The 57,671-nt window shown below is 47.4% G+C and carries 49 protein-coding genes and 1 tRNA gene (1 of these 50 running past the window's edge); 21 read left to right on the forward strand and 29 right to left on the reverse strand.

Annotation, left to right across the window (positions count from 1 at the left end; translation table 11 throughout):
* From QU605_RS14160 to guaA, 7 genes are all read right to left on the reverse strand, one after another.
* A partial coding sequence (locus tag QU605_RS14160; RefSeq protein ID WP_289725981.1) for a DUF11 domain-containing protein occupies positions 1-1,538 on the reverse strand: 1,538 nt, incomplete at its 3' end.
* Between the two features lie 625 nt (positions 1,539-2,163).
* The gene (gene yidC / locus QU605_RS14165; protein WP_289725982.1) at positions 2,164-4,026 is read right to left on the reverse strand and encodes a membrane protein insertase YidC; all 1,863 of its coding nucleotides are present in this window, start codon (positions 4,024-4,026) and stop codon (positions 2,164-2,166) included.
* A gap of 82 nt (positions 4,027-4,108) precedes the next feature.
* Positions 4,109-5,746, reverse strand: coding sequence for a CTP synthase (gene pyrG, locus QU605_RS14170; RefSeq protein ID WP_289725983.1), 1,638 nt, complete (start codon positions 5,744-5,746; stop codon positions 4,109-4,111).
* Positions 5,747-5,874: 128 nt separating this feature from the next.
* Positions 5,875-6,393 carry a DUF922 domain-containing protein gene (locus tag QU605_RS14175; protein WP_289725984.1) on the reverse strand — a complete coding sequence of 173 codons (519 nt, stop codon included), beginning with the start codon at positions 6,391-6,393 and terminating at the stop codon, positions 5,875-5,877.
* A gap of 8 nt (positions 6,394-6,401) precedes the next feature.
* Positions 6,402-6,806 carry an OsmC family protein gene (locus tag QU605_RS14180; protein ID WP_289725985.1) on the reverse strand — a complete coding sequence of 135 codons (405 nt, stop codon included), beginning with the start codon at positions 6,804-6,806 and terminating at the stop codon, positions 6,402-6,404.
* Positions 6,803-8,947 (reverse strand): PBP1 and LysM peptidoglycan-binding domain-containing protein, encoded by a 2,145-nt coding sequence (locus QU605_RS14185; protein WP_289725986.1) that lies wholly within the window; start codon positions 8,945-8,947, stop codon positions 6,803-6,805. The genes QU605_RS14180 and QU605_RS14185 overlap by 4 nt, the downstream gene beginning before the upstream one ends.
* 2 nt (positions 8,948-8,949) lie before the next feature.
* Complete coding sequence (gene guaA / locus QU605_RS14190; RefSeq protein ID WP_289725987.1) at positions 8,950-10,479, reverse strand: glutamine-hydrolyzing GMP synthase; 1,530 nt, start codon at positions 10,477-10,479, stop codon at positions 8,950-8,952.
* A 566-nt stretch (positions 10,480-11,045) separates the two neighbouring features.
* On the opposite strand from guaA, the gene QU605_RS14195 reads away from it, so the two are divergent.
* A complete protein-coding gene (locus QU605_RS14195; RefSeq protein WP_289725988.1) occupies positions 11,046-11,594 on the forward strand; it encodes a pyridoxamine 5'-phosphate oxidase family protein in 549 nt (182 codons plus the stop codon).
* Here QU605_RS14195 and QU605_RS14200 read toward each other — a convergent pair.
* Both QU605_RS14200 and bshC read right to left on the reverse strand, forming a co-directional pair.
* Positions 11,583-12,956: a pyridoxal phosphate-dependent decarboxylase family protein gene (locus QU605_RS14200; RefSeq protein WP_289725989.1), complete on the reverse strand. Its 1,374-nt coding sequence runs from the start codon at positions 12,954-12,956 to the stop codon at positions 11,583-11,585. The two genes, QU605_RS14195 and QU605_RS14200, sit on opposite strands and share 12 nt — an antisense overlap.
* Before the next feature lie 58 nt (positions 12,957-13,014).
* Positions 13,015-14,616: a bacillithiol biosynthesis cysteine-adding enzyme BshC gene (bshC, locus tag QU605_RS14205; RefSeq protein ID WP_289725990.1), complete on the reverse strand. Its 1,602-nt coding sequence runs from the start codon at positions 14,614-14,616 to the stop codon at positions 13,015-13,017.
* 141 nt (positions 14,617-14,757) lie between these two features.
* Between bshC and QU605_RS14210 the strand changes: the two genes are divergently transcribed.
* Positions 14,758-17,223: a M14 family metallopeptidase gene (locus QU605_RS14210; protein WP_289725991.1), complete on the forward strand. Its 2,466-nt coding sequence runs from the start codon at positions 14,758-14,760 to the stop codon at positions 17,221-17,223.
* A 9-nt stretch (positions 17,224-17,232) separates the two neighbouring features.
* Here QU605_RS14210 and QU605_RS14215 read toward each other — a convergent pair whose 3' ends face one another.
* From QU605_RS14215 to QU605_RS14230, 4 genes are all read right to left on the reverse strand, one after another.
* Positions 17,233-17,610 (reverse strand): PKD domain-containing protein, encoded by a 378-nt coding sequence (locus QU605_RS14215; RefSeq protein ID WP_289725992.1) that lies wholly within the window; start codon positions 17,608-17,610, stop codon positions 17,233-17,235.
* A 77-nt stretch (positions 17,611-17,687) separates the two neighbouring features.
* Positions 17,688-19,322 carry a Gfo/Idh/MocA family protein gene (locus QU605_RS14220; protein ID WP_289725993.1) on the reverse strand — a complete coding sequence of 545 codons (1,635 nt, stop codon included), beginning with the start codon at positions 19,320-19,322 and terminating at the stop codon, positions 17,688-17,690.
* Positions 19,319-19,813 carry a DoxX family membrane protein gene (locus tag QU605_RS14225; RefSeq protein WP_289725994.1) on the reverse strand — a complete coding sequence of 165 codons (495 nt, stop codon included), beginning with the start codon at positions 19,811-19,813 and terminating at the stop codon, positions 19,319-19,321. Before QU605_RS14225 ends, QU605_RS14220 begins: the two co-directional genes overlap by 4 nt.
* Before the next feature lie 133 nt (positions 19,814-19,946).
* Positions 19,947-21,209, reverse strand: a complete 1,263-nt coding sequence (locus QU605_RS14230) for an aminotransferase class V-fold PLP-dependent enzyme (RefSeq protein WP_289725995.1) — start codon at positions 21,207-21,209, stop codon at positions 19,947-19,949.
* A 177-nt stretch (positions 21,210-21,386) separates the two neighbouring features.
* Between QU605_RS14230 and QU605_RS14235 the strand changes: the two genes are divergently transcribed.
* The 5 genes from QU605_RS14235 (at position 21,387) to QU605_RS14255 (ending at position 29,800) form a co-directional block, all read left to right on the forward strand.
* Positions 21,387-22,670, forward strand: a complete 1,284-nt coding sequence (locus QU605_RS14235) for a carboxypeptidase-like regulatory domain-containing protein (protein WP_289725996.1) — start codon at positions 21,387-21,389, stop codon at positions 22,668-22,670.
* A 600-nt stretch (positions 22,671-23,270) separates the two neighbouring features.
* The gene (locus QU605_RS14240) at positions 23,271-25,499 is read left to right on the forward strand and encodes an NADP-dependent isocitrate dehydrogenase (protein ID WP_289725997.1); all 2,229 of its coding nucleotides are present in this window, start codon (positions 23,271-23,273) and stop codon (positions 25,497-25,499) included.
* Positions 25,500-25,595: 96 nt separating this feature from the next.
* A complete protein-coding gene (locus tag QU605_RS14245) occupies positions 25,596-27,986 on the forward strand; it encodes a TonB-dependent receptor (RefSeq protein WP_289725998.1) in 2,391 nt (796 codons plus the stop codon).
* Positions 27,987-27,990: 4 nt separating this feature from the next.
* Positions 27,991-28,896, forward strand: a complete 906-nt coding sequence (locus QU605_RS14250) for a DUF4249 family protein (RefSeq protein ID WP_289725999.1) — start codon at positions 27,991-27,993, stop codon at positions 28,894-28,896.
* A 4-nt stretch (positions 28,897-28,900) separates the two neighbouring features.
* Positions 28,901-29,800, forward strand: coding sequence for a DUF4249 family protein (locus QU605_RS14255; protein ID WP_289726000.1), 900 nt, complete (start codon positions 28,901-28,903; stop codon positions 29,798-29,800).
* A 3-nt stretch (positions 29,801-29,803) separates the two neighbouring features.
* Here QU605_RS14255 and QU605_RS14260 read toward each other — a convergent pair whose 3' ends face one another.
* From QU605_RS14260 to QU605_RS14270, 3 genes are read right to left on the reverse strand one after another with little or no spacing between them, the layout of a single operon-like run.
* Positions 29,804-30,937 carry a glycerate kinase gene (locus QU605_RS14260; RefSeq protein ID WP_289726001.1) on the reverse strand — a complete coding sequence of 378 codons (1,134 nt, stop codon included), beginning with the start codon at positions 30,935-30,937 and terminating at the stop codon, positions 29,804-29,806.
* On the reverse strand, positions 30,934-32,580 hold the full coding sequence (locus tag QU605_RS14265; RefSeq protein ID WP_289726002.1) for a sodium:solute symporter family transporter: 1,647 nt from the start codon (positions 32,578-32,580) through the stop codon (positions 30,934-30,936). The genes QU605_RS14260 and QU605_RS14265 overlap by 4 nt, the downstream gene beginning before the upstream one ends.
* The gene (locus tag QU605_RS14270; protein ID WP_289726003.1) at positions 32,577-33,893 is read right to left on the reverse strand and encodes an amylo-alpha-1,6-glucosidase; all 1,317 of its coding nucleotides are present in this window, start codon (positions 33,891-33,893) and stop codon (positions 32,577-32,579) included. The genes QU605_RS14265 and QU605_RS14270 overlap by 4 nt, the downstream gene beginning before the upstream one ends.
* A 67-nt stretch (positions 33,894-33,960) precedes the next feature.
* Between QU605_RS14270 and QU605_RS14275 the strand changes: the two genes are divergently transcribed.
* From QU605_RS14275 to rplT, 5 genes are all read left to right on the forward strand, one after another.
* Positions 33,961-34,188 carry a DUF6095 family protein gene (locus QU605_RS14275; RefSeq protein ID WP_289726004.1) on the forward strand — a complete coding sequence of 76 codons (228 nt, stop codon included), beginning with the start codon at positions 33,961-33,963 and terminating at the stop codon, positions 34,186-34,188.
* Positions 34,189-34,260: 72 nt separating this feature from the next.
* On the forward strand, positions 34,261-36,210 hold the full coding sequence (thrS, locus tag QU605_RS14280; protein WP_289726005.1) for a threonine--tRNA ligase: 1,950 nt from the start codon (positions 34,261-34,263) through the stop codon (positions 36,208-36,210).
* A 76-nt stretch (positions 36,211-36,286) separates the two neighbouring features.
* A complete protein-coding gene (infC, locus tag QU605_RS14285) occupies positions 36,287-36,781 on the forward strand; it encodes a translation initiation factor IF-3 (protein WP_289726047.1) in 495 nt (164 codons plus the stop codon).
* Between the two features lie 37 nt (positions 36,782-36,818).
* Complete coding sequence (gene rpmI, locus QU605_RS14290) at positions 36,819-37,016, forward strand: 50S ribosomal protein L35 (RefSeq protein ID WP_289726006.1); 198 nt, start codon at positions 36,819-36,821, stop codon at positions 37,014-37,016.
* 91 nt (positions 37,017-37,107) lie between these two features.
* On the forward strand, positions 37,108-37,452 hold the full coding sequence (gene rplT / locus QU605_RS14295) for a 50S ribosomal protein L20 (protein ID WP_289726007.1): 345 nt from the start codon (positions 37,108-37,110) through the stop codon (positions 37,450-37,452).
* Positions 37,453-37,502: 50 nt separating this feature from the next.
* Here rplT and QU605_RS14300 read toward each other — a convergent pair whose 3' ends face one another.
* Positions 37,503-37,925 (reverse strand): secondary thiamine-phosphate synthase enzyme YjbQ, encoded by a 423-nt coding sequence (locus tag QU605_RS14300; RefSeq protein ID WP_289726008.1) that lies wholly within the window; start codon positions 37,923-37,925, stop codon positions 37,503-37,505.
* Positions 37,926-37,999: 74 nt separating this feature from the next.
* Here QU605_RS14300 and QU605_RS14305 point away from each other — a divergent pair, with 74 nt between their 5' ends.
* Positions 38,000-38,803 carry an HAD family hydrolase gene (locus QU605_RS14305; protein ID WP_289726009.1) on the forward strand — a complete coding sequence of 268 codons (804 nt, stop codon included), beginning with the start codon at positions 38,000-38,002 and terminating at the stop codon, positions 38,801-38,803.
* On the opposite strand, the gene QU605_RS14310 is transcribed toward QU605_RS14305, so the two are convergent.
* The 5 genes from QU605_RS14310 to tgt all read right to left on the reverse strand — a co-directional run bounded on the left by QU605_RS14310 (position 38,800) and on the right by tgt (position 45,069).
* Positions 38,800-40,014 carry an asparagine synthetase B gene (locus tag QU605_RS14310; RefSeq protein ID WP_289726010.1) on the reverse strand — a complete coding sequence of 405 codons (1,215 nt, stop codon included), beginning with the start codon at positions 40,012-40,014 and terminating at the stop codon, positions 38,800-38,802. The genes QU605_RS14305 and QU605_RS14310 overlap by 4 nt on opposite strands.
* A gap of 76 nt (positions 40,015-40,090) precedes the next feature.
* Positions 40,091-41,641: a replicative DNA helicase gene (gene dnaB / locus QU605_RS14315; protein WP_289726011.1), complete on the reverse strand. Its 1,551-nt coding sequence runs from the start codon at positions 41,639-41,641 to the stop codon at positions 40,091-40,093.
* Between the two features lie 167 nt (positions 41,642-41,808).
* Positions 41,809-42,762 carry an acetyl-CoA carboxylase carboxyltransferase subunit alpha gene (locus QU605_RS14320; RefSeq protein WP_289726012.1) on the reverse strand — a complete coding sequence of 318 codons (954 nt, stop codon included), beginning with the start codon at positions 42,760-42,762 and terminating at the stop codon, positions 41,809-41,811.
* A gap of 92 nt (positions 42,763-42,854) precedes the next feature.
* Positions 42,855-43,934 (reverse strand): LptF/LptG family permease, encoded by a 1,080-nt coding sequence (locus QU605_RS14325; protein ID WP_289726013.1) that lies wholly within the window; start codon positions 43,932-43,934, stop codon positions 42,855-42,857.
* 4 nt (positions 43,935-43,938) lie between these two features.
* Positions 43,939-45,069, reverse strand: coding sequence for a tRNA guanosine(34) transglycosylase Tgt (gene tgt, locus QU605_RS14330; RefSeq protein WP_289726014.1), 1,131 nt, complete (start codon positions 45,067-45,069; stop codon positions 43,939-43,941).
* 151 nt (positions 45,070-45,220) lie between these two features.
* Here tgt and QU605_RS14335 point away from each other — a divergent pair, with 151 nt between their 5' ends.
* From QU605_RS14335 to QU605_RS14345, 3 genes are read left to right on the forward strand one after another with little or no spacing between them, the layout of a single operon-like run.
* Positions 45,221-46,066: a transketolase gene (locus tag QU605_RS14335; RefSeq protein ID WP_289726015.1), complete on the forward strand. Its 846-nt coding sequence runs from the start codon at positions 45,221-45,223 to the stop codon at positions 46,064-46,066.
* 21 nt (positions 46,067-46,087) lie between these two features.
* Complete coding sequence (locus QU605_RS14340) at positions 46,088-47,044, forward strand: transketolase family protein (RefSeq protein WP_289726016.1); 957 nt, start codon at positions 46,088-46,090, stop codon at positions 47,042-47,044.
* A 34-nt stretch (positions 47,045-47,078) separates the two neighbouring features.
* Complete coding sequence (locus QU605_RS14345) at positions 47,079-47,666, forward strand: outer membrane beta-barrel protein (RefSeq protein WP_289726017.1); 588 nt, start codon at positions 47,079-47,081, stop codon at positions 47,664-47,666.
* A gap of 20 nt (positions 47,667-47,686) precedes the next feature.
* On the opposite strand, the gene QU605_RS14350 is transcribed toward QU605_RS14345, so the two are convergent.
* Complete coding sequence (locus QU605_RS14350) at positions 47,687-48,664, reverse strand: FKBP-type peptidyl-prolyl cis-trans isomerase (RefSeq protein ID WP_289726018.1); 978 nt, start codon at positions 48,662-48,664, stop codon at positions 47,687-47,689.
* A 72-nt stretch (positions 48,665-48,736) separates the two neighbouring features.
* Here QU605_RS14350 and QU605_RS14355 point away from each other — a divergent pair, with 72 nt between their 5' ends.
* The 3 genes from QU605_RS14355 to QU605_RS14365 are packed head-to-tail and all read left to right on the forward strand — an operon-like array spanning position 48,737 to position 50,184.
* Entirely contained in the window at positions 48,737-49,108 is a 372-nt protein-coding gene (locus tag QU605_RS14355) for an RNA-binding S4 domain-containing protein (RefSeq protein ID WP_289726019.1), read from the forward strand.
* On the forward strand, positions 49,095-49,682 hold the full coding sequence (locus QU605_RS14360) for a methyltransferase (protein ID WP_289726020.1): 588 nt from the start codon (positions 49,095-49,097) through the stop codon (positions 49,680-49,682). The genes QU605_RS14355 and QU605_RS14360 overlap by 14 nt, the downstream gene beginning before the upstream one ends.
* A 4-nt stretch (positions 49,683-49,686) precedes the next feature.
* Entirely contained in the window at positions 49,687-50,184 is a 498-nt protein-coding gene (locus QU605_RS14365) for a phosphoribosyltransferase family protein (RefSeq protein WP_289726021.1), read from the forward strand.
* On the opposite strand, the gene QU605_RS14370 is transcribed toward QU605_RS14365, so the two are convergent.
* Complete coding sequence (locus QU605_RS14370) at positions 50,176-50,691, reverse strand: shikimate kinase (protein ID WP_289726022.1); 516 nt, start codon at positions 50,689-50,691, stop codon at positions 50,176-50,178. The two genes, QU605_RS14365 and QU605_RS14370, sit on opposite strands and share 9 nt — an antisense overlap.
* Before the next feature lie 175 nt (positions 50,692-50,866).
* Here QU605_RS14370 and QU605_RS14375 point away from each other — a divergent pair.
* Together QU605_RS14375 and QU605_RS14380 are read left to right on the forward strand one after the other, a co-directional pair.
* Positions 50,867-50,939, forward strand: a tRNA-Lys gene (locus QU605_RS14375).
* 416 nt (positions 50,940-51,355) lie between these two features.
* Positions 51,356-52,003: a hypothetical protein gene (locus QU605_RS14380; RefSeq protein WP_289726023.1), complete on the forward strand. Its 648-nt coding sequence runs from the start codon at positions 51,356-51,358 to the stop codon at positions 52,001-52,003.
* Positions 52,004-52,265: 262 nt separating this feature from the next.
* On the opposite strand, the gene QU605_RS14385 is transcribed toward QU605_RS14380, so the two are convergent.
* The 5 genes from QU605_RS14385 to QU605_RS14405 form a co-directional block, all read right to left on the reverse strand.
* Positions 52,266-53,348, reverse strand: coding sequence for a radical SAM protein (locus QU605_RS14385; RefSeq protein WP_289726024.1), 1,083 nt, complete (start codon positions 53,346-53,348; stop codon positions 52,266-52,268).
* A complete protein-coding gene (locus tag QU605_RS14390; protein WP_289726025.1) occupies positions 53,335-55,041 on the reverse strand; it encodes a hypothetical protein in 1,707 nt (568 codons plus the stop codon). Before QU605_RS14390 ends, QU605_RS14385 begins: the two co-directional genes overlap by 14 nt.
* 337 nt (positions 55,042-55,378) lie before the next feature.
* Positions 55,379-56,113 (reverse strand): DUF6090 family protein, encoded by a 735-nt coding sequence (locus QU605_RS14395; RefSeq protein ID WP_289726026.1) that lies wholly within the window; start codon positions 56,111-56,113, stop codon positions 55,379-55,381.
* 329 nt (positions 56,114-56,442) lie between these two features.
* On the reverse strand, positions 56,443-57,267 hold the full coding sequence (locus QU605_RS14400) for a DUF6090 family protein (protein WP_289726027.1): 825 nt from the start codon (positions 57,265-57,267) through the stop codon (positions 56,443-56,445).
* A gap of 27 nt (positions 57,268-57,294) precedes the next feature.
* Positions 57,295-57,671, reverse strand: partial view of a hypothetical protein gene (locus QU605_RS14405; protein ID WP_289726028.1) — the 3' portion only. 364 nt of this gene lie beyond the right edge of the window; only the last 377 of its 741 coding nucleotides appear in the window; its start codon lies beyond the right edge, outside the window; it ends in the stop codon at positions 57,295-57,297.

Consider the following 57,671-nt stretch of genomic DNA (forward strand, 5'->3'; position numbering starts at 1 on the left):
TCGGCCAGATCATCACTCAAGATAACCGTGGTCAAGTCTACATTTCCGGTATTGACTACCGTAATGGTATAGTTCAACGTGCCGGGGGCACTGATAACTTCAAGGTCTACCACCTTATCTACTGTTAAAGCAGGATTAGCAGGAGTGCTAACATCAGTTAATTCGCAATCCGTATCATTGGCTGGCTCCGTATCATCAGAAATTGTAGCAACAGTTACCAAATTTCCAATATCGCCAGTCCCACACTGAGTTACTGTCGTATCATCACTCGGCGCATCATTATTGACCGTCACAGTTATTGTGTACACCACCGTTTCGCCAGGTGCCAGGGCACCAACATCCCATGTTACCACACCGGCATTTTCGGTACCCCCATCAGATGCCGATACAAAAGTCACATTAGGATCAAGGGTGTCGGTGATCACCACAGAATTTGCCACAGAGGGGCCTGCATTGCTCGTTGTAATGGTATAGGTCAGTGTTCCTCCCTGATCGATAGGGTCTACATCATCCGATTTAGTCACCGAAACATCTACATCTGCTGAAAAGAAGTCACCAACCTGGAGTAGTGGGACTTCCTGATTACCAGTATTAATTTTGCCAGCTTCACAACTTCCGATGGCAGCGGCATCTCCCAATCGCGTTTTCACGTTGCCGCCTACATTTTGGGGGACACTACTCTGAAGAACCAACCAAACTTCTACAATGATCTCATCCCCGGGATCCATACCACTGACTTCAATGGTACTTTCTATAGTATTACCTGTTAAGTTTGATGAAAAGCTTGAAACAGAAGCAGGTGTGCCATTATCTATTAAACTGGCATCGGCTCCTGTATCTACAAAAGCACCAATAACTTTTAAATTACCGTCAAATCCGAATGCACCCCCATTGGTAGTCTCAGTTTGCCACTCTCCACCAATTGATATAATATCATTAGCACAGGCCCCAGCAGCATCCGCCCGCACAAAATATTCGAAGGCCACAATCTGACCCAAGCCCAGATTGGCCGGTTGAAGGGATTCCAAAGTACTGGCATGACTCGTATTACCCAAAGGACTATCTCCACGTCCGTTAGGTGCTAAAACCTCACCATTTAAATACCTGTTATATAATTCAGGATTATAAGCGCTGAAATCAATACCATAATCCCCCCCAGCATCATTAAATGTAATTGTAGCTTGATGTTGGCTTGCTCTTCCCGTTGCCAGTAAATGAAAAAAAGCGCCCCTGTCGGCCTCTATGACTGTATATATTTCAGTAGAAAAGGAGCCGCTGGCATCCGCGGTAACGACATCCTGGAGCCCAGATTCCCCCAGGTTATTAAAGACATGTTCCGTTAGTTTCAGGTCGATCACCTCAAAAGAACCCCAACCTTTTCCAGTAGCAATTACCTTATCACCTGGAAAGTAATCTACTTTGTCCGTGGTGATGGTTTGGGCTGTTACAATCGAACTGATCATAATAGCAACAACCAATAAGAGTATTCGGCTGCTTCTGCTACTGATTCGTTGGAGTGTGGAGTAATAATGTTCCATTGGGATGTGGTTTAGGTTGTAGGGTATTTAAAATAGGAATAGGTATTTATCTGAAGGGGTCCGGACACGGGCCGTGCGGGCAGAAATACATACGAAGATTGCATCCCGCTTTCAGGGCAGGATAAAAGAGAATCGTTAAAAAGGAAGAGAAGTAATTCTGCTCCATACGCAAACGGCCGGTTTTTAAGAGTTCTTAAAAACCATAACAAGCAGGACTGGAAGTAAGAATTGGTAGAATAAACGGAACGAACTCTGGCAATCTAGTTTTGAAACGTATACGGGGGAAGAATTAAAAAGCCAGTATTCTTTCTCTTTTATTTTCTTAAATATACGTTAAACAAAATTAACGAGTCTCTGGGAAGTCGCTATAAATCATAGTTCATCGATGAAATGCACAGTTCTTACACCCAACACACTAGCACAAAATATATTATGTAATACTTTACCTACAAGGCTCTTATTTATTCACTGACTTTCTCCAGACCTCTAACCGTGATCACTTTTTTGATAGAAGAAAAAGAGCATCTTTTATCAACCCAAATCTTTTAAGACCCCCACTTATCTGAAAACGGAAGGCCCCGATTCGGGGCCTTTTTTATTCTATTATAACATTCGCCTGGGACGACTACTTTTTCTTTTTCTGAGTCTCCGCCTGCTCCATCACTTCACGCATTTTCCGCTGGAACCGGTTTTCCTTCCGGGGTTTCTTCTTTTGCTCCTGAATCTGGGCGTGAATTTTGTCCTCATCAAGGATGACGTTCTTGATGACCAGCATAATCCCTATGGTAATCAGGTTGGAGACAAAATAATACAAACTAAGGCCACTGGCGTAATTGTTGAAGAAGAACAACATCATCAGGGGCGACAGGTACATGATAAACTTCATGTTCGGCATCCCGGGTTGCTGGGTCTGCATGGTTTGCCCCGTGGTCATCATCATATAGAAAAATATGGCGATGGAAGCCAAAATTGGGAACAGACTGATATGATCTCCATAGAACGGAATGGCGAATGGTAATTGAGCCACAGTGTCATAGGATGAGAGGTCGTCTGCCCAAAGGAAGGATTTCTGGCGCAGTGAAAAACTCGTCGGGAAAAACATAAAAAGCGCATAGAAAACAGGCAATTGCAACAAAGCCGGGACACACCCGCTCAATGGACTCACGCCTGCCTTATTGTAGAGCTTCATGGTATCCTGTTGCCGTTTCATGGCATTGTCCTTATACTTCTCGTTGATCTCGGTGATCTCTGGTTTGAGGACTTTCATCTTTGCCTGGGACAAATACGACTTGTAAGTCACAGGAGACAGTACAATACGCACAACGATGGTCATCAGGACAATCGCAATCCCATAGGGTAAAAAGGAACTCAAAAAGCTGAAGAATGGCGTAAACAAATACCGGTTGATCCAGCCAAAGATCCCCCATCCGTAGGGTATGGAATCAGCCAGGGCCAAATCCTCGTATTGCTCCAGGACATCAATATCCGTCGGGCCGTAATACCAGTGCAGGTTTTTAGTGAAATCCCCGCCTGAGATGTCCAGGGGCATCTGAGCCCCGAATTCCTTTGTAAACTGTACCTCCTTACTTTCCTCTTCCACAAGATTCTTTGACGTCAGGTCAGCGGAAGCAAAAGGTTCATCGGCTGCGAGGATCGTGCTGAAAAAGTGCTGCCGGAAAGACAACCACCTCACATCAACTTCGGTCTCCTCATCATCACTGCTTTCAGACAACTTACTGATCTGATCCCCCTCATGCCGGTAGGTCAAACGGGTATACCGGTTCCCGTACATCACGCTTTTGTTGTGGCGTATCCCCCTCAATTGCCAGTCGATGAGCGCGGGCTGGGCGGCGTTCAGGACTCCGCTCAGGCCAACTGTCCGTATCTGAAAATCAAGAAGGTACTCGTCAGGTTTGATCGTATACCGGTATTCGAGGTACTGATCGGGACCCGTTTTTGCCTTCATACTCAAAACCTTGTTCGCTCCTTCCTCTAAGAGTTCCGGTTCAAAATACAAGTCCCTGGTCTGCAGCAGACGGTTATCACTTGTTGCCAGCTGCAGATTGAAAAGTGCATTCCCGTCCTTCACAAGATATACGGGTACAGAATCGTAGGTAACAAAATTCTTCATCACCGCTTCCACAACCTGACCACCCCGATTGGATATCTTAAGGGTGAGTAGTTCATTTTCCAGAAGGGTTTCACCGTCTTTTACCTGGGTATAGGCAAAGGCCCCTACCTGACTTGCATAGGCCTGTTGTGCCAGAGAGTCGTTGGCGTAGGTAACCGGTTGCTGAACAGGCGTTATTGGCTTTGGGGTCTCAGGGAGTGCTTCGGCCGGCTCCTCCACTTGTTCCGTGGCCTGTGCTTGCTTTTGTGCTTCCAGTTCTTCCGGGGTAGGCTGGTTTGTATAGAACCAGAATAGCAGAATCCCAAAAATCAAAAGGAAACCAATAATGGAATTCGGGTCCAGTTTTTTTTCTTCCATGAATCTCTTGTTTGGCTTTTTACCCGGTCATTCCGGCATTTTTGGTAAAAAGCAGGTGCAAATATAGGCCCATTTGCGGAGTTTATGCCATACTGGCATTGCTTCTTTCCTTTTTAAATTGAAGGACTGCACCGACAAAACCTACAAAAAGCGGGTGTGGGCTCCCTACCGTACTTTTGTACTCCGGGTGGTACTGAACCCCGATAAACCAGGGATGGCCTCCCACTTCAATAATCTCAACAAGACCCGTTTCGGCGTTGATCCCGGAGGTAATCAGACCTGCACCTTCAAGGGCCGCCTTGTACTCATTGTTAAATTCGTACCGGTGCCGGTGCCGCTCAGAAATCGTCGGGGCATTCCCATAGACCTCATAGGCAAGGGTACCTTCAGTAAGTTCGCAATCCCAGGCCCCCAGTCGCATTGTACCTCCCATGTTTACAATCGTCTTCTGAGCTTCCATAAGGTCGATTACCGGATGTTTGGTCTTCGGGTTCATCTCGGTTGAATTGGCGTCCTCATAACCCAGGACGTTCCTTGCAAATTCGATTACGGCCATTTGCATGCCGAGGCAAATGCCTAAAAAGGGTATTTTGTTTTCACGGGCATACTGAACCGCCTTTATTTTACCCTCGATTCCCCGTTCGCCAAATCCAGGGGCAACCAGAATACCATCCAGCCCCTTCATTTTGGTCTCGAGGTTATTGACACTGATGTGCTCGGAATGTATCGATACTACATTGACTTTGACCTCGTTGGCAGCACCGGCATGAATCAGGGATTCCTGTATACTCTTATAGGAATCCTGCAGCTCCACATATTTCCCGATCAAACCGATATTCACTTCGCTTTTTGGGTTGTTGAGCCGCTCCAAAAATCCCAGCCATGCGGTAAGGTCGGGTTCGGGCTGAAGTGGTAATTTGAGTTTTTCCAGAGCCACGGTGTCCAATCCTTCCTGCTGCATGAGGACAGGCACATCATAAATGGTCTTCGCATCAATGGATTGAATCACAGCCTCCTTCTTGACATTGCAAAAGAGCGCCAGTTTCTGCTTGATCTCCTCAGAAATTTCGTGCTCAGTGCGGCAAACCAGGATATCTGCCTTTATCCCGCTTTCCATGAGTGTTTTAACGGAGTGTTGGGTCGGTTTGGTTTTAAGTTCAGCAGCGGCGGACAAATACGGCACTAAAGTCAGGTGGATCACCAGACCATTATTATCTCCCAATTCCCACAAAAGCTGGCGTACTGCCTCGATATAGGGAAGGGATTCGATGTCACCCACGGTTCCGCCTATTTCGGTAATGACCATATCGTACTCCCCACTGTTACCCAGCAGCTGAATGCGCTCCTTGATCTCGTTGGTGATATGAGGTACTACCTGTACGGTTTTACCAAGAAACTCCCCGCGACGCTCCTTTTCAATGACACTTTGATAGATGCGACCGGTAGTTACATTATTCGCCTGTGAGGTTCGGACGTTTAAAAAACGTTCATAATGCCCAAGATCGAGATCTGTTTCCGCCCCGTCATCGGTGACGTAGCACTCTCCGTGTTCGTATGGGTTGAGGGTTCCGGGATCTACGTTTATATACGGATCCAGTTTTTGAATTGTAGTTCGATAACCCCTGGCTTGAAGTAGTTTAGCCAGAGAGGCAGCGATAATTCCTTTCCCGAGTGATGAGGTAACACCTCCCGTAACGAAAATGTACTTGGTAGCAGGCATGTTTGCAAGGTTTGTTACGGGGTTCAAAGGTACAAATAACCAAAGGAATTCAGGCAGGGTATCGTCGCTTTTTCACGAGGTCATCAGCGAAAATATCAGGAGGATCCCTGGTAATTCCCTAAAAACCCTTATTGAGATGTCCGCTCGAGCTTTTCGGCAATCTTCTTATTCCATCGAAGCTGCCCTTCCCGATTTCTGGAAAAATCTGTCTCCAGATCATACCGGTCCTGATAGGCAGAGAGTTCCTTGTTAATCTCTGAAAAAATGGATCTGATCTCCGCGCGTACATTTCCCTTGAAAGTTCTTTCCGAAAGTATTTTTCGCATTTTGCGTGCAAAAATTTCAGAGATGTCAAAATGTAGCTGTTCGTGCTTGAGGACCATGGCATCGCAGAGCTCCGGATGATACCAGGATTTCTCCGGATAGAAATAGGCGATAACCTCATAGTCCAGCCTGTACTCCCCGGGGCCTCCCCGGGTCTTAAAGGAATAACTAAGCCCGCTTGCGGTAGTTGCGGCAATAGTTTTATCAGTAGGGGGTGCAGCTTTGAAATCCTCCCATGTTAATTGTTCACCGGATTCCCAGCCAAAGGCCACATCTTCCTGCTGGGCCTGAAGTGCAAGGGCGAAGAGGAGTAAACTTCGCAAGAGTATTTTCAGAGGGTCCAAAAGAACCGGATTTCCTTCTGGATGGCTTCGTGCAGACTAAACCAGACCGGACAGGTCCGGGCGGTTTTCTCAAGAAGTTTCTGGTTTTTTTCAGAAACTCCGGCAGGCAGATACAAATTGACATCGATACGGGATATCCTTCTGGGATCGGCAGCCATATGTTTGGTCACCTCTCCGTAGGCCCCGTCCAAAGGTGGTTGCATATCCCCATAACGTATTCCCATCATCGTTAGCATGCAGCTGGCAAGACCTGTGGCAACAGTATCGGTAGGACTGAAAGCCTCCCCGAGTCCGTGGTTGTCCACGGGGGCATCCGTATTGAACTGGTCACCAGATTTGAGGTGTGTACAGGTCGTGCGCAAATTTCCTTTGTATTCTACTTTTGACGTCATGGATCTTTAAGCTCTTTTATTTGAAGGTCTTCATACATCAGGATGTAAGACGCCGTGTTGTAGTACCCGGTCTGCCAACCCTTCCAATAATTGAATTTATTTCCGGTATAGGTAACCTCCCCTATCTGATCGGCGACCTTAAACAGGTCAAGGTCGTAGGCGAGACGCAGCAACATATCCATGCCCAGGTCAAACCCGCGAACCGCATACCTGTCCGGTTCCCCGCTAAAACGCCGGCGATACCTCCTGGCAAAAGCAGCCGTAGTGCTCTCACGTGTCACCGAGGGAAAAGTAAATTTCAGTTTAGACAAATGGGGTACTGAGATCACGTCGTTTTCAAAGGCTTTGTTCCTGTGGGTGGTCAACATCCTGATCTGGGTGGTATCGGAATTTGCGGAATTCAAAATTGAACTCACACTTGAGGCGATTTTAAAGTCATCGGTTTCCACAAAAATCCAGTTTTCGGCTTCCTGTGACAACTGGCTTACGAGTACCTCCAGATCCAGAGAGATGTTTTCCTCTTCCTCCCTGAGTTCAACCAGCGTGGCTGCAGGAAACGTTTCGAGGATCTGCATTTCGGCATCCTGATTCTTCTGATCGGAAATGATCAGTATTTTTTCATCATTGACCTGCTCTTTGACAAAATCGAGCATGTGTGTTCGCAGACGGGCTTCAGGGGTAAAGGAATAAAACAGATTCTCCATGGGGATCTCCTGTCCTATGGGCAGCGGAGCCACTACCGGTACGTTGAGTTCCGATGCCTTCGAAGCGACTTCTTTGATGGACTCCTGGGACAGTGGCCCCAGAATTGCACTGTAAGCTCCAAGGTCTTCCCGAAGCATCAGATTTTGGACATGCTCCGTACTGAGCTCGGTATCCAGGGTTTTCACATCTACTGAAACTCCCAATTCAGCAATAGAATCCAGGGCAACCAAAAACCCTGAATAGAGGCCCAGACTGTATTGGAGGGCATTGTTTTGCTCAATGCGCTTCTGAGTTCCTTCATCATCGTCTAAATCCAGTCGATCCAAACGAAAAGGGAGCAATACCAGAACTCTGGGGATGTTTTCCGTATTTATGCTGTCCTTAAGGCTAAAAGGCGGTAATACAAGGTCATTTTTTACCTCAAGATTCATTGCCTTATCCCTGGGGATCTGGAGTACCATGCCCGCTTTAAGGCCCGAGGCAATTTCGGGGTTGGCATTCAATAAATCCGCATATCCAATCCCGAGTTGTCGGGTGAGGGAATACTGCGTCTGTTTTGGGCGTACTTCGTAAAACACATACTCACTTTCAGGTAGTGATTCGGGCTGTTTCTCAGGCAGCCGAAGTACCATCCCTTCCTTAAGCCCCCCCTGCTCGACGATTTCGGGGTTGAGCCGCAGAATTTCTTCTCTTGAAATACCGTATTCCTGACTCAGGCTATACAGGGTCTGCTTTGGTGGGACGGTAAAGGAAGTGTAGAGGATGGCAGCTTCTTCCATAATATCGCTTCCTGCCGGTTTTGGAAGCTTAAGCTCTTGTCCCGCCGCCAGGTAACTCGTGTTGTCCGGGAGTTCAGGATTGAGCTTGACAAGGCTGTCCACGGTAATTTTGAATTTATGGGCGATACTCCACCTGGTTTCGCGCGGCTGCACTTTGTACGAGATTAATTCGATTTCGCCTGCTTCCGGATCTGGTGAAGTACCCGGGGCATACCTGGGAATTCGCAGCATCATTCCTTTTTGAAGCGATCCCGAATACAGGTCGGGGTTATAGCGTTTTAACCGGTCTTCAGAGACCTCGTATCGACGCGAAATGCTGTACAGGGTTTCCTTCCTGCGCACCCGATGCGATTGAAAACCAATGGGTTTGTCAATTTCTGTGGTATCCGTAACACGGGTCTGCTGCTGACCAGATGCAACAGGCTGTGCCCCGGAGCTCGGGATAACGATGATCGTATTCGGCCTCAGGGCCGTATCAGGTGTGAGCTCCTTGTTGAATCGCAGGATTTCCTGAGTGCTCACCTGATATTGCTGAGCCACAGATTCCAGGGTCTCTCCCTGTTTTACGGCATGTGTTCTGAACTGCTGTGCCTTTGCTTTGCATCCAAAGGCCAGGAGCAGAATTCCCAATAAGATCCAATGCTGTGCAAACCTCATAATTATTCCCATTCAATAGTGGCCGGGGGTTTCGAACTAATGTCGTACACTACCCTGTTAACTCCAGGTACTTTATTTATTATATCATTTGAAATCTTCTGCATGAATTCATAGGGCAAATGCACCCAATCTGCAGTCATTCCATCCGTACTTTCCACAGCCCGTAAAGCTACGCATTTTTCATAAGTGCGCTCATCCCCCATCACCCCTACGCTTTGTACGGGCAGGAGGATTGCACCGGCCTGCCAAATCTGGTCATAGAGTCCCCAATCCACGAGTCCTTTAATAAATACGTGATCTACCTCCTGAAGGATCTCGACCTTTTCCGGAGTAATGTCCCCCAGGATACGAATCGCCAGACCAGGCCCCGGAAAAGGATGCCTTCCGAGACGTTCATCGGGGATTCCCAGGCTCGCCCCCACACGCCTCACCTCATCTTTGAATAACATTTTAAGGGGTTCCACCACCTTGAGTTTCATGTAATCCGGTAACCCGCCTACATTGTGATGACTTTTTATGGTAGCCGAAGGCCCCCCTGTGGCAGACACAGATTCAATGACATCCGGGTAAATGGTACCCTGCCCCAGCCACTTTGCATCCTCTACCTTATGCGCTTCGTCATCAAAAACATCAATAAAAATACGACCGATAATTTTTCTTTTCTTTTCGGGATCGGCCTCGCCCTTAAGGGCATCCAGAAACAATTTAGAAGCATCCACTCCCTTGACATTCAAGCCCATATGCTCGTACTGATCAAGCACTTCTTGAAACTCATTTTTTCGCAGCAATCCATTGTTTACGAAAATACAATGCAGGTGCTTTCCGATAGCCTGATGCAAAAGGACGGCGGCAACTGTTGAATCCACCCCTCCGGATAAACCTAATATCACTTTATCATTTCCAATTTTCTCACGCAGTTCGGCCACTGTAGTTTCGGCAAAAGCATCCGGAGTCCATGTTTGCTCTAATCCTGCTATGGTGACCAGAAAATTTTCGAGGATACGCTTGCCTTCCTTTGTATGGTACACTTCTGGGTGAAACTGGATGCCGTAGATGTCCTCCTCCTGAATTTTAAACGCAGCATTTGCCACATCGTGTGTACTGGCGAGCAATTCTGCATGAGCCGGAAGGGTTTTGATCGTATCACTATGGCTCATCCAAACCTGGGTATTCTCGGGGACCCCTTTAAAAAATGGATCGGGAGCGATGTGGGCGAGTTTAGCCCTTCCATACTCCCTGGTGTTCGAAGGCGCTACATTACCTCCGCTGAAATGGGCGATATACTGCGCCCCGTAACAGACGGCCAGAATCGGCTTATGGCCCCGGATTTGACTCAGGTCCGGATGCGGGGCATCTTCAGAGCGCACAGAGAAAGGTGAACCCGAAAGGATTACAGCCTTGTACTGTGAAAGATCTGCCGGTAAGGCATTATACGGTTTGATTTCACAAAAAATATTCAGTTCGCGAACCCTTCGGGCGATTAGTTGGGTGTATTGCGATCCAAAATCAAGAATCAGGACGTTATTTTGCATGGCCAAAAATAGTAAAATGGACGAACTGATGCGAGTCCGATTATCAATACTTATCCCCAGTTTGTGAAAAAAGAAATAGGCGCTCTTCCATAACGCAAAAAACCGGAAGTAAAAATGGATATAAACGTCAATTATTTCTGCTTTTATGTCATCCAAAATGGACTCAAAAAAAAAAGACGCTTTACACCCCGGGTACTGACAATATTTTATTTAAAAACCTAAATTTTCCAAAATAATTCACGATCAGTACATTTGTGTACTTTTACTTGATATAATGTATTTTTATATATTGGTTTTCAATCTTTTAATTCTTTTCCTACAAATTGCTTTTTAACGCTTTTTACCTTGGTTTTACTTGATTTTACAGCTGTTTTCACACCTGAATACTCCCCTCCCCCATGCCGGGAAATTCCCGCCCTGAAAACAGTTGGCGCCTCCAACATTGGCCGCGGTCTCCAAGGTGCCATAACACCCCTTCAGGTACTGCTCATAACACCAAAAAGTAAGGCGTAAAAACGCTGGATAAACATTATTTTTTTCGTAACTTTAAGGGAAAGTACAGGGCGATGCAGGAGCAGAAATGGAAAGAGATCACCAGGGAACTCGAGGCGGGGTTATCCGACCCTTTGCATCCATTCAGGTTTGGTACGCTTGCAACCCTGGGCCTTGGAAACCTTCCCCGACTCAGGACCGTTCGAATCCGGGAATTCGACCCCGAGAAAATGAAACTCACTTTCTATACCGATTCGCGTTCCAAGAAAATAATGCACATCAAGGAAAACAACAAAGTGAGCATGCTGTTCTATCATCCGGCCAAACTACTTCAGCTTCGCCTTGAGGGGCTTGCGATACGGGAATCAGATGAAACGGTACTACAGAGGTACTGGGAGGAGGTCGAAGGGAATTCTAAATTGGATTACCTCACCACGACGGCACCGGGCACAGAGATTGTAGATCCTGATAAGGTCGAATACCTGAATGACGACCCCTATTTTTCGGTTATTTATATCCTCCCCTTTAAGATTGAGATGCTCCAACTTAAGCGGCCCCGCCACCTTCGCATCCGATTTTCAAAACGCGAAGGAACCTGGAAGAGTGACTATTTAGTCCCTTAGCGTATCCAAAATACACTGTACATCCGACTCGGAAGTATCCGGATTAATAAAACAAAAACGCAGTACGGTTTCAAACCCTCCTCCTGAAGGCCACTTTGTAGGGGCGACCAGTGCGAGACCCGCCTTGTGGTTTTCGTAGGTCCACCTGGTGTAGTCCTCCGGCTCCCAACCCTTGCGGCGAAACAACACACAGGAAAGACTGGGCTCACGTACGAGTTCGAGATCCGGATTATTGCGTATCATTTCTCCGGATTCCCTGGCCAGGGTAATACCCCTTTCCACCGCCCACTTATATTTATCGGTACCATGAGTCGCAAGCGAAAACCAAAGTGGCATCCCCCTGAGGCGACGGGTAAGCTGGATTTGATAATCTGAAGGATTAAAACCTCGCGCTCCTTCATCCCTGAAGATATCGAGATAGGAGCCATCCTGTTGATGCGCTTCCCTGGCCTGTTCAGGATCCCTGTATAGCACAGCCCCACAGTCATAGGGACTGAACAACCATTTGTGAGGATCAATCGTAACGCTGTCCGCCGATTCAATCCCCTTGAAGAGGTGACGAACAGAATCCGCAGCAAGGGCCCCTCCCCCATATGCTGCATCCACATGGAACCAAAGCCCTTCCTGTTTGCAAACCCTGGCAACCCCCTCCAAATCGTCAATAATCCCGGCATTGGTCGTCCCTCCGGTGGCCACTACAGCAAAAACCCTTCTCCGGTCTTCCGGGGGCAGTGCATACAGTGCGCTTTCTAACTGGGCGCCACTCATACGATCTTCGGTTTGGACAAGGTGCACATCTGCGTCGATGACCTTTGCCATCGCCTTAATGGAACTATGGGCTCCACTTGAGGTCAGTATCATCCCTTTTTCACCATTGGCTTCCTTCTTTTTCCGACAGGCCTCCCTGGCTGTAACCATTGCAGAGAGATTAGCTGCCGTACCTCCGCTGGTAAACACCCCAAAGGCTCCTTTTGGCATGCCTGTGAGGGAAACAAGCCAATCCATGGCCCTGTTCTCACAATAGATCCCTCCTGCTCCTTCCATCCAGTATGCCCCGTGTATGGAGGAAGCCGAGGTTATCAAATCAAAGAGAATAGCTGCGCGTGTTGGTGCAGCGGGCACAAATGCCAAATGTCGCGGGTGATCGATAGGTACCGTGGCTTTCACAAGGACATCCCGGAAGATCTCGAAGGCCTTTTCTCCACCAATCCCTTCGGGGGTGATGGTTTCTCCCGCCAATGCGTGGAGTTCAGATTCCTTTTTGGGCTGACCGAGGTCGGGCGCGCTGTTGGTAATCCTGCTGATGGCGTATTTCATCACGTCAAGGGTCATCTCGACGGTATCGATATCTAAGGTATGCATGTTGTAAAAGGTTAAGCTGAATGCAAATATAGGCTTCAGGGGCTAGAGAAACACCTGATCAAAAAATGAAGACCGAAAACTCCTGATCTAAAGGCTGAAAAGCCTCGAGGAGGTCCTGGAACAGCTCCGGTCCGAAATCGAGATAAAACTCCGAAAAATTTCGACTGCGCTCCTGAAGGCTACCCCCTGGAAACAGGGCATCCTGCAGGTCCCTAACTCGGGACACCTCATCGTTTAGCTTGCGCTTTTGAGCCTTCAGCAGCCTCTTTTCAAGGCGTTCAAGACCTTTTAGTTGTTTGACTTCCTGAGCCTGTACAGCTCCCAGGAAAGATTTGTCCGTTTTCGACGCGATGTCATAGAGCCCTTTGAATTGCTTTATCAGATGTTCTTTCTGAGGGCTGAAATCAATGGACAGTTCTGAGATCTCCCGAACTCTTTTTTCAACAAGACGGTCCGGATCGAGGAACAGGTCGGCTGTTGTCAGGTTTAATTTCTGAAGCTTCTGCCCTTGCTTCCGGCTCATGAGCAAGGCAGAATTCCTGAGTAACAATAACGGAAAAGGCACATCCGAGGCCTCAAAAAACCCTTTGAGTTCCAGCCAGTAGGCCAGTTCACCTCCGCCACCTATGTAGCATAGATTGGGAAGAATGACTTCCTGATAAAGGGGTCTGGTAGTCACATTGGGTGAAAAACGCTCGGGGTGATCCCGGAGTTCCTCCCTTAGTTCAGTTTCCGAAAACCTGATTTTCGAGTCTACCACGCTAAAGCCATCCCCCTCGGCAACCAATCTGTTTCGAAGTCCTTCAATCAGGTAAAAGAAGTTTATTTCCCTGGGGCTGACCTGAATGCGATAATTCCCGGGGAGCGCATTGAGTTTTTCAATACTCTTGCCTACCGTGGTATACCCCAGGTTCTTAAAAAGGTCATTTTCAATATGCGGTGTAAAAAGCCTTTTCAGTCGCGCATCATCCGCATCGAGCACAACAAGCCCGAGGTGTCCGAAGAGTTCATTAGCCAGGTATTGGGTAGCCGAAGCGAGGTTTGAATGCTCTAAATAGGCGCTCTGAAACATGTTTCTCAGGGTATCCGACCGTTTCCCAGGGCCCAGATCTGCTGAAAATGTTTCGAATACGGCTTGCAGGCCTTCCAAATCCAATCGCCCCACGCCTCCTGAAGCTCCCCGGTTCCACCGAACTTCTTTACCCCTGAAATTAAAATGGTTGATTTCCTCAAAATCATGATCCTCCGAAGCCATCCAGTACACGGGCACAAAATGACAATCGGGATAGGCTTCCTTTAGCTGTTGGGCAAGTTTTACCGCGGAAAGAATTTTATAGACAAAATACAAGGGGCCCGTAAACAGGTTGAGTTGGTGACCCGTTACAACAGTAAACGTTTTTTGGTCCTGCAGCGCCTTTATATGCCCAAGGGTCTTAACCGAAGCCTGTAGTCCTGAATATTGTTCTGAAAGCACTTCAGAGACAACAGCCCGGTGCTCCTTTGGGAAATTCGACTGCTTTTCCTCTATTTGAGCTTTAAAGGCATTCAGGGAAGGAAATCTCCCGTAAAAGGGTTGCAAATCGTCCCGCTGGTCGAGATAATCCTCAATAAGATTCGAAAAGAAACCGGTATCCTGAAACGGAATTCCCTGGGATTGCATAGTTTTTATTCAATAGTCAAAGATAAAATTCCCACAGGGATGAATTCCTAAAAATACGTTAAGAAACATCAACTGCTTCCTGCCAAAAAAGATGGTAAAACAGGACTTATTCCTTAGATTTGGCAACTTGATACAAACCCTATGCGAATTTTTTCTGCCCTATTTGTTTTTTTGATCCTGAATCAAGCGGTTGCTCAGGACCTCAAATCCCCTTCTGAATACCTCGGGTACGAGCTCGGCTCAAAGTTTACCCGACATCACGAAGTAGTATCGTATTTTCAGTATGTAAGTAACACACTCCCACAGCAGGTACAGCTGCAGCCTTACGGCTATACCAATGAACGAAGACCCCTGATGCTGGCTATGATTTCAAGTGCTGAAAACATGGCTAAACTGGATGAGGTGAGAAAAGAACATCTTCAAAGTACGGAAGGGGCTGGAAGTTCCGAAATAGCTGTCGTCTGGCTCAGCTATAACGTTCACGGAAACGAAAGTGTGAGCACTGAGGCCTCCATGCAAACCATTTATGAATTGCTGACCAGTAAAAAAGACTATCTAGAAAACACTGTGGTCATCATCGACCCGTGCATCAATCCGGATGGCAGGGACCGTTATGTGAACTGGTATTATCAGTATAAGAACAACCCGTATCAGGTGGACGCCGATAGCAAGGAACACCGCGAAGGCTGGTGGTCGGGAAGAAGCAACCACTACATGTTCGACCTGAACCGCGACTGGGCCTGGCTTACTCAGGTGGAAAGCCAACAGCGCCTGAAACAGTTTAACCAGTGGATACCGCATATCCATGTGGATTTTCATGAACAAGGCATGAATAGTCCTTATTATTTTGCACCTGCTGCGGAACCTTATCACGAAGTCATTACGGACTTTCAACGTGATTTTCAGGTGAAAATCGGGAAGAATCACGCCCGGTATTTCGATCAAAACGGCTGGTTTTATTTTACCCGGGAAGTATTCGATCTCTTTTATCCGAGCTACGGGGATACCTATCCCACCTATAATGGTGCGATCGGGATGACCTATGAGCAGGGTGGCAGTGGCCGGGCTGGTCTTGGGGTGGTAGTCGACAACGGTGATACCTTAACCCTTAAGGACCGGATTGCCCACCACCTGACCACAGGCCTGAGCACCGTTGAGGTTGCCTCTCAGAATGCGGGAGAATTGAATGAAGAATTCCGGACCTTCTACAAGAGCGGCAAAGATTTTAAATACAACTCCTACATTCTCAATGGGGATGCAGATAAACAACAGGCCCTAGCGGATTTACTTGACAAACACCAAATTTCATATGGATGGGCAGATGGATCCTCTGTACGTGGAACTGCCTTTGGTACGGGAGAAAGTATAAATCTTAAAACGACCCCCGGGAGTATGGTGGTTTCAACAAATCAGAAAAAGGGTACCATGGTCAAGGTGCTATTTGAACCCAATGCCGTTCTGAGCGATTCACTCACCTATGATATTACCGCCTGGTCCCTGCCTTATGCGTACGGTATGGATGCTGTGGCAAGCGAATCCCTGGCCCGGGTTAATTCCTCACAGAGTGCACCCTGGGACGCGGAAAATTTAGCGATTCAGAAGGGTGCCTTTGCGCATCTGGGTGACTGGAATAGTATGAAAGATGCGCGCTTTCTTTCCGATCTACTCCAAAAGGGCATCAGGGTCCGCAGATCGGAACGCCCGTTTGAACTGAACGGCCAAAACTGGGCTGGCGGAAGCCTTATTATTACCAGGGCTGACAACAAAAACGTTCCCGACTTTGAATCACTGCTGCAAACCCTTGTTGAAAAACATCGCAAGCCCCTGACTCCGGCCAGTACGGGGTTAGTGGATTCCGGTAAGGATTTCGGGTCCGGATATGTCGGCATGATCCCTGCTCCTAAAGTCGCGGTACTTTCCGGAGAGCCTACCTCTACATTGAGATTCGGAGAAGTATGGCATTTTTTCGAACAACAACTCTACTATCCGATTTCGGTTCTGGACGCCGATTATTTTGACAGGATTGACCTCGGAAAATACGATGTCCTGGTTCTTCCAGGAGGATGGGGATATTCAAATTTCTTAAACGAAACCCGGAAGGGCAAACTTAAAGACTGGGTAGCCTCTGGGGGCAGGCTGGTTGCCATGGGTAGCGCTTTGGGCCATCTCGGAGGTGAGGATGGATTTTCTATAAAACGCAAAGAGGCCGAAGAAACGGATTTGGAGCTCGAAAAGGCCCCGGACTTTGCCGGGACGAGTCGGGAACGGATCCGGGATGAAATAACGGGGGCGATTTTCAAAACCGAGGTTGACCCCACACATCCCCTGGCTTTTGGATACGGTAAATCCTATTACACACTGAAATTGGGGAGTAATAACTATACCCTCCCGGGAAGCGGCACTGTTGCAGCATTGGGGGAATCCCCTATACCTGTTGCTGGTTTCGCGGGAAGTAAGGCGATTCAGAATCTTCCCAACAGCCTTGTTTTCGCCATGGAATATCACGGAAGCGGACAGGTTGTTTATATGGCAGACAACCCCTTATTCAGAGGGTTTTGGGAAAATGGTAAATTATTCTTTGCCAATGCCGTGTTTATGGCGGATTGATTCTGGTCCTTATTGAATGGTTACCGTAGTTTCGGGGTCTGCAATACACTCGGCACCCCCGAGGTTTAAGACGACGAGAGCCTGTACAGAATACGTTCCGGAATTGACATACAGGTGGGATACGGAATTTCCACTGCCCTTAGTCCCATCTCCAAAATCCCAATTCACGGATGCGATCGGCAAATCCCCTGAGTATTGAACTTCGAACTGTACGGTCATGCCACCCAGGTCATTGTCATCTTCAATCTGGACGCGTGCTGCCTCCTGTTCGCAATTAATTTCCTGTGGGGTGTCATCATCTCCACTACAGGACACCAGAAATACAAACAGGGTCAGACCTGCTAAACAAGTACTTAGAAATGAGCGCATTACACTTTGCGATATCATAGGCTACTCTTTAATCGAGATGGCAAAAGTACTCATAATACCTTAATACACAGAGTGCAATCCTGTGTTCAGGATTATCAGGCGACCACATCGGCTTCCAGGCGGCCCACCCCGGGGGGACTCTCCAAAAGGACGGCATCCAGATCAACTCCTTCAATCGGAATGACCTGCTGGCCCTCCCTGTCCCATTCGATTCGCCTTCCCAGTTTCCAGGAGAGGCCCGTCATATGTGCTGCAATGGCCTCATCGAACCCTTCCTGAATTCCGCAACTGAGCGTTCCTCCATTTCGAATAACACTGAGCCATTCCCGCATGTGCAGAAAAGTGGAGTCCACGCGTTTCCCGTCTACATAGGTCCACATCAGTCCTTTGTCTGCAAAATACTGAGAGGTTGCAGAAGAGACCCCATCCAGTGCAGAAGCGGCTGGATTGTAACTATAAATAGGACTCTGAGGGGACATTTTACCCGCCTCCAGCATTTCAGCATATCGTGTGGAACCTCCATCGGGCCATATGGTCAGACGGTTGCCAAGTTCCATGGATGCGTCATGGCCCATGAGCATGGTGGGACGGTTAAAGCCATTTCCAAGAGAGGCACTATAGGTAAAGGTCATCCCTTTTTCCTTGCCTTTTTTCTGTGTACTGCCTGTACTGAATTCGGGAAATTCCATATTGGCCTGAAGGACATCGGGAACATTGCGTCCGTCCCTGTGTGTGTATATTCCTCCAGAAGCCATTACGGATTTGGGAATACCCATTTTCAACACGCAATTCAGGCGGTCGTAGTCATGTGTAAGCAAATCTCCGGATAATCCGGACCCGTATGCCCACCATTTTCGCCACCTGAAGAAATGATTCTTATTGAACGGAATTTCCGGCGCACTTCCCAGGAACTGTTCCCAATCGATGGTCTGGGCATTGGCCTGAGGGACAATGTCATAATTCCAGGCTCCATTGTCGTCATTGCGGTTTGTGTTGGTGGTAATGAGCGAAACATGACCCAGGATTTCCTTTTCCACAATATCCCGGGCAGTCTTAAAGCTCAGGGTTTGCCTGTGCTGATGCCCAACCTGAAAAGCAGCTTTAGAATTCTGAGCAGCTTCCTTCAGCGCATAGGTTTCCTTTAAATTATGCGTCATGGGCTTTTCGACGTAGACGTGGACATTGTTCTTTAGGGCTTCTATGGACATGGGAGCATGCCAGTGATCCGGAGTTGCGATAACTACAGCTTCTACCTCCCCACTTTGGATCATCTCCTTGTAGGTGCGGTACCTTTTGACCGGCTGATCTTCTGTCCCAAAGGATCGCATAGCCTTTTCGGCACGGATATCGAAAACGTCACAAACCCCCGTAATTTGAACATTTAAGGGCTCCTGATTTCGAAAATCCTCCAATGCTGTAAAGGGTTGGCCGGCTTTTTTCGCTTCGGCGGCAGCCTCCTCCATGGCTGCTATCCATTCATCTGTAGCATAGCCCAGCGACCTGCAGAGTTGTTCCCCTCTGATGCCAAAACCGATAATCCCCACCCGCACCGGCTTCCCGCCAATGGCCGGTACCGCATTAGGAAGTGAAGGTTGAATATTGAGTTGTTCCAGGATCGTTTCGCGCTCCCGTTTCTTCCCGACGGTCCCGGAGGCTCCTGCCCACCATACCGTTCCTAAAATTGGAATACTCCCCAGTCCCAATAAAGCTTCTCTTCGTGTCCAGCTCATGACAATTCGGTTTTAGTAGTTGTTTTATTTTTTGACAGAATACGCGGAAGCCCGAAAAGGGAACCGGTTGGATGATAAAAAAGCACCAGACAAGCTACAGCTTCTATCAAATTTTTATTGACGATCCAGTAACTGCCTTCGGTGTTCACCTGAGCCATTCCAGGCCAGGATGGATGCGCCAGGTAATAGAGTAAGAGCAGACCAGCTCCCACAAGGGCTCCTGCCTTTTCAAAGACCCCCAGGATGAGGGTAATTCCCACGAAGACCAGGGCAGCCCAGTTCATCGTATCGATCCAGGGCAGAACAGCCTCAGATGTCATGGCCTGAAACACAGGTTTTAAGGGGCCCTGGGCTGTTGCGAGATACCCAAAACTGGTCCAGTCCGGATTGTACAATTTTACAATTCCCTCATAGAGGAAATGCCAGCCGATAAGAATGCGAAGCAGGGCAATGCTCCAGGAACTCCCCTGCGGATTAAAGGATAAGGACATAGAAAAATATTTGATTCTTAGATTAAGTGCGGCCTTACAGACCGAATGAAATTGCCTACAGGGCATGAAATTACGGAAACCCCGTTGTACATTTTATGACGAATATCAGCATTCACCCCAATTGAAAAAAAGATCAGGTGCGCCCGGCAAGAATGGTCATCGCATCTACAAAATGGTCGAGTTCGTCCGTGGTAGTGTAGACGTTAGGGGTAATTCTGCAGCCCTTTACATTAGCATAATCAATGGCCACCGTAAATATTCCAAATTCATCCAGGAGTACTTTGGCCAGCTCTGCTGGTTGTATATGGGAAATGCCGGCATTGGCGATGCCACAACTCCGCTCCGGCGCCTGGGGCGTGTTAATCACGACGTTTTCAACCTGCCTCAGCCGGTCACTCCAATACCGTTGCAGAAACCGCAGGCGTTCTGTTTTTGCTTCCAGCCCTATCTGCTCCAGGTAATCCATGGCATCCGCTATGGCAAGATCCGTATGCACCGGATGCGTCCCGGTATGGTTGAGCCGACCGATATCCGTGGGTTCCCTTTGATGCTCTGCAAGCAAAGGCCAGATTTTCCCGATATGCGCGCTCTGAACATAGAGCATTCCCGCCCCGAGAGGCGTGCTTAACCATTTATGGAGGCTCGATCCGTAGTAATCGCATCCCAATGCAGGCAGATCTACCGGAATATGACCAATACAGTGAGCACCATCGACCAGGACTTCCACCCCATGGCGATGCGCCATATCGCAAATTTTCCGGACCGGAAGAATCTGGCCGGTAATATTGATCATATGGCAAATCATGAGCATTCGGGTCTTCGAATTGATCTGCCCCTCGTAAAGGGACACAATTTCCTCATCGGTTTCCGGATGGTTTGGGACCGAAACCTCACGACAAACAACCCCAAAACGTTCGGATATCTGTTTAAAATGATCTCGCATGGCCCCGTAATCCTGAAGGGCAAATACAGCCTCGTCTCCATCTTTCCAGGGATACCCTCCAATGATCATATCGAGGGATTCCGTGGTGTTACGGGTGATGATTAAATTCTCGCCCGTAGTGTTAAGCAGCCCTGCAAGGCGATCGGTTATCCGCTTTTTATTCTCCCATTGCACCGTCCGCATATAATAGGACCCCTGGTAATTGACTTCCCTGACATGCGCCATAAAAGCATTCAAGGTTGGGTTCGGAATAATGTTGTAATAGCCGTTTTCCAGGTTGATGTACTCCGGCTTCAGGCTATAGTCTTTGCGTATCCTTGCCCAGAAGTCTTCACCCCGATCCTGGGGATACGGTGCCAAATGCGACTCCCCTGCTGGGTTCATACCCGCGCCAAACAAAGGAGTTGCAAGCGCGGCAAATCCCAGGTTTTTAATAAAATCTCGTTTTTTCACATTCAGGTTTTTAGCCCTCTGAAGATACTAAAACCCCGGAAAATAAAAGCGAAGTACTGAATACCCCCCCTTCGGACATGCTTTTAAATCATTCGTAAATGCCGTATCTTCGAACTTAAAACCAGGGTGCTCAAACCACGGGTTTACCGGGTCCGCATTCTGGCAAATGGATTTGCTATGATTCAGTATTCAGGTATTTTTTTGATTTTGTTTTTCCTTTTGGGAACGACGGTTTCAAGCGGCCAGCAAACGGCTGCGTCAGCTGATTCAGGGTTTCGGTCCTACCAGGGCGTCATCAGGGACTCCGATTCGCGGGAAGTTCTCGTATTTGCGACCCTTACCCTCCAGGACCAGAATATCAGTACGGTTTCAAATGCCGATGGGGCCTTCCTTTTGAAAATTCCGGAAAATCTGGTTGATGGGACCGTTCAGGTTTCCTTTCTGGGGTATAAATCTCGGGTAATCCCCCTGAGCCAGTTCAGCGAAAGTGGGACGGAGATTTTACTGGATGTTTCGGTCACTCCCCTTCAGGCTGTGGATGTGGTTGTACCCAGAGACGCCCGTACGCTCGTCCACGAGACTTTTGGGAACCGGGGAATCAACTATATGCAGGACCCGCTTGAGATGACGGCTTTTTATCGTGAGACCATTAAAAGGCGACGTCAGAATGTTTCCCTTTCCGAGGCAGTGGTAACTGTACATAAAGCCCCCTACAACAGTGCGCGCCACGACATTGCAGAACTGTACAAAGCACGTAAGAGCACGGACTATTCAAAACTCGACACGGTTGCTTTAAAATTACAGGGAGGCCCTTACAACGCCCTGTATGTAGATTTGATGAAGTATCCGGACTACATTTTTTCATCCGACTATTTCGAGGATTACAATTTCACTTTTGAACGGAATACCCGCATAAATGACAGACTGATTTTTGTTATTGCCTTTAAACAAAAGGAAGAAATCATTGAACCCCTCTATACGGGTAAACTCTATATCGACGCCGAGCGAAAAATTCTTACCAGTGCCATTTTTTCACTCAACATTACGGACCGGGAGCTGGCCAGTCGGATGTTTGTCCGAAAAAAACCGGCCAATGCAAATGTTTACCCCACCAAAGTATCCTACCGGGTGGATTACCGGGAAAAAGAAGGCAGGTGGTACTATGGGTATAGCAATGCCATCCTGGAGTTCAAAATTGAATGGGACAAAAGGTTATTTAATTCAGTTTACAGCCTTACGTGTGAAATGGCAGTTACCGACTGGGAAAAAAACATCGGGGGTAAATTACCAAAATCGAATGAGCGGATTCGCTCCAGTATAATTCTCAGTGATGCTGCCAAGGGATTTTCGGATCCCGAGTTCTGGGGTGCCTATAACATTATTGAACCCGACAAGTCTATAGAATCGGCCATTAAAAAGATACAAAGGCAGATTCGTAGGGAAGAGCGAAAAAGTGATTGATCACTTTTATGTGTCGACGTATCTCACTGGTTTATAAACAATTGTTAATATCCTGAGTGAATAACGTGTGAATTACTTCTCCTGAGAGGATTTGGAAATCGCGAAGGATACATTTACTTTAGAAATGTGATTGAGTAGGGAATTTCAGTCCTTGGAATTTCTGAAAAAGCACTACAGAGTTAGCGTTCTTTGTATTATTGATTAGTTGGAAAATTGAATGGGTAGCAATACTCCTTTGGTTATTTCAACGAGTCTGAAGCGGTGGGCGGTTGTCCGCCACTACAGATGGGGACTTTTGCGTTACGTGACAAATTCAGGTTTGCTGTGTAAGATGAAAGAACTAAGCAATAAGAAGATTTGGAGAAGTATCCCTTTTTAAAAGGTTTCCTATTCATTTCAAACGCCGTTATAAGCTTTTGATTTGTTCGGCTTCGGCAGAACGTCCAATTAAAAGATTATTTCAAGAAAGCCATATCATTGTACTTGTTACAAAGATGTGGCTTTCATTTTTTTACATGCCACATACTACCGGATTCCCCGCCATGACTTGATCTCACCGGCATAAATTGTATATTTGCTCGCCTAAACTGGAAATTTCAAATGCCGACAATACGCTATACTCAAACTGATGAAGCCCCTGCACTGGCCACTGCTTCCTTCCTACCCATCATAAAAGCTTTCACCAAACCTGCCGGCATTGAAATGGAGGCCCGGGATATCTCTCTGGCCGGAAGGATATTAGCCGTTTTCCCGGAGTTCCTGAGTGAAAATCAAAGGGTTGTAAATGACCTGGAGTTTCTTGGAAAGCTTGCGAAGGAACCAGACGCCAATATCATTAAATTGCCAAACATTAGCGCTTCTATTCCCCAGTTAAAAGAGGCCATTTCTGAATTACAGGAGAAGGGTTTCCCCCTCCCGGAATATCCGGATGACCCCCGAACAGACAAAGAAAAAGACATCAGAGCCCGGTACGATCGGGTTAAGGGCAGTGCTGTAAACCCTGTCCTGAGGGAGGGCAATTCCGACAGGAGGGCCCCGAAACCGGTTAAGAGTTATGCGCGCAAGCATCCGCACTCCATGGGGGCCTGGACGGCAGATAGCAGAAGTCGCGTTGCCACCATGTCTGGGGGGGATTTCAAGTCCAATGAAAAATCTGTTACCCTGGGCGAGAACAGGAATCTTCGCATTGAATGGCGTAATCCATCAGGAGAACATAAAGTCCTGAAAGCTGAAGTGGAGGTGTCCAAAGGAGCGATTATCGATGCCAGTTTAATGGAAAAAGAAGCCCTGATCGATTTCCTGGCCGATCAAATATCCGCGGCCAGGGCCGAGGGAATACTTTTCTCCGTGCACCTGAAAGCCACGATGATGAAGGTTTCGGACCCCATTATCTTTGGCCACGTTTTACAAACCTATTTCAAGACCCTTTTTGAAACCTATGGTCCGACCCTCGATAAATTAGGGGTAAATGCAAACGAAGGCCTGGAAAGCCTCCTGGAAGCACTTCAGGGTTTGCCGGAAGCTGAGGCGCTTGCCATTCGCAATACCCTATCCCAAACAATGGAGCAGGGGCCTTCTCTGGCCATGGTAAACTCGGATAAGGGGATCACCAACCTGCACGTTCCCAGCGATATCATTATCGATGCTTCTATGCCTGCCATGATCCGGAATTCCGGCCAAATGTGGGATTCTGAGGGGAATCCTCAGGATACACTGGCGGTTATACCCGATAGCAGTTATGCGGGCATTTACGACGCAACAATTAATTTTTGCAAGCAATACGGAGCCCTGGACCCCAAAACCATGGGATCTGTCCCCAATGTGGGACTTATGGCTCAGAAGGCCGAAGAATACGGATCCCATGACAAGACCTTTGAAATTAAAGCGGAGGGCATTGTTCAGGTAATCGACAATACTTCAGGGGAAATCCTTCTGGAACACAATGTGAAGCAGGGGGATATCTGGAGGATGTGTACCGTAACCGATGCAGCCGTACAGAACTGGGTTGAACTTGCGGTACGCCGTGTTGAGGAATCAGGAACTCCAGCTGTCTTCTGGCTCGACTCAGAAAGGGCCCACGACAGGGAACTGATTAAAAAAGTAGACGCCTATTTACCTGAATCCACACGAGAACGCCTGGATATCCGGATCCTTTCCCCTGAAAAAGCTGCCTGGTATACACTAGAGCGTATCCGGGAAGGAAAAGACACCATTTCCGTTACAGGCAATGTCTTAAGAGACTACCTCACAGACCTTTTCCCCATCCTGGAAGTGGGAACGAGCGCCAAAATGCTTTCCATCGTACCCCTGATGAATGGGGGCGGTCTCTTTGAAACCGGTGCAGGAGGATCAGCACCTAAACACGTGGAACAGTTTGTTGAAGAGGGACATCTGAGGTGGGATTCCCTTGGGGAGTTTATGGCATTGGCAGTATCTCTGGACCACTGCAGCCGGAAGTATAAAAATACCCGGGCAGGGATTCTTTCAGAAACCCTGGATCTGGCAACGGAAAAATTTCTGGAGGAGAACAAATCTCCCTCCCGAAAAGTCGGGGAATTAGATACCCGTGGAAGTCATTTTTTCCTTGCGCTCTATTGGGCTCAGGCCCTGGCAGCACAGAACGAAGATGAGGTCCTAAAGAGGTATTTTCAGCAGACGGCCCAGGAGCTGACAAGGGACACCGATACCATTGTCAATGAACTACTGGACGCTCAGGGAAGACCCCAGGATATCGGAGGTTACTTTCTGCCACACCCCGAGAAAAAGGAGGCCGCCATGCGCCCCAGCCCTGCCCTAAACACCATCATAGAGCGCCTCCTGCAATCCTGAAGCCATAGGGAAGGCATTGGTAATACCGTAAATCCTGAGACGTCTGAGTCATCCGGATAAATGTTTATATTTAAAGAAAAATTGCGCTTCCCTACGATGAGGTTATACACGTTAATGTGCGTTCTGCTGATTACTTCATTTATAAATGCCCAGGGCAGATATACCTTAAGCGGTACCGTAAGCGAAGCCAATAGCAACGAAACGCTCATTGGAGTCAGCATCCTGGTTCCTGAACTCAGCACGGGAGCAGTCACAAACGAATACGGGTTTTACTCCCTTACCCTGCCTGAAGGCACTTATGAAGTTGTCGTTACCTATCTCGGTTTTCAGGACATCCGGCGCGAGGTAGTGCTCAACTCAAGTCAGCGGATCGACTTTCAAATGGAGGAAGAAGCTGAAGAACTGGACGAAGTGGTCCTTACTGAAGACGTGGAGCGCCTGGATATACGCAAGCCCCAAATGAGCGTAGCGGCACTTTCCGTAGAAACCATCAAAAGAATCCCCGTGGTTCTCGGGGAAGCCGATGTCATAAAGTCCATCATCCTGTTACCCGGGGTGACCAATGCCGGGGAAGCCTCCTCCGGGTTTAACGTCAGGGGTGGTGCAGTAGACCAGAACCTGATCCTTCTCGATGAGGCCATCATTTTTAACTCCTCCCACCTTTTCGGATTCTTTTCTGTTTTCAATCCGGATGCCATTAAAGACATCAAACTTTTCAAAGGCGGGATTCCCGCCCGTTACGGAGGAAGGGTATCTTCCGTTCTTGAAATATTTCAGAAAGAGGGGAACAGCAAGGAATTTCACATGAGTGGGGGTATCGGGGCTGTAGCGAGCAGGCTGCTTGCAGAAGGTCCCATCGTCAAGGATAAAGCCGCTTTTCTCATTGGAGGAAGGGCTTCCTACGCCCACCTTTTTACTCCCCTTTTCGATATAGACAACCGGGCGTATTTCTATGACCTGAACACCAAATTGAATTATAAGGTAGATGACCGGAACAGTCTCTTCCTTTCCGGGTATTTCGGTCGGGACTTATTTAGCATCACAGACCTTTTTGTCAACACCTATGGCAATGCAGTTATCAATTTCAGATGGAACCACATTTTTTCGGACAAACTCTTTTCCAACCTTTCGCTGATCTATTCGGATTACTACTACGGGCTGGAATTGGATTTTGTAGGGTTCGAATGGGATTCAGGAATCCAGAATTTCAACCTGAAGTATGACCTGAAGCATTACCTCAGCGATAAATTACAAGTCAATTACGGGTTAAACAGCATCTACTATGTTTTCAATCCCGGTAAAATCATCCCCAACGGCGAGGATTCAGGTATCGTAGAACAGCAGCTGATCAAAAAATACGCCAACGAAAATGCCCTCTATGTAGACGTCTCTCATGAGATTACGGATAATCTCAGCCTGGGATATGGGTTGCGGCTGAGTCAGTTCAACCGTTTGGGTCAGGATGAATTCTATGTGTATGAAGACGACAATCCTGTTGTTTTTGATCCCTTTAGCCTTGTGTACCAGGAGGCCACTCCTATAGACACGCTTCAATCGGGCCGCGGGGAAACGCTTTCAAACTTCCTGAATCTGGAACCACGGGTCTCGGTTGCCTACGCCCTGAATGACAGGACCTCTGTTAAAGCCAGCTATACGCGGATGGCCCAGTACCTGCATTTACTTTCAAATACGAGTTCCCCTACCCCACTGGATGTCTGGACGCCCAGCGGACCCTATGTGGAGCCCCAGCTACTCGACCAGTATGCCCTTGGTTTCTTCAAGAATACGAAAAATGGGGCCTTTAGTTTTGAAACTGAAGTTTTTTATAAGGAGGTTCAAAACCGGATCGATTATATCGACGGTGCAAACCTGATAGCCAACAATGCCATCGAACAGGTAATCCTCAATGGGGAAGCCCGGGCCTATGGTTGGGAATTCCTTTTGCGAAAAAATACAGGGGCCCTGACCGGATGGGTGGCGTATACACTTTCCCGATCGGAGCAGCGCACCCCCGGCCGTGACCTCAATATTGACAATGGGCGCTCCGGAGTGGAGACGGGCATCAACTTAGGCCAGTGGTACAGTACACCCTATGACAAACCGCACGACATTACGGTTGTTGCCAACTACGAGCTCAACAAAAAGTGGAGCTTTAATGCCAATTTTGTTTATCAGACAGGACAACCGACCAATTATCCTATTGGCCAGTTTCAGTTTGAAGGGCTGGTTGTGCCCTATTTTGGACTTAGGAACCAGGAACGACTGCCGGATTTTCACCGACTGGATATCGCAGCAACGCTGCGACCTAAGAACCCTTTCGGGAAGAAATTCCAGGGGGAATGGGTATTCAGTATTTACAATGTGTACAACCGGATGAATGCCGCATCTATCAATTTCCGCCAGAACCAGGATACGGGACGCAATGAAGCTGTGAGAACGTCCATATTTGGGATCGTTCCGGCCATAACGTATAATTTCAGATTCTGATCAGATGAAAAAGTGGTTTTTATACTTTCTGATTTGCGCGATACCCCTGACGGGGTGTGAGGATGTGATAGAAGTGGATACGCCTTCTGAAGATCCGAGACTGGTGGTGGAAGGCCTCTTACGGGTAGATACCACACAAAGGTGGATTCCCGTTGAGATTAAGCTTACCCAAACCTCTAACTTTTTCGGGACGATTGAACCGGTAACCGATGTGGACGAGATCATTATCATTTCCCAGGAAATAGACGAAAATGGTCTTCCGAATGGAGGCACAGGAACCTCCAGCCTGACACAACTGGACCCCGGAAGTGGGATTTATGTTCCGGATCCCTCTTTTGATCGGGATCAACGCATCCCGGTTTCCGCTGTGCTGGAGGCAAATATCGAATTTACCCTGGTGATTTCATGGCGTGGACGGCGGTATGCCGCGCAAACCCGGTACGTTCCCGCTGTCCCTATCGATACCCTGGTTCAGGGAGACAAAACCCTTTTCGAGGATGAAGAAACTGAGGTAATCGTCCGTTTTACAGATGATGAGGAACCAGGACAATACTATCTTTTTGATTTTGGTTTTGCAAATTTTCTGCCCTCTGAGGATACCTTTTACAACGGCCAGCAATTCACATTCTCCTATTTTTACGACGAGATCTTTATACCCGGTACGGCCCTCGAAATAAGCATTTTAGGTGCAGACCAGACGTTCTACAATTATATGGATCTGCTCGTAGAACAGACCGATGGGGCGCAGGGGCCATTCCAAACGCCCGTGGCCACGGCCAGGGGTAATGTTTTTGATGTTACGAACCTGGATAACGACGAGGTCGTAGACAATGCCGCCCAACCCAATACTTTTGGGCTCGGATATTTTGCCATCGTGCAGGAATTCAAATCCACACTAATTATTGAATAGCGCCATGAAACTGCGCTTTATAGCTTCCCTGACCTGTATCCTCCTGCTCTTTTCAGCCTGCGAGGATGTCATTGAAGTGGAGGTCCCAAGCGACACGCCCCGACTGCTTGTGGAAGGCCTTATACGGGTAGATGAACAGGAGGCATTTGTACCCGTCCGAATAAGTCTGAAAGAGACCAATGGTTTCTTCGAAGAGTTGCCGGTGACCCAGGCGGAAAATATGATCATCAGTATTGAACGATTTGACCCGGATGGCAACCTGATTGAGTTCCTCACCTCTTCCCTGGCGGAGGAAGCCCCGGGAACGGGAATTTACATTCCCGACCCCGATGCTACTTTTGACCAGCGGATCCCAACGGTTTTTCTCGATGAAAATGTCCGGTTCACACTTCAGTTGCGCCATAAGGGGAGGCAGTATCTGGCCCAAACCAATTATGTGCCTGTTGTGCCCATAGATTTTCTGGTACAGGGTAATGCCACCTTGTTTGAAGGGGATGAAACAGAGGTGATCGTCGCATTTACCGATCCTCCGGTAGTCCGTAATTACTATCTCTTTGATTTTGGTGCTTCCGAATTTCTGGTTACCGAAGACACTTTTTATCAGGGGCAATTCTTTCAGTTCTCTTATTTCTACGAAGATCCCATCGAAGCGGGCACGGAATTGGAAATCAGCATTCTGGGTGTGGACAAAACCTTTTATAATTATATGGATTTGCTCATCTCACAAAGCGGTAACCAACAGGGTGTTTTTCAGACCCCTGTAGCCACGGTTCGCGGTAATGTATTCGATGTGACCGACATCGACAATACAGACCGGGTAGACAACGCAGACCGTCCCGAGGTATTTCCTTTAGGCTATTTTGCCATCGTTCAGGAAAACGTCAATACGATTACCATACAGTGAACTTTATTTTTTTTCGTTTATCAGGAAGTCTTGAAGCGCCTTTGTGGTAAGTTCAGAAGCGCAATCCATATTGTACGAGAGTGGTTTTTCCGGGTCTGATACGACCAGGACATGCTTCAGTCCAAAATTGTGAAGTATCTCCGCAGGCACGTCACATTTTCCACAAACAGCCAGAACCGGGATATCCTGGGCTACCGCCATCCGCACTACCCCGTGAATTAATTTTCCCCTCAGGGTTTGATCATCAATACGACCCTCACCTGTAATGAGATAATCAACTTTACGTTCCCTAAGATAACTCCCTATCCCACTTAGGCGAAGAATGAGATCCGTTCCATTGACAAATCCGGCACGGAGAAAACAATGCAAACCAAAGGCAGCGCCTCCTGCAGCTCCGGCTCCAGGCATGTTGCCTGCTTGAATGCCAAGCTCCGCGGCAACCCTCCGGTCCAGGTTTTGAAGCCCGAGGTCCAGGGCTTTGATATCATCCGATGAAGCGCCTTTTTGGGTGGCATATACCCAAGCGGCACCTTCAGGGCCCCATAGCGGATTGTCTACATCGTTTACAGCGGTGATTTTTGTGGATTCCGGGATAATCGGCTCCTCCGGGGAAACAATACGCGCGATTCGCCCCAGGTTTGAACCCGTGGGCTCAAGTGTAAGGCCATTGGCGTCCAGGAACCGATATCCAAAAACGGTGGCAATCCCGCATCCCCCATCGTTGGTAGCGCTCCCCCCAAGGCCGACATAAATATGCCGGGCACCCCGATCCAGGGCGGCGCGAAGGAGCTGACCTGTGCCTCGGGTATGGGTCCGCAAGGGGTCGCGCTGCGAAGGGGAAAGCAACTCCATCCCCGAGGCTGCTGCCATCTCGATAAAGGCCTCCCCATTACTTTTATCGAACAAGAAAGGAGCAGATATCTGACGTCCCAGGGGATCTTCAACCGGAATATGGAATGTTTCCAGAGACCGGACCGCCCGGACGGCGTCCAGGAACCCGTCCCCCCCATCAGAAGCGGCAAAGGAGCGAATATCAGCATTGGGATAAACGGCGCGGATACCGGATTCAAGTGCCTTGCAAACCCCGGCCGCGGAGAGCGAGCCTTTAAACTTATCTGGTATCAGTGCGAATCTCATCCGTATAGGCTTGGAAGAAAGTAACTAAATATCAGAATGAGGACAAAAAACACAAGAAGCATCCATACCTCCGGTTGCTTAAAATCATCCCAGCCGGGCCGCACGGTTTCGGGCAATGGCCTTGGTGCGTTTTTCCCCGGGAAAGCCCAGCTTACCGTATAGGCTACAGCCAGGGTTATCAGGACCCCTGTAAAATTAAGCCAGATCCAGAAAATGTGAATGCCCGGATCAAAGCCGAGAATTTGCTGCATGGTTTTACTGAACGCCAGATTTACGAGTACTGCAATTACAATCCCTGCATTAATACCCCTGGTAGTGACTTTACGGGAAAACATGGCCAGGAGAAAGGTAACCAGCACAGGGCCATAGAAAACAGACCCGATCGCATTGATAATTTCGATAACGGCACTTTTGCTGCCCCCAAAAAGAAATGATGCCGCCATACAGACCCCGCCCCAGAATACTACAGCCCCTTTGGAGAGCATCATATACTTTCGGGTACTTAGCTTTTTGGATCCCCGATTGAAGAAATCCTCTACGCTTACGGCTGAAAGTGAATTTACGGTAGAACTCAGGGAGGACATGGCTGCTGAAAGGATGCCCACCATCAGAAGGCCGATAAAGCCATGAGGGAGGTATTTTGTGATAAAGATGGGGATCATCAGGTCCGCCTTGGTACCGGCTGTGGCGTATTCCTCCGGAAAATACTTTTGTGTCATCGCGCTGATTTCACTCAGAAAATCGGCATCTAATGTGACCAGCCCCCCTATGAACAGACCCACGGTACAATAAAGCAACACCACTGGGAAACGGATCAGGCCATTGGCAAGCAAAAGTTTGCGGATGGTCTTTTCATTTTTCGCACTGAGCATTCGCTGCGCCTGCGTCTGATCACATCCGTAATAGGAAACATACAGGAAAAATCCCCCGATGAGCATCGGCCAGAACCCGTATTCCTCACCCATCTCAAGACCCCAGTTAAAATCGATCACCTGAAGGCGTTCCGGGGGAAAACCTAATTCCGGCCCGCCAGATGTACTCCACAGATGCCATCCGTAGAACAGGCAGGTCAGCAAACCCGCGAAGAGGATGATCATCTGTATAGCATCTCCCCAGACTACGGCCTTCATCCCTCCCTGCCAGGAATAAACCACCGTAATTATACTGATAATGAGTATGGTATACACAAAATCAATATCCAGCACAGCTTGTAGGATAATGGCTATGGTATAGACCATTACCCCTGTTCCCAGTGCCCTGCTGATCTGAAACACCACACTTAGAATCAAGCGGGTTGAAACCCCAAAACGCCTTTCGACGAACTCATAGATACTCACAACCCCGGAACGGAAAAGGGGAGGAACGATAAAAATCATGATAAAAAGCATCGCCAGGGGTACCGCAAACTCAAAACTGAGCCATTTCATGCCACCCCCAAGTTTGAGTCCCACAAAAGCCGGAGCTGAAACAAAACTAATGGCCGAGAGTTGGGTGGCCATTGTCGAAAGGCTCAGCGGAAACCAACTCATGCTTCTACCCCCGAGAAAATAGTCGCTTGAATCCTTGTTGTCCTTAAAGAAGTAACCCATGCCCAAAAATCCGAGCAGGTAAACGGCCACAATGATATAATCCAGTGTATTCATAGGGCTTTTCTTCTGATTAAATCCAGGTAAAGGGCGGCGGACCACGAAAAATGATTGCCCCCGTATCCCCTGAAATGGCCCGGGTCCAGATCGCGTCTCGGGTCGAAATACTCGTAAAAACCACACTCTTCAAGCAGCGCCAGGGTATCCCGCCTGACATTTTCAGCCACCTTATTAAAACCATACCGGTTTAAGCCCTGATATATCAGCCAGTTCAAATTAATCCAGACCGGACCCCTCCAATACCGCTTGGGATCGAAAGACGGGCTTTCCGGGTCAAAGGAGGGACAGAGGAAATATGAAGGTCCGACTCCTGTAAAACGGCCTTTATCCAAATGTGTTTTTACGATGTCTCCGGCGGTCTCCGCATCGGGTATACCTGCCAAAAGGGGCGTGAAGGAGGAAGAAGACAGCGCATCGAGCCGCCGGTTCGCCCTCAGGTCAAAATAGACATATGCTTTGCGCTGCTCACTAAAGAGTTTTTTATGGAAATGCGCCTTAGAAAGTGCTTGCCATTTTTGCAACTGGGCTACTTCAACATCCTTTCCAATGCGTTTTCCCAGATGGATCAGGCTCTCATTGGAGCGAATCAGGAGGGAATTAAATAAGGGGTCTTGTATGAGAAAAGGGCTTTTTTCAGCTATTTGAACGTCGTCATAATCCCAGGACTTAAAAAGCTCAACAAGGTGGATGTAATGCTGGTATTCCCTGTTACTGGGTCGATTGGAGGCATCTACATGCTGGGTGTCCCTTCGGTTGAGCTCATACTCCGGAGAATCCAGGCCTTCCCAAACCGCATCCCAGACAGGGGTGTTATCCGTACCCGCCTCCCAGTTGTGGCAAATGTAAACCAGCCCTTCTTTATTAGGGTCCCTCCGGGTATAGAAATAATGATGCCAGGCATAAAGGGCGGGGAAAATCTCGTCGATAAAATCCAGAAGCGGCTCCCCGGATATTTCGTAGAGCAATTCCAATATGTATCCGAGAACCGGGGGCTGGGTAATTCCCGAAGTTCGGGCTTGGGGAGCATCCGGGCTCCGTCCGACATCCCATACTTCGGGGCCCGGAAAATAGGATTCAGCCTCATTGTGAAATACGATATGGGGCAAAAAGCCATTAGACCACTGGCCTTTCAGCAGCGACCGGAATTCGGCTTTGGCACGTTCCATATCCAGGTGCGCCCAACCCAGGGCAATAAATCCCGAGTCCCAATTCCACTGAAAAGGATACAGGCCTTTACAGGGTATGGTAAAACCATCCTGCCAGTTTCCTTCGAGCACTTCCTGGGCTAACAACTTCAGATCTGATGTCATTGTCTGTGGATAAAAGTCCAAAAGATAGCAATTCTTCCTATTTTTAGGACCTGAAAGCGAGATTCCCTTGAAAACCGATAAAGAATTACTGATCAAAGGTGTAAAACGAATGGCATATACACTTGCCCTGATGTTTACGGCCCCTGTTGTCCTTTACCAGGCCTTTAAGAACCAGGACCACCCTTGGTACCTCCCGGTCCTGATTGCAGGGGGTATTTTGGCTATTGCAGCTGTAGGGATGGGATTCTACGGAATCCGCACCCTGGTCAACGCCCTGTTCTCCCGACCAAAATAAGCGATTCTCAGCGCGCCAGAGGTTGCCTGCGACTCCCGAAGATACTATCTTTACGCCCTTATAGCACAGCATATGATAAACATCACCTTACCCGATGGCACCGTGGTAGCTCACCCAAAGGGAGTAACACCTTTGGAAGTGGCAAAAGGAATCAGTGAAGGTCTGGCCAGGAATGTGATTTCCGCCCGTTTTAACAATCGAAAAGTTGAATCGGTAACGCCTTTGGAAACCGACGGATCACTGGTCTTGTACACCTGGAATGACGAGGAGGGCAAAAAAACATTTTGGCACTCTTCTTCCCACGTTCTGGCCCAGGCACTAGAGGAGTTGTATCCCGGTATAAAGCTCACTATAGGCCCTGCCATTGATGCGGGGTTCTACTACGACGTGGATTTCATGGACCACCATATTTCCGAAAAAGACTTTCCGGCCATCGAGCAAAAGGCCATGGAAATTGCAAGGGGAAAACACGAGTTTAAAATGAGAGAGGTCTCAAAATCAGATGCGCTCTCCTATTATAAAGAACACGAAAACCCATACAAGGTTGAGTTGATTGAAAACCTGGAAGATGGGGACATCACCTTCTGTGACCACGACAGCTTTACAGATTTATGCCGTGGCGGACATATCCCCAATACGGGTCTTATCAAGGCTTTTAAAGTCCTGAATGTAGCCGGAGCCTATTGGCGGGGAGATGAAAACCGCCCACAACTTACACGGGTCTATGGGATTTCCTTTCCAAAACAGAAAGAACTCACCCAGTACCTCCACATGTTGGAGGAGGCTAAAAAGCGGGACCACAGAAAACTCGGCAAGGAGCTGGAACTATTTACCTTTTCCCAGAAAGTCGGACAGGGACTCCCCCTATGGTTGCCAAAAGGAGCAGCCTTAAGGGAACGCCTGGAGCAGTTTTTAAAAAGTGCGCAGAAGAAGGCAGGATACGAAATGGTGGTCTCTCCGCATATCGGACAAAAAGAACTTTATGTGACTTCCGGGCATTACGCCAAATACGGGGAGGACAGTTTTCAACCAATCCATACGCCCAAAGAAGACGAGGAATTCCTCCTTAAGCCCATGAATTGCCCGCACCACTGTGAAATATACAATGCAAAACCCTATAGCTACAGGGAATTACCAAAGCGTTTTGCGGAATTCGGGACCGTTTACCGTTACGAACAGAGCGGAGAATTACACGGTCTTACACGCGTGAGGGGCTTTACACAGGATGACGCCCATATTTTTTGTACACATGAGCAGCTGGATCAGGAGTTTAAGGATGTAATCGATTTATCCCTTTATGTCCTGACGTCTCTCGGTTTTGATAATTACACCGCACAAGTGTCCGTTCGGGATCCGGAAACCCCGGAAAAATATATTGGTTCAGTGGAGAATTGGGAACGGGCGGAAGCTGCGATCATCAATGCGGCCCGTGAAAAAGATCTGAATTTTGTAATCGAACCGGGAGAGGCGGCGTTTTATGGCCCCAAACTGGATTTTATGGTAAAGGATGCCCTCGGGCGGAAATGGCAGCTCGGCACCATTCAGGTGGATTACAACCTGCCAGAGCGCTTTGAGCTTACCTACAAGGGAAGCGATAATGAAATGCACCGCCCCGTAATGATACATCGCGCGCCATTCGGAAGTATGGAGCGCTTTGTAGCCCTGCTCCTGGAGCATACCGGTGGTAATTTTCCACTTTGGCTGACCCCGGATCAGGCTATTGTCTTGCCTGTTAGTGAGAAACACGAAAAATACGCTCAAAAAGTTTTAAAATCCCTGGAAAATTGCGAAATTCGCGCCCTCGTGGACGCTCGCAGCGAGACGGTAGGTAAAAAGATCCGTGAAGCGGAGATGCAAAAACTACCTTTTATGCTCATTGTTGGCGACCAGGAAATGGACCAGGGTACCATTTCAGTGCGCAGGCACGGAGGCGAAGATCTGGGTGCCATATCGGTGGAGGCATTTTCAGAATTGGTCGAAAACGAAATAAATAGTACCTTAAAAAGGTTCAAAGAAGTTTAATTAAAACCATAAAGTCATAGCAATACGAAGAAGATTCAGGCCGAGGCCCAAACGGGAAAATAAATTTCCCCACAGGATAAACGATAAAATCACGGTCTCAGAAGTACGACTGGTCGGTGAAAATGTCGAAATGGGAGTTTATCCTACCCGCAAAGCCATGGAAATGGCAGAAGAACAAGGTTTAGACCTTGTAGAGATTTCACCGAAGGCAGATCCACCAGTTTGTAAGGTAATTGATTATAAAAAGTTTCTTTACGAACAAAAGAAGCGTGACAAGGCCATGAAGGCCAAAGCCACGAAGGTTATTGTTAAGGAAATTCGGTTTGGTCCGAATACAGACGACCACGATTACGATTTTAAAAAGAAGCACGCAGAGAAATTCCTGAAGGAAGGCGCCAAGTTAAAGGCATATGTTTTTTTTAAGGGAAGATCCATTGTGTATAAGGATAAAGGGGAGATTTTACTGCTCCGCCTGGCAACGGACCTTGAAGATTTCGGAAAGGTAGAACAGATGCCAAGGCTCGAAGGAAAGCGTATGACCATGTTCATCGCTCCCAAGGCCAAAAAGTAAAAGCGAGAAAACGAATTTTAAATTTAACGAGGAAGAGATGCCCAAAATGAAGACCAAATCCAGCGCCAAAAAGCGATTTAAGCTTACGGGTTCTGGAAAGATCAAGAGAAAGCACGCTTTTAAGAGCCATATCTTGACCAAAAAGTCGAAAAAGCGAAAGCTTAAACTGACGCATTCTACATTGGTCCATACGGCTGATGAGAACAGTATCAAAGAACAACTGCGCCTTAAATAAGCCGCGATTGTATCGGTAAAATGTGTAACCCTGGAGTCAGGCTCAAAAAGTGCCCGTTAAACGGGTCGCCTGCTACAAAAAACAAACAAAAATGCCAAGATCAGTAAATTCAGTAGCTTCAAGAGCTCGTCGCAAAAAAGTGATGAAGCAAGCCAAAGGTTACTTTGGAAGACGTAAAAATGTCTGGACAGTAGCCAAAAACGCGGTAGAAAAGGCGATGGTATACGCCTACAGAGACCGTAGAACCAAGAAACGTAATTTCCGATCCCTCTGGATCACCCGGATCAATGCCGGTGCCCGTATGCACGGGATGTCTTACTCGGAATTCATGGGTAAAGTTAAGGCCAACAATATCGACCTGAACCGCAAGGTGCTCGCCGATCTGGCCATGAACCACCCGGATGCCTTTAAGGCCGTTGTAGACAAAATAAAATAAAACAGATCGTTTTCTCGCAGAAACCCCGGCCTTTGAGTGCCGGGGTTTTTTTATTCCCCCTGCAGGGTAAGCAAAAGGGTTCGCCCCCCGGCGTGGTCGCGGTGCTCACAGAGGTAGACCCCCTGCCAAATTCCCAGGTTCAGTCGGCCCTTGCTGACAGGTACCATTACCGAACTACCCATTAGTGACGCCTTTATATGTGCAGGCATATCGTCTGAACCTTCAAAGGTATGGGTGTAATACGGCTGATTCTCCGGCACCATTTCATTCATATGCGCCTCAAAATCATGACGAACCGATGCATCTGCATTTTCATTCAGGGTCAGGCTTGCCGAGGTGTGCTTTATAAAGATATGCAGGAGCCCTGCCCGAACCCGTTGTAGCTCTGGTAATTGCCGCTCAATCTCCGTGGTTACCAAATGAAACCCCCTTGGATAAGGCTGCAATCTGAATTCGCGCTGAAGCCACGTCATTATTGGAAGAAGTTTATGTTAAACCGAGTTGGAAATGTACATATAAATATAACTTTACCGCAAACACGACACGCATGGATCTTTCGCCTGTTAAACTGGTAGTCACCGATATGGACGGGACGCTATTGAATTCTCAGCACGAGGTCAGTCCCCGTTTTTTTGAGTTGTTCGAAGCCCTGAGTCGTCGTGGGGTGCGCTTCGCCGCGGCCAGCGGCAGGCAGTACGAGAGTATCGCCATAAAACTGACCCCTATTCTGGACGAGCTCGTTATAATCGCCGAAAATGGAGGCCTGGTCCGTCAACAGGGACGTGAACTGCTTTCCACTCCATTGGATGCCAAACTTAGGGACCGCGTATTGCACCGGCTTGAAGAAATCCCCGGAACCCATACCATCTTATGCGGAAAAGATACGGCTTACCTGAAACCCCCAACTCCTGAATTTGAAAACCTATTGAAAGAATACTACGGGGCGTACGAATATGTGGACTACTTAATTGGCTTCCCCGAGGAAATCATGAAGATCGCAGTTTATCATTTTGAAAGCTCGGAAGCCCATATCTATCCGAAAGTACAACCCTTTGAAGATCAGTTAAAAGTGAAGGTCTCAGGAGCGCATTGGGTAGATATTTCAGACCCTCTGGCACATAAAGGTCACGCCCTGAAACTCGTTCAGGAACACCTGGGGATTCCGCCGGAAGCTACCATGGTTTTCGGGGATTACAACAACGATCTGGAGATGCTCGGGCAGGCATTTTACAGTTTCGCCATGGCCAATGCCCATCCGAATGTGCTGAAAACGGCCCGCTTTCGCACAGAGAGCAATGATAAGGGCGGGGTGGAAACCATCCTCAGTACCCTATTGCAGCAACTCGGTTAAGTTTTTTGTTTCTTTTTCCGCGCCGCAGGAAAGAGGATATTGTTGAGAATCAGTCGGTAGCCCGGAGAGTTTGGGTGCAGTTCCAATTCCGTTTTCGGGTCTCCAACACGGTGCTGGTAGTCCTCCGGATCGTGACCTCCGTAAAAAGTAAAGAATCCTTTCCCCTTAATTCCATGGATGTAACGGGCCTCCCCGTTTAGCCGGTTTTCACCGAGTACCAGGACAGTGGGTTTCACCTCGGAAGGGGCAAATGCAGTCGTTTGTCCCATAAAACCTTTTACCAGGGCCGTATGGTTCTGACAGAGCATTGTAGGGACAGGATCCCATTTGGCAGAAAAATCCATAAGTGTGAAATAATCGGATTCCCGGGGAATGTCTTCTCGTTTATTGGTCATGTCAATTGAGGAGAACTCATAACGCCTTGGGTTGCGTTCCAGAATAAAATCCGTAAAGGCAAAAGTTTTTCGGTAATCCAGCTGTTGCTGATAATTGGGGTCCGACGGATCCCCGTCGAACATGGGTTCACAAATATCGACCCCTTCTGCAGCCAGTGCAATATCAAAACTATCTGTGGCCGAGCACATGGCAAACATAAACCCGCCGCCAATAACGTAATTGCGTATCTTCTGGGCCACGGCCGATTTCTCTTCTGAGACCTTACCGTATCCCAACCGGGTGGCCAGGGCCTCGGCCTCCTTTTTACCCTCTATGTACCATGGCGCAGTCCTGTACGCTCCATAAAATTTACCGTATTGCCCGGTAAAATCTTCATGATGCAAGTGCAGCCAGTCGTAAATGGCCAGTTTATCATCGAGTACTTCTTCGTCGTAAAGGGTTACATATGGAATCTCTGCATAGGCAAGCACCATAGTCACGGCGTCGTCCCAGGGCTGGTTCCCCTTGGGGGAATAAACCGCGATCTTCGGAGCCTTCTCCAGGATTACGGCTTCCATATTCTGGGACGGGCTTGCAATGGTCTCAAGTATTTCTGTTGCCTGAGGGTCCGAAAGGACTTCAAAGGACACACCCCGGATTCGGCACTCATTGCGAATAGCCTCTCCATCCGGAATCAAAAAGGAGCCACCCCTGTAATTGAGCAACCACTGAACTTTTTGTTGTTTCGTCAAGACCCAGTAGGTTATGCCATAGGCTTTCAGGTGGTTTTCCTGTCCTTCGGCATCCATGGGTATCAGGATTACGGAGGCGCGCATGGCAAATTGCCCTAACAGAAATGCTAAAAAAAAGAGAGCACAGAAAGCAGTAAAGGAACGGGGTTGGGATTTTGGCTTAGAATGGTACATCATCATCCGGATCTGCCCCGGGCAAATCGTTCATAGAGCTGCCAAAGGCCTGTTCGGCATCGGGAAGATTCCGGGTTATAAACGGATTTTCTCCTTCTGCATTCATTTTAGATTGAAACTCAAATGGAGAGTCAAAGTCATCCAAATTATCGAATTTACCCAGATTGGCAATGAACTTTAACCGAATATTATCTAATCCGCCATTCCGGTGTTTGGCTACGATGAACTCCGCCTGCCCCTGGGTAGGGGTGCGCTCCTCATCATCCCACTCATCGATTTTATAGTACTCGGGTCTGTAGATAAAGGAGACGATATCCGCATCCTGCTCAATCGCTCCGGATTCCCGAAGGTCTGATAGGATTGGGCGTTTGCTGCCACCTCTTGTTTCCACGGCCCTCGATAACTGGGACAGCGCTATAACCGGCACATCCAATTCTTTTGCCAGGGCTTTCAGGTTTCTCGAGATCATGGATATCTCCTGTTCCCGATTCCCGCCTTTCTGACTGGCTCCCGAAGTCATCAACTGGAGGTAATCCAGCACAATCAGCCTGATTTTATGCTGAGACGCCAATCGGCGTGCCTTGGCCCGAAGGTCAAAAATGGAAAGGGAGGGCGTATCGTCAATAAACAAAGGCGCTTTTTCAAGGGTCTTCACCTTAACGTTGAGCTGTTCCCATTCGTGCTTTTCAAGCCGTCCCGTTCTCAATTTTTCTGAGGAAAGGCCGGTTTCTGAAGAAATCAGTCGGGTAATTAGTTGAACGGAAGACATTTCAAGGGAGAAAAACGCAACGGGGATATTCGCATTAACTGCGATATTCCTGGCCATGGATAAGGTAAGTGCGGTTTTACCCATCCCTGGGCGGGCTGCAATAATTATGAGGTCACTGGGCTGCCAGCCCGAAGTGAGCCGATCCACCTTGTCAAAACCAGAGGGGATCCCGCTAAGGCCTTCCTTATTTGAGATTTCCTCGATTTTCTTCTTCGCCTGAATCACGAGATTCTGTGCGGTTTCAGCTGAGCGTTTGAGGTTGCCCTGGGTTACTTCGTAAAGTTTCGATTCCGCATTGTCCAACAGGTCAAAAACATCCGTAGCCTCGTCATAGGCTTCCTCGATTATCTCACTGGATATCTTGATCAGGCTGCGCTGAATGTACTTCTGGAGGATAATGCGCGCATGGAATTCAATATGGGCCGAAGAGGCCACTTTCTGGGTGAGTTTTATCAGATAAAAGTCTCCTCCGGCCGCCTCGAGCTTGCCATCCGTTTTTAACTGGGCAGAAACGGTTAATAAATCGACCGGCTGAGAAGATTCAAACAACTTGAAGATGGCTTCGTAAATGAAACGATGGCCCTCTTTGTAGAAGACATCGGGGTGCAAAATATCGATCACCTCATCGACCCCTTTTTTATCAATCATCATCGCTCCGAGTACAACCTCCTCTAAATCAACAGCTTGTGGCGGTATTTTACCTTTCTCCAGGGGAATTATTCCCGGAGTGCCGATTTTTCGACCCATTATCGCCCTTGATTTTTCCATAGCTCCAAAAGTAGATAATTAACATTAAGTTAATCCTGAGTGTCCGGTTGGGATATTAACCGTTCATTCACAATACTACTGTTAATAAGTTACAACTTTCTGTTGATAACAAAAAAAACCGGAGGTATTTCCTCCGGATTATTTCTAAATCATTCGTTACAAAAGGTTTACCCCTTAAAGACCCCCATCCCGGTGTACTTTTCCATGCGTTTGGCAATCAATTCCTTTGGTGATAACTTTTCAAGTGCCTGAAAATGCTTTGCAATTTTATCCCGTACAATCTCGAAAGTTTTCTCCCGGTTGGCATGAGCACCTCCTGCGGGTTCCCTGACGATCTCATCGATCAATTTTAGTTTCTTCATGTCCGTGGCCGTAAGCTTTAACGCATCGGCGGCCTGCTCCTTATACTCCCAGCTCCTCCAGAGAATGGACGAACAGGATTCAGGTGAAATAACGGAGTACCAGGTGTTCTCCAGCATCAGCACGGTATCCCCTACTCCAATACCCAAAGCACCTCCTGAGGCACCCTCCCCGATGATCACTACGATGATCGGTACTTTCAAACGGGTCATTTCAAGGATATTCCTCGCGATGGCCTCGCCCTGACCGCGCTCTTCGGCTTCAATTCCGGGATATGCCCCGGGAGTATCGATAAAACAGACAACCGGAATTCCGAATTTCTCTGCCGAACGCATTAATCGGAGCGCTTTGCGATACCCTTCGGGATTCGCCATTCCGAAATTGCGGTATTGACGGGTTTTGGTGTTGTATCCTTTTTGCTGGCCGATAAACATATAGGACTGATCTCCAATCTTACCCAATCCCCCTATCATGGCTTTGTCATCCTTTACGGTCCGGTCTCCGTGTAACTCCAGAAAGGTATCTCCGCAAATCGCGCGAATATAATCCAGCGTGTAGGGTCGGTTGGGGTGGCGTGAGAGCTGTACCCGTTGCCATGCGGTCAGGTTCTTGTAGATCTCCTTTCGGGTCTCTGCGAGCTTTATCTCAATTTGCTTACAGGTTTCCGTGACATCCACATCGCTTTCCTCCCCGATCAGCGCACATTTTTCGAGCTGTTCCTCCAGTTCCTTGATGGGCAATTCAAAATCCAGGTATTCCATGGACAGTATAAAATTTTGGATGATTGGTACGGGCAAAGATAAACTATATTGGAAAACAGTCTACCCCCCTGAGGTTCCAAAAATGTGAATTATCAACGTTTTGCCTGTTGCAAAAGGTAAAAACCGATTATTCCAAAGAATAGATTCGGGAGCAGGACGGCAAGCAGGGGTGGGAATCCGGATTGCTCAGCAAGTGTACTAAATACCTTGTCCATAAAGATGTAAATAAAGGCGACACCGATCCCGAAGGCCAGATTGGCACCCATGCCACCCCGTCGTTTGGCCGACGACACCGCGACCCCAATAATGGTCAGGACAAAGGCGGTTATCGGCAGGGCCCAGCGCTTGTACAATACCATGATATAGGTGTTGACATTCGAGGCTCCCTTGCGTTTTTGCACCCGGATAAACTCATTGAGCTCAAAAAGATTTTTGGTCTCCCCAATGTAGGAAACGGGTGTAAGGTCATCTATTTGAAAGGCAAACAGGGTATCGAGCCTGCGCCTGGTGACCACTTCTTCCGTATCCCCCCTGAGGTTCCTTCGGGTATACGATGTCAGGCGGTAGACGCTGTCTGCAGGTACCCACCGAATGTTGGCAGAACTAATTTTGTACTCCAGGGTACCGTCTTCAGAAAAATGTTCATAGGTGAAGTTGTACCCGATTTGCCGCTCCGGATCAAAAGAACTCACATAGATGTAATCCCGGTCACCGAGCTGATTAAAAATATTGCTGGTCACCCGATCCTGATTTTTCTTCTTCAGGTATTTGAATTTGAATTCATTATACCCTGCACTGGCCGCGGGCACAATAAACATTCCCATAATAAACATGATAATGGCAATGATGGTGGCACCGATCCAATAGGGCCGTAAAAACCTTCCAAACGAAACCCCCGACGAGAGGATGGCCACAATTTCGGTATTGTTGGCCATTTTTGAGGTAAAGAAAATAATGGCGAGAAACAGGAAGATCGGAAAGAGCAGGTGCCCGATGTAAATGGTGAAATTCACATAGTAGATGATAATTTCCATCAGGGGCGCTTCGTTGTCGATCATTTTACCGATCTGCTCAGCCAGATTCAGCATAATCCCAATGGGCACGAAGAGCAGGAGCATCAACCCGAAAGTGAGCAGGTATTTCTTGAGGATATACCGGTCAATGATACCCATATGGCTAGAGTCTTTTATCCATTTGAACCACCATTTTATCCTTCCAGGGTCCGAAGGTCCCATCGAGAATTCGCCTCCGTGCTTCCCTAACGAGCCACAGGTAGAACCCAAGATTGTGCAGGGTGGCGATTTGCTTTCCAAGATACTCATTTGCCGCGAAGAGGTGTCTGAGGTACGCCCGTGAATATTCGCGGTCAGCAAATGTCAGCCCCATGGGGTCGAGGGGCGAAAAGTCTGTGGCCCATTTGCGGTTTTTAATATTTATGGTACCCTCTGAGGTAAATAACATCCCATTTCTGGCATTGCGCGTAGGCATTACGCAATCGAACATGTCTACCCCCAGGGCGATGTTCTCAAGAATATTAATGGGTGTCCCGACCCCCATTAAGTAACGGGGTTTATCTTCAGGAAGGATCCTGCATACCTCATCAGCCATTGCGTAGAGTTCTTCGGCCGGTTCTCCAACCGAAAGTCCTCCAATAGCATTTCCCACCGCATCGGCACCCGCGATATACTCAGCAGACTGCCGGCGCAAATCCGGATAGACCGAACCCTGGACTATCGGGAAAAAAGATTGTTCGTAACCATATTTTGGAGGCGCCTTTTTAAGGTGTTCTATGCAGCGATCGAGCCAGCGATGGGTCATGTGCATACTGCGCTCCGCATAGGCGTAATCACAAGGGTAGGGTGTACATTCATCAAATGCCATGATGATGTCAGCCCCGATACTCCGCTGCAATTCCATCACGCGCTCCGGCGTAAAAACATGAAGAGACCCATCAATATGGGATTTAAATTTAACGCCTTCCTCCCGGATCTTGCGATTCGCTGAAAGCGAATACACCTGATAGCCTCCGCTGTCTGTGAGGATTGCCCTGTCCCATCCCATAAAAGCATGCAGACCCCCTGCGGCCTCGAGAATCTCCATCCCCGGGCGTAAAAACAGGTGGTAGGTATTGCCCAGGATAATGTCGGGATCGATCTCCTCCCTAAGCTCCTTCTGATGGATGCCTTTAACAGAGGCCACAGTCCCCACGGGCATAAATATGGGGGTGTGGACAGTTCCGTGGGCGGTCTCAAAGCGGCCTGCCCGGGCACGGGTTGCCGGATCGGTATGTTCTAGGGTAAAGTGCATGTCAGGCGGGGTCAAAGATACACAACTCCCCTTCATTCCCTCCTAAAGATATCCTTAAAGTTCACCCTTTAAAACCGTTGATAAATTGTAATAACAATGGTTGTTCAGGCAGAAGAATGCCCTTACTTTTGGGGAACCAAAAAAACATATAATGTCGGAAATACAGGATTTGGAAGCGTTATCAACCCAGGTGCGCAGAGATATCGTCCGGATGGTGCACAAGGTGAACTCCGGTCACCCCGGGGGTTCTCTGGGATGCACGGAATTCTTTGTAGCCCTGTTCAACAAGGTCATGAATCTTAAGGACACATTTGATATGGATGGGATTGGAGAGGACATGTTTTTTCTCTCCAACGGGCACATCTCACCCGTGTATTACAGCGTACTGGCACGGAGGGGCTACTTCCCCGTGGCGGAGCTCAGTACCTTCCGACTGATCAACTCCCGACTCCAGGGACACCCGGCTACCCACGAGGGTCTTCCGGGGATCCGGATTGCATCCGGATCTCTGGGTCAGGGCATGTCCGTGGCCATTGGCGCAGCCCTGGCTAAAAAGCTCAACGACGATCCGCATCTGATTTACAGCCTCCACGGGGATGGTGAATTACAGGAGGGTCAGATCTGGGAAGCCGTTATGTTTGCCGCAGGGCGTAAAATCGATAACCTGATCGCCACCATCGACCGGAATGGACAGCAGATTGACGGGCCTACAGAAGAGGTCATGCCCCTGGGAGATGTAAAAACCAAATTTGAAGCTTTTGGCTGGGATGTGCTTTCCCTAGAAGATGGCAATAACATCGAGGCGGTAATCCGGACCTTGGAAGCTGCCAAATCGCGAACCGGGAAAGGTAAACCCGTTGCCGTAATCATGGAAACCGTAATGGGGAATGGCGTTGATTTTATGATGCATACTCACGCCTGGCACGGGAAGGCTCCCAATGACGAGCAACTCGAAATCGCCCTAATACAAAACCCGGAAACCCTTGGGGATTACTAATTTCTTAAAAGCAGAAGACCGATGAATAAATATACGGATCAGGGAAAAAAAGATACACGAAGTGGTTTTGGAGCCGGGCTTGCAGAATTGGGTCGGACCAACCCGAAGGTAGTTGCCTTATGCGCAGACCTTGTAGGATCCCTCAAAATGGATGAATTTATAGCGGAAAACCCGGATCGATTTTTCCAGGTGGGGATCGCAGAGGCCAATATGATGGGGATTGCCGCAGGATTGACCCTTGGGGGGTATATCCCTTTTACAGGAACCTTTGCAAACTTCTCCACAGGACGCGTTTATGACCAGATTCGGCAATCCATCGCCTATTCGGAAAAAAACGTCAAAATATGTGCCTCCCACGCAGGGGTAACCCTCGGTGAGGACGGAGCCACACACCAGATTCTGGAAGACATCGGGCTGATGAAAATGCTACCGGGGATGACGGTGATCAATCCATGTGATTACAACCAGACCAAGGCCGCCACACTGGCAATTGCGAAACACCAGGGACCGGTGTACCTCAGGTTTGGAAGGCCTAAGGTGGCAAACTTTACACCCGTGGATCAGGAATTTGAAATTGGAAAAGCGCTCATGCTTCAGGAAGGCACAGATGTCACCATCCTGGCCACGGGCCACTTGGTCTGGGAAGCGCTGGTCGCCGCCGAAAACCTTGCAAATCAGGGGATATCTGCCGAGGTGATCGATATCCATACGATTAAACCTATCGATGCTGAGGCCATTGTAAGCTCCGCCAAGAAAACAGGATGTGTGGTGTCGGCAGAGGAACACAATTATCTGGGAGGTTTAGGCGAAAGCGTAGCCCGGGTCCTGTCCATGCACCATCCTACCCCCCAGGAATTCATCGCCACTCAGGACACTTTTGGGGAAAGCGGCACGCCAGAACAGCTGATGGAAAAGTACGGTTTGAATACTAAGGCTATCGAAAGGGCCGTTTTCAAAGTAATAGAACGCAAGGGTTGATCCATTATGGATGGCCCGTTAAAATGAACACATTATGAAAAACATTTTTATCACAGCCCTCATGCTTTTCGGATGTCTCACCTATGCCCAAAGCGGCGGTTCGGGGTTCGGACTCAAAGCAGGATTAAACTTTAGCGGGACCGGAGACCTTAAGATCAACGAGGTCCCGGACATAAGTTCGGATGCTAAATTGGGCTATCACGTCGGGGTTTGGGGACGCTTTGGTGGGCGCGCCTATGTGCGTCCTGAGCTGGTCTTCACCCAGGTAAATTCCTCCTACGATGGAGATGGTTCAAACAGGGATTTCAAAATGCAAAAACTGGACCTCCCTGTCCTTTTTGGCCACAGGTTTCTGAAAATTTTCCACGGCTTTATCGGACCGGCCTTCCAATACGTCCTTAAGACCGATCTTGAAAATATCGATATCAGTGATGTTGAAAACGAATTTACGGTTGGCTTTCAGATTGGAGGGGGTTTAAACCTGGGAAATTTCGGGATTGACTTAAGGTTTGAACGCGGTTTCAGCCCGAATTACGTAGACCTGATTGAGGAAAATATTGAGGGTGTACGCCTGGACACGCGCCCCACCCAATGGATTCTGGGACTCTCCTATAAATTCTAAAGGGAATCGTTCTCGATTGGTTAGGATTCCGGGTAGGTGTTATCCAGATAGTCGGGTGTACCATTTCCATTGGAATCCGGAAATTCAAGCGTACCGTCTGGTAGAATGATGATCTCATCGCGCGTCGGAACTTCATCTCCGTCGTCATCCGGATCCAGGAAATTCACCCGTAAGACCCCTCCGATTGTTTCGCGTTCCTGTTGTTCGTTTGTGTTGTCGTTGTAGAGATATCCGTCACCATTGAGGTCCTCCTGAATGGAAGGTATCCCATCGCCATCGTGATCGGTTTCCTCAAGGGAAAAAAGCTCCACGAAAAATATCAGGGAACTGTAGTTCGGGATCGCATTGGTAGGGGCTGCATTGAAATACCCCAATCCCGAAGGCATTACGATCATCCCTACCCCACCATCGATGGAAGTCACGGTACCATCTGGGTTGGATGTGATGCCACTCGAAGCTTTAAAAAAGGGCATGCCTTCCGCAAAGCCCCTGGCTCCCTGAAGGGGCCCCTGTATACGTGCGAGATCGAACCAGATGGGCTGTTCAAAAGAACCGTCGAAGTCGCGGTTATCCAAAAGTCTTCCCCTGTAGGTAAGAAAGGTGGAGTCCGCTACAGTCGGGGAACTGTCCATCCCTTCTCTGGCGATCAGGTAATAGAGCGTATGGACTACATCTGGCTGGTCAGTAAGTCCTAATTCACCGCTGGTTACATTTATCTGAACCGTTTCTACCTGGTCGATCAGCGGGATCTTTCCGGCATTTTCACCCGCAAGGGTATCGATGAACATTTTGAAATTAAACCCGGCAGGAGGATTCTCAAATTCCTCGTAATTGTAGAAATGCGTTTGCAGATACTCTCGTATCTCGGCGTCATTTTCAATCGCCACTTCATCCAAATCTCTGGGGGGTACTACTTCCACGTCAATTCCATCGTCGTTACCACATCCGACCAGCAATCCGGTTCCAATGAACAACACGCATAAACGCTTCCACATCATAGCCTTTCTATTAAAGGCCGCAAGATACAATTTTCCCCTATTTTTGCGAATCCCTTAACAAAGAATTGGCCCATGCGGATCGATAAATACCTCTGGTGCACACGCTATTTTAAAACCCGGAATCAGGCCACTGAGGCATGTAAAAAAGGGCATGTCCGCATTGGAGAACAAGTTGTAAAGCCTTCCAGGGAAATCCTGCCCACTGATGAAATCCTGGTGCGGAAGAACCAGATTAACTATCGCCTCAAAGTTTTGGATATCCCAACCCAGCGCCTCGGGGCCAAACTCGTCGATATTTACAGGATGGATACGACGCCGGCAGAGGCACTGGACCATCTCAAAACAATCCAGACAACCCGCGAATATTACCGAAAGAAAGGAACGGGCAGACCGACGAAAAAAGACCGAAGGGAACTTGACGATTACCGGGATGAAGCTGAATAAACAGTATTGGCAGGAGCGGTATGAGGCCCAGAGGACCGGATGGGACATGGGCGGGGTAAGTCCGCCAATAGGGACCTACATCGACCAGCTTGCCAACAAGGATCTGAGGATTCTCCTTCCCGGGGCAGGAATGGGATATGAAGCTGCGCATATGGTTGCTTCCGGTTTCCGCAACCTTACAATCCTGGATATAGCCCCATACCCACTGGAGCGTCTGCAGAAACGTCTGCCGGACTCTTTTCCCCCGGAAAACCTTATAGAGATGGATTTCTTTAAATACCAGGGTAAACCTTTTGACCTTATCCTTGAACATACGTTTTTCTGTGCCTTACCCCCGGAATTGAGGCCGGAATATGTTCTGAAAATGAGCCAGTTGCTTAAACCGGGCGGGAAACTGGCAGGGCTTTTCTTTGATTTTCCGCTAACCGATAAGGGGCCGCCTTTTGGAGGCTCAAAAGAGGAGTATGAGGCCTTATTTGCCCCCCATTTTCACCTGCGTGTATTGGAGCGCGCTATTAATTCGATTAAGCCACGGGCAGGAAGTGAACTCTTTTTTATCTTTGAAAAGAAATAAGCCTATGGACCACAGAATCCTAACCCATCAGCAGATCCTTCATAAGATCGATCGGATCGCCTATCAGATCTACGAGTCAAACGTGGATGAACCACAAATTGTACTGGCGGGTATCGTGGGTGGTGGCCTGGCATTTGCCCGAAAAATCAAGCGGTCGCTTGAAAAGATTTGCCCGGCAGAAATCCTGCTCTGTAAAGTGGATATGGATAAATCTGATCCGCTCACGAGTCCGGTGAAAACTTCAATGAAACCCGAAGAGTACCAGAACCTCTCGATCGTCCTGGTCGATGATGTCTTAAAATCGGGGACGACCCTAATTTTTGGGGTTAAGCACTTTCTTCAAACACCTTTGAAACAGCTTAAAACAGCCGTATTGGTAGACCGGAATTACAAGAAATTCCCAGTAAAAGCAGATTTTAAAGGTCTCTCCCTCTCCACATCCATGGAGGAACATGTACGCGTAGATTTCAGTACAAGGAATTACGGAGTCTACCTAGACTAACTTCCCCTCGATTTCGTCAAGCAATTCCTCCAGCAATTTGTCGGAACTGACAAGGGTATGCGAAGCCTTTAGATAATAAGGACCCCGGTCAAAAAGGTGTTTTCCTATGAATTCCGGAAGTTCGGAATCCGGGAGATGGGCGATTAAGGGGCGCTGTGCTTTTTCGCGTACCAAACGCCCGACCAGGGATGGGATGGAATGTTGGAGGTAAAAGCTATTGGGTGTCGCTCGAACGACACGATCCATATTCCCGGCATAGGCGGGCGTGCCACCGCCCAGGGAAAGCACCCTGTCCTGCCCGGATTCCAGGAATCCTACAAGAATTTCGTGCTCTAATTTGCGAAAATAAAGCTCACCTTTGTTTTGAAAGAGTTCAGGTATCGTGGTACCGGACTCTTCCTCTATCGCGGTGTCCAGATCGGTAAAAGGTAGATTCAAACGCTCCGCCAGGGCCTTGCCTACCGTAGATTTACCACTTCCCATATATCCGAGTAAAACAATCAGCATTCCTGAATTTTACATTTAGAAAAGCCCAAATATCCACCTTTTTTCAGAAATCGGAAATTTATAATCCGGGGGGCTTGATTCATTAAGAATAGATTGTATATTTGCACCCGCCTATGCAACCTCTTTTGAAGAGTGAGCACGGCAGGTTCGCCTGCTTAGAGGCATTTGTTTTTTTGACCTGGTAGCTCAGTTGGTAGAGCATCTCCCTTTTAAGGAGAGGGTCCTGGGTTCGAGCCCCAGCCAGGTCACAATCAAGCGCAAAACCCGCCCGCAAGGCGGGTTTTTTATTTTCGGATCAAAGCCGAGTTTACTTGAGCTTTGTGAAGGAAATAAAAAAACAAGCAGCTGGAGGCTGCACGGATTTTGCATTTGCAGGATGGGACGGCTGGGTCAGGCGAGCGCAGCGAAGCCAACCCCAGCCAGGTCATTTCTTGCGAAATCCAGTCTATTTGTTTAGGCTGGATTTTTTAGTTTAATGCAATGTAGGTCAGTAGTTTAACTGCACTCACTGCATTAACTGCACTTTCCATCTTTCGTCAACTTGTCAACTTTTTTACGGGATTTAAGGTGTACCATTGGGTGTACCATTTTAAAAGGTGGGTGTAACAATTATACTAACCCAGTCGTCATTAATCTGTAGCCACCTACTAAAAACCAACATATTATGACTTCACAGGGTTCCTCATCAAAGCAGTTACAGTGGATTGGTGGAATTGCAGGTATTCTCTCCATTATTTTTTACTTCTCCGTTGCGGTTTTTTCATTTATGCCGGATGCCCTCGCCCTTAGCCTGGCATTTTCATTCCCCCTATTGTGGATCATTGCCTTCATGGGACTCTACCAATTCCTAAAAGAAGAGTCCCATACAGCCAGCCTGGAGATCGGATACATTTTTGGCATTATCGGCGGGGCTCTGGCCTGTACCCTGCTTGTGGTGCAGCAAGCTAACTTCATCTGGCATGAGCAGGCGATGGCGTCAGCCGCATCCGAAGAAGCAAAAACCCTTTTAAGGGCAACCTTCAGGGGAGCCAATCGCGTACAGGCCGGCATGGATGTGGCATTTGACATATTCATTACCGTTTCCTGGTTTCTCTATGCAATCAATGTTGCATGGAACTCTCACTTTCCGAAAATATTGGGCTGGATAGGCTGTCTGCTAACAATCGGACTGCTAACCCTGAATATGATCACCTTCCCCACCGCTCCGGCGGAGGCGGGGCTTTTTGACCTAGGGCCCTTTCTCGGAATCTGGACCCTCGTACTTTTCATCTGGCTCACGGTTATTCTGTCCAGAAAGGATAACACTGCATAGGGCCTGGAAAGAGCCCCGGTAGTAGCGCATCATGCCTGCCTGTGATAAGATTCCATTCGCTCCTGATTGCTCAATGTCCTGAAACGGCTTTCAAGCTTTGCAAAATCAAAATATTTCGGATTCAGTATTTCTGACATCCCACGGCTGCCATGGCATCGACTTTTTCACGGACTTGCCCTTCCCTTAGCGTACCATAGTTCTTTTGACAAAAGGGGCAAGAATTGAGATTCCCTTCCGCATCAATATAGATAACCTGCTTCCCTCAAGCAAAACAGCCTACGCGTCGGTGGTAATACCCCGAATAATGAATGATTGGATAATCCAAGTATTCTTTACCGAAGTTCATTTTCAGATAGAGCGCTTCTGCGGATGCTATGGATTCTTGGCTGAGTGAAACCTCCCTGTTTCTGTAGCGACCCGTTGCCTGCGGCTCAAGGAACTGAACGAAATGCACCCCACATTCCTTTGCCAACTTCATATACTTCAATAGTTCTTCCTCCTGGCACATTTCATTGCTTAGACATATCGAAAAGGTTACGGCGAGTTGGGCATCAAGTGCGTTTTGGGCAGCCTTTAGTGCCCAGGAATATGCGGAATCGTGATGTCTGAAGGAATTGTGCCTTTCTGCCTCATAATGATCCAGACTAATAAATACCCCTGTTAAACCTGCTTTTTTCAGTTGGAGTGCCTTTTCACTGGTTAACGGAAACCCAGAGGTAGCGATCCATGATTTTACATTTTTCGGAATTTTAGAAATAAGGGATTCCAGTAATTCAATCTTTAAAAGGGGTTCCCCTCCCGTAAAATACAGCTGGGAAACCCCGAGGCTGTATACCTCCTCGAGGATGGGCTGAAAGTCCTTTGCTTCCAAAACATCCTTTAAGTTTAAGGTATCCCATGCAGAACAGTGCTCACATTGGAATGGACATTTTTTGGTTACGGCCAGAAACACCTGGTTGAGTCTGTTAACTTTTTCTTTGTGAGGCTTGAAATGGTACAAATACGAAGCCACAAAACGATTGTAAGAAGAATCCTTCCAGCCCGGAATATACAGATCTGTATAGTATTGATCATTCAATCTGACCATCTTACGAATCCGGTGTTTCCCAAGAATGTTTCTCCTGAGTTTTAGAAGGTAATGAAGTCCCCCAATCCAGTCCAGTGGATTTTTATAACAATGCCTGAGGATTTGAAATTGTGTCCAATGAAGTTTAATGCGAACCCAAGTGTTGGCCCAACCGCTAATCATATGTGGAGACTTGACATATGTCGTACTGAGGGCATCGAGGTGCGGGGTATTCTGTCCGGAATGACCAGGTTTCCTGGAAATACTAATAGCTTTCATCTGAAGTAATCATTTCTGTATTCGTTTTCATGATTGCCTGTAAGAGCTCATGGTAACTTGTTTCTGAAAAGGAAGTGAAGTACCCGGGTTTCTTAAACTTTCTCAACTCTGCAAAATCGGGATCTCCCTTAAAATCCCTCACGTACGTATAATAGCCTTTGTTTCTCAAGAATACCGTTCGATCTTCCCCGAACTTTGGAGGACTCTGATATTTGATTTCCACCCAGTCCCCCACTTCAGTCTGGGTGAGGTATTGTTGATCGGGTTCCTTCAAGAGTTGGTTTACATCTCGTTTGTAGTTGTCCACGGCATAGCTGGGCAAAACCTCAATTTTACGTACCGATAGGTTCTGAGAGTAATCTATGGAAACTTTGTCAAGCTCCCAGAACATGAATCCAGACTGCAAACGAACCATCAGTGGTTCGTCTCCCAATCCTTCTAGATCGATGGGTAGCACCAACTCCTGGAATTTCAAAGGGCCTACCGCATAAAGGGTATGCTGCAATTCCCATTTATCCCCCTTGTTCACGTAAACAGAAAGTGGCAGGGACTGATCTTCCCGCCATTGATATGCCTCTTCCATGGATGTTGATTGACGATTCTCCTGGAATGCTGGAAAATAACTTCCAAACTGCTCATAAAACTGACCCATTACATAATCCAGCCACAGGGAATTTTTCACATTCAAAACAAGTTTGGCATCGGTTTGCAAGCGATCGTGTTCAAACCAGAGATCAATTCTTCTTTTGTTGTCAGAATATTGTGCGGGTGTATTGAAGGCAGCCAACAGATCATCGGTACTGATGACTTTTTGTAATATATCATAGTCGCCATCGGCAATTGCCTTTATTGGTGGTGCGGGATCTGCTATGGTATAGAGGGTGCCCGAAGGATCCATTCCAACGGTTACGGAATCCGGGTGATCCACCACTTCCAGAACAACTTCATCAGTGTGCTGGATCTCCAAGAGTTCATTGGTAATCTGCAGGTTGTAAAAGCCGTCTTTTGATACCAGGTCAGGCAACTTCAGATAGTTTGTCTTTTGGGCTTTTTCATAAATATTACCCGGGTAAAGCTCTCCTTGGAAAGCCCATTGTTGTCCATTATCTACATAGATAAAGGGGCAGGAACTCTTAGTCAATGCTACGATAACTGAAATCAAAGCCAAGCTACCAACAACAATACCAAAGATATTGGCAACCTCCCGAACGACATCTGCTTCGGAATAGCCAATTTTTTCAATGGAAGTAATAGGAATGCTCAGAGAATTCCCCGGGGTCATGCTTATCTCATTATTGAGGTACAGGTGCACCTCATTAAGTGGAGATTGAACGCTCTTTTTATATCGCTGACCTTCGCCTATTTCCAATGGACGTTTATAGGTATGCGCAGCAGGCAGTTCTTTTAGCACTCCCTTTAATTCATAATTCAATGGATCGATCTGTGCATTTTGGAGTTGGAGCGAGACCCCGTCCTGATGTAAGACGATGAATTTATCAGCCTGGTTGAATTCCTGCAACCAGGTTAGTTTGGATTTTTGGTCCTCCTCACGGACACCCTTAATCTTAAAGTAGCTGCAACCTGTGAAAAGGTTGACAATCAATAAGGACATAATAACAGACAAAAGCTGGATTGTTCTGTGCGAAGATTTCAAAAGTGAAATGGGATTCTGATAAGGGATTGAATTCTTCATAATCAGAGGGATTTTGAGTAGAATGTTACGGGTCTCATTAAAACTTATGGTCCCGTATACGCTATAACCACTCGGACCTGTCCACTTGGTCTGCGCATACCTTAAATTTAAATGCAAATGGGCTAAAAAGACAATGACTTGGATCAGCTAGTGCCTTTCTTTTTGAATGTAAAGACTAAATAGGGCATTGCAGTATTAAGATTTCCCAGGATTACTATGGGAAGTTTGTTCAGAAAAGGGTTAGCGAAGAGATGATGCGGATTTCAAAGAAGCTAAATTGATATTACTTTTAAAACTTTCATTGTGTTTGCATTTTGTTTTATTAGTCTTAAATAAGTCATTCACGCATCGCCAGCTCAATATCTATTTGATTAACAACATAAACAGCAGCTTCCTTAGCATCGGTATATATTGACTGAACACTCAACATCTTAATTGATGCATCAATTAATTTTTTAGTAAAAAATTTATCGTTTAAAATGGATTGATATTTTTTTTCATCGATTACCCACCCAGTATTTGAGTCAAAATAAATGTAATCAGACATCAGTTCTTCATATATGGAGAGATAGTCATATTGTTTCGATTCGTTTTCAAAAAGTGCAACATAAGCGTATCTAAACTCGTACAATCTGCTTATACTGTCCCTGAGTTCTTTGTTTGAAATGATAGATAATCCTTTAGTCTTTGCTTCGTCAAAATAAGAAGTGTGCAGCATTATGGACATATTGGAACGCCATAAATCTGAAAGCTTGTCATTTACCAAAGAGTCTAATGGTTTCTTGTCCGCAATATGATAAAAGACAATGGAGTCTCTTGTCCACATTTCTTCATATCTCCTTATATTATGATTTAAATCCAAGGTATCCATCAGAATATTTTGTTTAATCCCCTTTAAAATATCTAGTTCAGCTACCTCTAATTTTCTTCCTTCATTCCAATTATTAATACTCAACGCAATCAAAATACCAATCACTACCAATACAATCTCCCCAATAGCATACCTCATATATTTCAATGGCTTGTTATCATCAGCAAATTGTTTTCGGATTTTACGAAAGAAGTTGATCATAGCAAAGCAGCGGTTGGTTATACTCCCAAGGTAGGGAATTATCAGGGCACTAAGGGTTGAAGGTTACCCAGGAATACTATGGGAAGATTTTTCAGAAAAGGGTTAGCGAGGAAATGGGGAGGATTTCAGAAAAGCTTAGCTCTTCTTAAAGGTCTGTGATAAAGTCATTCGAACCAGAAAGACCAACAATCTCTCATATCGCCTCATTGACAATTATCATAGGCTCTAATTTGACCTGATCCTCCAGACCTTGCAGTCTTTCATCCTTTGACTACCGTCTAAATTGCCATGCTAACCCAGCATTTAGAAGCTCATTGTTGAGGGTTTGTCTAATCTAAAACGAAAATGGGCTTTATCGATGGTTCCGGAACTTGGATGGACCTATTTCTGAACTCATTTTCTATGTCAATTAATAAAAGTGTAGACTTATTCCTAAGATCCACGAGGTATTCTTTAAAAACCCCATGCTTTCCTGAATAAAACCCAAGTGAAAGTTCAAACGATTTGAAGGATTCCGACGTCCTATCATTGATCCATTGCCAATCATCGGAATCTTCTAGCATTTCAATTGTCCAGGGACTCCAGTCTCCTTCATAGGCAAAAAAGTGTTTCTGGGCTTTGCTTTGTATAAAAAAGTGCGACATAAACTGAATGGTAGTATTATTAAATTCTTCAAAATGCTTTTCAGCTACATCCACCTGACGATAGAATTCCAATATTTCTGTTTTGAGTTCATCGTTTCTGATGATATTAATTAGGCCTGCATTATTCATTTCAGAGAATGTGTTATCTCTTATGCTCAGGGCCTCAGACGACCAATCAAGTTTATTAAAAGATTCAAAAAAATCTCGTGAGCTTGATATTTCAGCGTAAGAGATCAGTAAAGCGTTCTTATGATCCGCAATTACTTTATCCGCATATTTTATTCGACGATTATAGTAGGCAGTATCATTTGCAAGATCTGAATGAAGGCGTATGAGATATTCAATTTCAGTATTGGAGGTTTGTCGATCCTGATTCCAGTTATCCACTTGAAGTGCAATCAATATCCCAATCACTACCAACAGTATCTCCCCAACGGCATATAGCAGGTATTTGCTGAAATTATTATCAGTAATGAGTCTTTGGCGAATCTGTCGGAAGAAGCGGAGCATATATATAGTTAAATCCTTTGGTGCTAATTAAATTGCGGATAATTCGCTCTCAATCATTTCAATCGTCCTTTTGATTTGACTGCGAGCCTCTTTAAGCTGCATGTTAAAAATACTTAGGGTCCCCCGGGTCATCTTTAAGTTAAGCAGGTATGCCTTATTATATTGAAGGGCCTTAGGGTTCACAGGGCGGAGGTCAAGCTGAAGCGATCCATCTCCAAAATCCGGCAGGAACTCAAAGCCTATCTGGTCGTGTGTGTTTCTGAAATGCAGGCTATTGTTTTTTTGTTCGTTCTGCCAGTAAAAAAGGTCCTCATAAACCACATCGTACAGGTTTGAAATTTGGTGGCCCAACTCCTTATTTGAAAGATTCTGAATTCCAAACACCTTTAATGTTTCGTATGGGG

This window comes from Robiginitalea aurantiaca, from assembly GCF_030380815.1.
GTDB classification, from domain to species: Bacteria; Bacteroidota; Bacteroidia; order Flavobacteriales; family Flavobacteriaceae; genus Robiginitalea; species Robiginitalea aurantiaca.

What these genes read in the sequence shown, in the direction of transcription:
- QU605_RS14250 (WP_289725999.1), top strand. Translation starts at nt 27,991, where the DNA reads ATGAAAAAGTGGTTTTTATACTTTCTGATTTGCGCGATACCCCTGACG.
- QU605_RS14200 (WP_289725989.1), bottom strand. Translation starts at nt 12,956, where the DNA reads ATGCATACCTTAGATATCGATACCGTCGAGATGACCCTTGACGTGATG.
- QU605_RS14300 (WP_289726008.1), bottom strand. Translation starts at nt 37,925, where the DNA reads ATGACGTGGCTTCAGCGCGAATTCAGATTGCAGCCTTATCCAAGGGGG.
- QU605_RS14345 (WP_289726017.1), top strand. Translation starts at nt 47,079, where the DNA reads ATGAAAAACATTTTTATCACAGCCCTCATGCTTTTCGGATGTCTCACC.
- QU605_RS14255 (WP_289726000.1), top strand. Translation starts at nt 28,901, where the DNA reads ATGAAACTGCGCTTTATAGCTTCCCTGACCTGTATCCTCCTGCTCTTT.
- QU605_RS14240 (WP_289725997.1), top strand. Translation starts at nt 23,271, where the DNA reads ATGCCGACAATACGCTATACTCAAACTGATGAAGCCCCTGCACTGGCC.
- bshC (WP_289725990.1), bottom strand. Translation starts at nt 14,616, where the DNA reads ATGCAATCCCAGGGAATTCCGTTTCAGGATACCGGTTTCTTTTCGAAT.
- QU605_RS14220 (WP_289725993.1), bottom strand. Translation starts at nt 19,322, where the DNA reads ATGAGCTGGACACGAAGAGAAGCTTTATTGGGACTGGGGAGTATTCCA.
- QU605_RS14390 (WP_289726025.1), bottom strand. Translation starts at nt 55,041, where the DNA reads ATGAAGAATTCAATCCCTTATCAGAATCCCATTTCACTTTTGAAATCT.
- QU605_RS14215 (WP_289725992.1), bottom strand. Translation starts at nt 17,610, where the DNA reads ATGATATCGCAAAGTGTAATGCGCTCATTTCTAAGTACTTGTTTAGCA.
- QU605_RS14400 (WP_289726027.1), bottom strand. Translation starts at nt 57,267, where the DNA reads ATGCTCCGCTTCTTCCGACAGATTCGCCAAAGACTCATTACTGATAAT.
- QU605_RS14320 (WP_289726012.1), bottom strand. Translation starts at nt 42,762, where the DNA reads ATGGAATACCTGGATTTTGAATTGCCCATCAAGGAACTGGAGGAACAG.
- QU605_RS14350 (WP_289726018.1), bottom strand. Translation starts at nt 48,664, where the DNA reads ATGATGTGGAAGCGTTTATGCGTGTTGTTCATTGGAACCGGATTGCTG.
- pyrG (WP_289725983.1), bottom strand. Translation starts at nt 5,746, where the DNA reads ATGCCTGCTACCAAGTACATTTTCGTTACGGGAGGTGTTACCTCATCA.
- rplT (WP_289726007.1), top strand. Translation starts at nt 37,108, where the DNA reads ATGCCAAGATCAGTAAATTCAGTAGCTTCAAGAGCTCGTCGCAAAAAA.
- QU605_RS14225 (WP_289725994.1), bottom strand. Translation starts at nt 19,813, where the DNA reads ATGTCCTTATCCTTTAATCCGCAGGGGAGTTCCTGGAGCATTGCCCTG.
- QU605_RS14325 (WP_289726013.1), bottom strand. Translation starts at nt 43,934, where the DNA reads ATGGGTATCATTGACCGGTATATCCTCAAGAAATACCTGCTCACTTTC.
- QU605_RS14305 (WP_289726009.1), top strand. Translation starts at nt 38,000, where the DNA reads ATGGATCTTTCGCCTGTTAAACTGGTAGTCACCGATATGGACGGGACG.
- QU605_RS14210 (WP_289725991.1), top strand. Translation starts at nt 14,758, where the DNA reads ATGCGAATTTTTTCTGCCCTATTTGTTTTTTTGATCCTGAATCAAGCG.
- QU605_RS14335 (WP_289726015.1), top strand. Translation starts at nt 45,221, where the DNA reads ATGTCGGAAATACAGGATTTGGAAGCGTTATCAACCCAGGTGCGCAGA.
- QU605_RS14310 (WP_289726010.1), bottom strand. Translation starts at nt 40,014, where the DNA reads ATGCGCGCCTCCGTAATCCTGATACCCATGGATGCCGAAGGACAGGAA.
- thrS (WP_289726005.1), top strand. Translation starts at nt 34,261, where the DNA reads ATGATAAACATCACCTTACCCGATGGCACCGTGGTAGCTCACCCAAAG.
- QU605_RS14195 (WP_289725988.1), top strand. Translation starts at nt 11,046, where the DNA reads ATGCAGGAGCAGAAATGGAAAGAGATCACCAGGGAACTCGAGGCGGGG.
- QU605_RS14355 (WP_289726019.1), top strand. Translation starts at nt 48,737, where the DNA reads ATGCGGATCGATAAATACCTCTGGTGCACACGCTATTTTAAAACCCGG.
- QU605_RS14185 (WP_289725986.1), bottom strand. Translation starts at nt 8,947, where the DNA reads ATGAGGTTTGCACAGCATTGGATCTTATTGGGAATTCTGCTCCTGGCC.
- QU605_RS14365 (WP_289726021.1), top strand. Translation starts at nt 49,687, where the DNA reads ATGGACCACAGAATCCTAACCCATCAGCAGATCCTTCATAAGATCGAT.
- QU605_RS14180 (WP_289725985.1), bottom strand. Translation starts at nt 6,806, where the DNA reads ATGACGTCAAAAGTAGAATACAAAGGAAATTTGCGCACGACCTGTACA.
- QU605_RS14395 (WP_289726026.1), bottom strand. Translation starts at nt 56,113, where the DNA reads ATGATCAACTTCTTTCGTAAAATCCGAAAACAATTTGCTGATGATAAC.
- guaA (WP_289725987.1), bottom strand. Translation starts at nt 10,479, where the DNA reads ATGCAAAATAACGTCCTGATTCTTGATTTTGGATCGCAATACACCCAA.
- QU605_RS14270 (WP_289726003.1), bottom strand. Translation starts at nt 33,893, where the DNA reads ATGACATCAGATCTGAAGTTGTTAGCCCAGGAAGTGCTCGAAGGAAAC.
- QU605_RS14235 (WP_289725996.1), top strand. Translation starts at nt 21,387, where the DNA reads ATGATTCAGTATTCAGGTATTTTTTTGATTTTGTTTTTCCTTTTGGGA.
- QU605_RS14385 (WP_289726024.1), bottom strand. Translation starts at nt 53,348, where the DNA reads ATGAAAGCTATTAGTATTTCCAGGAAACCTGGTCATTCCGGACAGAAT.
- QU605_RS14380 (WP_289726023.1), top strand. Translation starts at nt 51,356, where the DNA reads ATGACTTCACAGGGTTCCTCATCAAAGCAGTTACAGTGGATTGGTGGA.
- yidC (WP_289725982.1), bottom strand. Translation starts at nt 4,026, where the DNA reads ATGGAAGAAAAAAAACTGGACCCGAATTCCATTATTGGTTTCCTTTTG.
- dnaB (WP_289726011.1), bottom strand. Translation starts at nt 41,641, where the DNA reads ATGGAAAAATCAAGGGCGATAATGGGTCGAAAAATCGGCACTCCGGGA.
- QU605_RS14260 (WP_289726001.1), bottom strand. Translation starts at nt 30,937, where the DNA reads ATGAGATTCGCACTGATACCAGATAAGTTTAAAGGCTCGCTCTCCGCG.
- QU605_RS14265 (WP_289726002.1), bottom strand. Translation starts at nt 32,580, where the DNA reads ATGAATACACTGGATTATATCATTGTGGCCGTTTACCTGCTCGGATTT.
- QU605_RS14245 (WP_289725998.1), top strand. Translation starts at nt 25,596, where the DNA reads ATGAGGTTATACACGTTAATGTGCGTTCTGCTGATTACTTCATTTATA.
- rpmI (WP_289726006.1), top strand. Translation starts at nt 36,819, where the DNA reads ATGCCCAAAATGAAGACCAAATCCAGCGCCAAAAAGCGATTTAAGCTT.
- QU605_RS14340 (WP_289726016.1), top strand. Translation starts at nt 46,088, where the DNA reads ATGAATAAATATACGGATCAGGGAAAAAAAGATACACGAAGTGGTTTT.
- QU605_RS14370 (WP_289726022.1), bottom strand. Translation starts at nt 50,691, where the DNA reads ATGCTGATTGTTTTACTCGGATATATGGGAAGTGGTAAATCTACGGTA.
- tgt (WP_289726014.1), bottom strand. Translation starts at nt 45,069, where the DNA reads ATGCACTTTACCCTAGAACATACCGATCCGGCAACCCGTGCCCGGGCA.
- QU605_RS14360 (WP_289726020.1), top strand. Translation starts at nt 49,095, where the DNA reads ATGAAGCTGAATAAACAGTATTGGCAGGAGCGGTATGAGGCCCAGAGG.